This window comes from Sagittula marina (assembly GCF_014196795.1).
GTDB lineage: Bacteria > Pseudomonadota > Alphaproteobacteria > Rhodobacterales > Rhodobacteraceae > Sagittula > Sagittula marina.
The window spans coordinates 561211-615976 of sequence record NZ_JACIEJ010000001.1; the positions used below are offsets into that span (position 1 = coordinate 561211).

58 protein-coding genes (2 of these 58 running past the window's edge) are annotated in these 54766 nt (G+C 62.2%); 30 read left to right on the plus strand and 28 right to left on the minus strand.

Annotated features, from left to right (window positions below; genetic code table 11):
- The 5 genes from GGQ68_RS02665 to GGQ68_RS02685 all read left to right on the plus strand — a co-directional run.
- Positions 1–509, plus strand: partial view of an HlyD family type I secretion periplasmic adaptor subunit gene (locus GGQ68_RS02665; RefSeq protein ID WP_183963009.1) — the final stretch only. It extends 760 nt beyond the left edge of the window; only the last 509 of its 1269 coding nucleotides appear in the window; its start codon lies beyond the left edge, outside the window; its stop codon occupies positions 507–509.
- Between the two features lie 124 nt (positions 510–633).
- Positions 634–1098: a RidA family protein gene (locus GGQ68_RS02670; RefSeq protein ID WP_183962839.1), complete on the plus strand. Its 465-nt coding sequence runs from the start codon at positions 634–636 to the stop codon at positions 1096–1098.
- The gene (locus GGQ68_RS02675; RefSeq protein WP_183962840.1) at positions 1098–1853 is read left to right on the plus strand and encodes a glycerophosphodiester phosphodiesterase family protein; all 756 of its coding nucleotides are present in this window, start codon (positions 1098–1100) and stop codon (positions 1851–1853) included. The genes GGQ68_RS02670 and GGQ68_RS02675 overlap by 1 nt, the downstream gene beginning before the upstream one ends.
- Positions 1854–1884: 31 nt before the next feature.
- Positions 1885–3084, plus strand: a complete 1200-nt coding sequence (locus GGQ68_RS02680) for a GNAT family N-acetyltransferase (protein ID WP_183963010.1) — start codon at positions 1885–1887, stop codon at positions 3082–3084.
- On the plus strand, positions 3081–3371 hold the full coding sequence (locus tag GGQ68_RS02685) for a 4a-hydroxytetrahydrobiopterin dehydratase (protein ID WP_183962841.1): 291 nt from the start codon (positions 3081–3083) through the stop codon (positions 3369–3371). Before GGQ68_RS02680 ends, GGQ68_RS02685 begins: the two co-directional genes overlap by 4 nt.
- A gap of 81 nt (positions 3372–3452) precedes the next feature.
- Here the strand turns inward: GGQ68_RS02685 and GGQ68_RS02690 are convergent, their stop codons facing one another.
- A complete protein-coding gene (locus GGQ68_RS02690; protein ID WP_183962842.1) occupies positions 3453–5636 on the minus strand; it encodes a transglycosylase domain-containing protein in 2184 nt (727 codons plus the stop codon).
- A gap of 255 nt (positions 5637–5891) precedes the next feature.
- On the opposite strand from GGQ68_RS02690, the gene GGQ68_RS02695 reads away from it, so the two are divergent.
- The 4 genes from GGQ68_RS02695 (at position 5892) to bfr (ending at position 8628) form a co-directional block, all read left to right on the plus strand.
- Positions 5892–6230 (plus strand): P-II family nitrogen regulator, encoded by a 339-nt coding sequence (locus tag GGQ68_RS02695; protein ID WP_183962843.1) that lies wholly within the window; start codon positions 5892–5894, stop codon positions 6228–6230.
- Between the two features lie 27 nt (positions 6231–6257).
- Positions 6258–7598, plus strand: coding sequence for an ammonium transporter (locus tag GGQ68_RS02700; protein WP_183962844.1), 1341 nt, complete (start codon positions 6258–6260; stop codon positions 7596–7598).
- A gap of 185 nt (positions 7599–7783) precedes the next feature.
- Positions 7784–8026, plus strand: coding sequence for a (2Fe-2S)-binding protein (locus tag GGQ68_RS02705; RefSeq protein ID WP_183962845.1), 243 nt, complete (start codon positions 7784–7786; stop codon positions 8024–8026).
- Positions 8027–8145: 119 nt separating this feature from the next.
- Positions 8146–8628 (plus strand): bacterioferritin, encoded by a 483-nt coding sequence (gene bfr, locus GGQ68_RS02710; protein WP_183962846.1) that lies wholly within the window; start codon positions 8146–8148, stop codon positions 8626–8628.
- Positions 8629–8849: 221 nt separating this feature from the next.
- Here the strand turns inward: bfr and GGQ68_RS02715 are convergent, their stop codons facing one another.
- From GGQ68_RS02715 to recO, 6 genes are all read right to left on the minus strand, one after another.
- Positions 8850–9620, minus strand: coding sequence for a FadR/GntR family transcriptional regulator (locus GGQ68_RS02715; protein WP_183962847.1), 771 nt, complete (start codon positions 9618–9620; stop codon positions 8850–8852).
- A gap of 152 nt (positions 9621–9772) precedes the next feature.
- Positions 9773–10213, minus strand: coding sequence for a molybdenum cofactor biosynthesis protein MoaE (locus GGQ68_RS02720; RefSeq protein WP_183962848.1), 441 nt, complete (start codon positions 10211–10213; stop codon positions 9773–9775).
- 1 nt (position 10214) lies between these two features.
- The gene (gene moaD, locus GGQ68_RS02725) at positions 10215–10460 is read right to left on the minus strand and encodes a molybdopterin converting factor subunit 1 (RefSeq protein WP_183962849.1); all 246 of its coding nucleotides are present in this window, start codon (positions 10458–10460) and stop codon (positions 10215–10217) included.
- Positions 10460–11125 (minus strand): CDP-diacylglycerol--glycerol-3-phosphate 3-phosphatidyltransferase, encoded by a 666-nt coding sequence (gene pgsA, locus GGQ68_RS02730; RefSeq protein WP_183962850.1) that lies wholly within the window; start codon positions 11123–11125, stop codon positions 10460–10462. The genes moaD and pgsA overlap by 1 nt, the downstream gene beginning before the upstream one ends.
- A 77-nt stretch (positions 11126–11202) precedes the next feature.
- Complete coding sequence (locus tag GGQ68_RS02735; RefSeq protein WP_183962851.1) at positions 11203–12039, minus strand: DUF305 domain-containing protein; 837 nt, start codon at positions 12037–12039, stop codon at positions 11203–11205.
- Positions 12040–12096: 57 nt separating this feature from the next.
- Positions 12097–12828 carry a DNA repair protein RecO gene (gene recO / locus GGQ68_RS02740; protein WP_183962852.1) on the minus strand — a complete coding sequence of 244 codons (732 nt, stop codon included), beginning with the start codon at positions 12826–12828 and terminating at the stop codon, positions 12097–12099.
- A 93-nt stretch (positions 12829–12921) separates the two neighbouring features.
- Between recO and GGQ68_RS02745 the strand changes: the two genes are divergently transcribed.
- Positions 12922–13722, plus strand: a complete 801-nt coding sequence (locus GGQ68_RS02745; RefSeq protein WP_183962853.1) for a lysozyme family protein — start codon at positions 12922–12924, stop codon at positions 13720–13722.
- A gap of 35 nt (positions 13723–13757) precedes the next feature.
- Here the strand turns inward: GGQ68_RS02745 and GGQ68_RS02750 are convergent, their stop codons facing one another.
- The 3 genes from GGQ68_RS02750 to GGQ68_RS02760 all read right to left on the minus strand — a co-directional run bounded on the left by GGQ68_RS02750 (position 13758) and on the right by GGQ68_RS02760 (position 16267).
- On the minus strand, positions 13758–14090 hold the full coding sequence (locus GGQ68_RS02750; RefSeq protein ID WP_183962854.1) for a DUF1491 family protein: 333 nt from the start codon (positions 14088–14090) through the stop codon (positions 13758–13760).
- Positions 14091–14187: 97 nt separating this feature from the next.
- Complete coding sequence (gene era / locus GGQ68_RS02755) at positions 14188–15096, minus strand: GTPase Era (protein WP_183962855.1); 909 nt, start codon at positions 15094–15096, stop codon at positions 14188–14190.
- A gap of 304 nt (positions 15097–15400) precedes the next feature.
- Positions 15401–16267, minus strand: coding sequence for a DMT family transporter (locus GGQ68_RS02760; RefSeq protein WP_183962856.1), 867 nt, complete (start codon positions 16265–16267; stop codon positions 15401–15403).
- A 143-nt stretch (positions 16268–16410) separates the two neighbouring features.
- Between GGQ68_RS02760 and GGQ68_RS02765 the strand changes: the two genes are divergently transcribed.
- Positions 16411–17148, plus strand: a complete 738-nt coding sequence (locus tag GGQ68_RS02765; RefSeq protein ID WP_246429222.1) for a thermonuclease family protein — start codon at positions 16411–16413, stop codon at positions 17146–17148.
- Positions 17149–17166: 18 nt separating this feature from the next.
- Here GGQ68_RS02765 and rnc read toward each other — a convergent pair whose 3' ends face one another.
- The 7 genes from rnc to GGQ68_RS02800 form a co-directional block, all read right to left on the minus strand.
- On the minus strand, positions 17167–17844 hold the full coding sequence (gene rnc, locus GGQ68_RS02770; RefSeq protein WP_183962857.1) for a ribonuclease III: 678 nt from the start codon (positions 17842–17844) through the stop codon (positions 17167–17169).
- A 169-nt stretch (positions 17845–18013) separates the two neighbouring features.
- Complete coding sequence (gene lepB / locus GGQ68_RS02775) at positions 18014–18847, minus strand: signal peptidase I (protein WP_183962858.1); 834 nt, start codon at positions 18845–18847, stop codon at positions 18014–18016.
- 138 nt (positions 18848–18985) lie between these two features.
- Positions 18986–19390, minus strand: coding sequence for a holo-ACP synthase (gene acpS / locus GGQ68_RS02780; protein WP_183962859.1), 405 nt, complete (start codon positions 19388–19390; stop codon positions 18986–18988).
- A 38-nt stretch (positions 19391–19428) separates the two neighbouring features.
- Positions 19429–19881 carry a hypothetical protein gene (locus tag GGQ68_RS02785; protein ID WP_183962860.1) on the minus strand — a complete coding sequence of 151 codons (453 nt, stop codon included), beginning with the start codon at positions 19879–19881 and terminating at the stop codon, positions 19429–19431.
- Between the two features lie 26 nt (positions 19882–19907).
- Complete coding sequence (locus GGQ68_RS02790) at positions 19908–20390, minus strand: nucleoside deaminase (RefSeq protein WP_183962861.1); 483 nt, start codon at positions 20388–20390, stop codon at positions 19908–19910.
- A 71-nt stretch (positions 20391–20461) separates the two neighbouring features.
- The gene (rsmD, locus tag GGQ68_RS02795) at positions 20462–21016 is read right to left on the minus strand and encodes a 16S rRNA (guanine(966)-N(2))-methyltransferase RsmD (protein ID WP_183962862.1); all 555 of its coding nucleotides are present in this window, start codon (positions 21014–21016) and stop codon (positions 20462–20464) included.
- Positions 21013–22224, minus strand: coding sequence for an NAD(P)/FAD-dependent oxidoreductase (locus GGQ68_RS02800; protein WP_183962863.1), 1212 nt, complete (start codon positions 22222–22224; stop codon positions 21013–21015). The genes rsmD and GGQ68_RS02800 overlap by 4 nt, the downstream gene beginning before the upstream one ends.
- Positions 22225–22306: 82 nt before the next feature.
- Here GGQ68_RS02800 and GGQ68_RS02805 point away from each other — a divergent pair, with 82 nt between their 5' ends.
- On the plus strand, positions 22307–22795 hold the full coding sequence (locus GGQ68_RS02805) for a peroxiredoxin (protein ID WP_183962864.1): 489 nt from the start codon (positions 22307–22309) through the stop codon (positions 22793–22795).
- A gap of 12 nt (positions 22796–22807) precedes the next feature.
- On the opposite strand, the gene GGQ68_RS02810 is transcribed toward GGQ68_RS02805, so the two are convergent.
- Positions 22808–23755 carry a DUF2125 domain-containing protein gene (locus GGQ68_RS02810; RefSeq protein ID WP_183962865.1) on the minus strand — a complete coding sequence of 316 codons (948 nt, stop codon included), beginning with the start codon at positions 23753–23755 and terminating at the stop codon, positions 22808–22810.
- Between the two features lie 95 nt (positions 23756–23850).
- On the opposite strand from GGQ68_RS02810, the gene GGQ68_RS02815 reads away from it, so the two are divergent.
- The 3 genes from GGQ68_RS02815 to GGQ68_RS02825 all read left to right on the plus strand — a co-directional run bounded on the left by GGQ68_RS02815 (position 23851) and on the right by GGQ68_RS02825 (position 28355).
- On the plus strand, positions 23851–24381 hold the full coding sequence (locus GGQ68_RS02815; RefSeq protein ID WP_183962866.1) for a gamma-glutamylcyclotransferase: 531 nt from the start codon (positions 23851–23853) through the stop codon (positions 24379–24381).
- Positions 24382–24512: 131 nt separating this feature from the next.
- The gene (locus tag GGQ68_RS02820; protein ID WP_183962867.1) at positions 24513–25685 is read left to right on the plus strand and encodes a biopolymer transporter ExbB; all 1173 of its coding nucleotides are present in this window, start codon (positions 24513–24515) and stop codon (positions 25683–25685) included.
- 3 nt (positions 25686–25688) lie between these two features.
- Entirely contained in the window at positions 25689–28355 is a 2667-nt protein-coding gene (locus GGQ68_RS02825) for a peptidoglycan -binding protein (protein WP_183962868.1), read from the plus strand.
- A 21-nt stretch (positions 28356–28376) separates the two neighbouring features.
- Here the strand turns inward: GGQ68_RS02825 and GGQ68_RS02830 are convergent, their stop codons facing one another.
- The 3 genes from GGQ68_RS02830 to gloB form a co-directional block, all read right to left on the minus strand.
- On the minus strand, positions 28377–29318 hold the full coding sequence (locus GGQ68_RS02830; protein WP_183962869.1) for a M23 family metallopeptidase: 942 nt from the start codon (positions 29316–29318) through the stop codon (positions 28377–28379).
- 41 nt (positions 29319–29359) lie between these two features.
- Positions 29360–31699 (minus strand): ATP-dependent Clp protease ATP-binding subunit ClpA, encoded by a 2340-nt coding sequence (gene clpA / locus GGQ68_RS02835; RefSeq protein ID WP_183962870.1) that lies wholly within the window; start codon positions 31697–31699, stop codon positions 29360–29362.
- A 216-nt stretch (positions 31700–31915) separates the two neighbouring features.
- A complete protein-coding gene (gene gloB / locus GGQ68_RS02840; protein WP_183962871.1) occupies positions 31916–32677 on the minus strand; it encodes a hydroxyacylglutathione hydrolase in 762 nt (253 codons plus the stop codon).
- A gap of 85 nt (positions 32678–32762) precedes the next feature.
- Here gloB and GGQ68_RS02845 point away from each other — a divergent pair, with 85 nt between their 5' ends.
- The 8 genes from GGQ68_RS02845 to GGQ68_RS02880 all read left to right on the plus strand — a co-directional run bounded on the left by GGQ68_RS02845 (position 32763) and on the right by GGQ68_RS02880 (position 40313).
- A complete protein-coding gene (locus GGQ68_RS02845; RefSeq protein WP_183962872.1) occupies positions 32763–33515 on the plus strand; it encodes a class I SAM-dependent methyltransferase in 753 nt (250 codons plus the stop codon).
- Between the two features lie 529 nt (positions 33516–34044).
- Positions 34045–34608: a F0F1 ATP synthase subunit delta gene (locus GGQ68_RS02850; RefSeq protein ID WP_183962873.1), complete on the plus strand. Its 564-nt coding sequence runs from the start codon at positions 34045–34047 to the stop codon at positions 34606–34608.
- The gene (gene atpA / locus GGQ68_RS02855; RefSeq protein ID WP_183962874.1) at positions 34609–36147 is read left to right on the plus strand and encodes a F0F1 ATP synthase subunit alpha; all 1539 of its coding nucleotides are present in this window, start codon (positions 34609–34611) and stop codon (positions 36145–36147) included.
- A 12-nt stretch (positions 36148–36159) separates the two neighbouring features.
- Positions 36160–37044, plus strand: coding sequence for a F0F1 ATP synthase subunit gamma (locus GGQ68_RS02860; protein WP_183962875.1), 885 nt, complete (start codon positions 36160–36162; stop codon positions 37042–37044).
- A 19-nt stretch (positions 37045–37063) separates the two neighbouring features.
- Entirely contained in the window at positions 37064–38485 is a 1422-nt protein-coding gene (atpD, locus tag GGQ68_RS02865) for a F0F1 ATP synthase subunit beta (RefSeq protein WP_183962876.1), read from the plus strand.
- Between the two features lie 99 nt (positions 38486–38584).
- Positions 38585–39019 carry a F0F1 ATP synthase subunit epsilon gene (locus GGQ68_RS02870; RefSeq protein ID WP_183963012.1) on the plus strand — a complete coding sequence of 145 codons (435 nt, stop codon included), beginning with the start codon at positions 38585–38587 and terminating at the stop codon, positions 39017–39019.
- Positions 39020–39225: 206 nt separating this feature from the next.
- Positions 39226–39909, plus strand: a complete 684-nt coding sequence (locus GGQ68_RS02875; RefSeq protein WP_183962877.1) for a MarC family protein — start codon at positions 39226–39228, stop codon at positions 39907–39909.
- Positions 39910–39959: 50 nt separating this feature from the next.
- On the plus strand, positions 39960–40313 hold the full coding sequence (locus GGQ68_RS02880; RefSeq protein WP_183962878.1) for an H-type lectin domain-containing protein: 354 nt from the start codon (positions 39960–39962) through the stop codon (positions 40311–40313).
- Positions 40314–40386: 73 nt separating this feature from the next.
- On the opposite strand, the gene GGQ68_RS02885 is transcribed toward GGQ68_RS02880, so the two are convergent.
- The gene (locus GGQ68_RS02885) at positions 40387–41394 is read right to left on the minus strand and encodes a ribose-phosphate pyrophosphokinase (RefSeq protein ID WP_183962879.1); all 1008 of its coding nucleotides are present in this window, start codon (positions 41392–41394) and stop codon (positions 40387–40389) included.
- A gap of 106 nt (positions 41395–41500) precedes the next feature.
- Here GGQ68_RS02885 and GGQ68_RS02890 point away from each other — a divergent pair, with 106 nt between their 5' ends.
- Positions 41501–42112 carry a 2-hydroxychromene-2-carboxylate isomerase gene (locus GGQ68_RS02890; RefSeq protein ID WP_183962880.1) on the plus strand — a complete coding sequence of 204 codons (612 nt, stop codon included), beginning with the start codon at positions 41501–41503 and terminating at the stop codon, positions 42110–42112.
- A 129-nt stretch (positions 42113–42241) separates the two neighbouring features.
- Here GGQ68_RS02890 and plsY read toward each other — a convergent pair whose 3' ends face one another.
- The 5 genes from plsY to GGQ68_RS02915 form a co-directional block, all read right to left on the minus strand.
- Positions 42242–42832 (minus strand): glycerol-3-phosphate 1-O-acyltransferase PlsY, encoded by a 591-nt coding sequence (gene plsY / locus GGQ68_RS02895; protein WP_183962881.1) that lies wholly within the window; start codon positions 42830–42832, stop codon positions 42242–42244.
- Positions 42829–44142: a dihydroorotase gene (gene pyrC, locus GGQ68_RS02900; RefSeq protein WP_183962882.1), complete on the minus strand. Its 1314-nt coding sequence runs from the start codon at positions 44140–44142 to the stop codon at positions 42829–42831. Before pyrC ends, plsY begins: the two co-directional genes overlap by 4 nt.
- Before the next feature lie 117 nt (positions 44143–44259).
- On the minus strand, positions 44260–44643 hold the full coding sequence (locus tag GGQ68_RS02905) for a hypothetical protein (protein ID WP_183962883.1): 384 nt from the start codon (positions 44641–44643) through the stop codon (positions 44260–44262).
- An 11-nt stretch (positions 44644–44654) separates the two neighbouring features.
- Positions 44655–45191 carry an aspartate carbamoyltransferase catalytic subunit gene (locus GGQ68_RS02910; protein ID WP_183962884.1) on the minus strand — a complete coding sequence of 179 codons (537 nt, stop codon included), beginning with the start codon at positions 45189–45191 and terminating at the stop codon, positions 44655–44657.
- 68 nt (positions 45192–45259) lie between these two features.
- On the minus strand, positions 45260–46210 hold the full coding sequence (locus GGQ68_RS02915; protein ID WP_183962885.1) for an aspartate carbamoyltransferase catalytic subunit: 951 nt from the start codon (positions 46208–46210) through the stop codon (positions 45260–45262).
- A gap of 149 nt (positions 46211–46359) precedes the next feature.
- Here GGQ68_RS02915 and GGQ68_RS02920 point away from each other — a divergent pair, with 149 nt between their 5' ends.
- The 5 genes from GGQ68_RS02920 to GGQ68_RS02940 all read left to right on the plus strand — a co-directional run bounded on the left by GGQ68_RS02920 (position 46360) and on the right by GGQ68_RS02940 (position 53733).
- Positions 46360–47148, plus strand: coding sequence for a uracil-DNA glycosylase (locus GGQ68_RS02920; protein ID WP_183962886.1), 789 nt, complete (start codon positions 46360–46362; stop codon positions 47146–47148).
- Positions 47145–47753 carry a LysE family translocator gene (locus GGQ68_RS02925; protein ID WP_183962887.1) on the plus strand — a complete coding sequence of 203 codons (609 nt, stop codon included), beginning with the start codon at positions 47145–47147 and terminating at the stop codon, positions 47751–47753. Before GGQ68_RS02920 ends, GGQ68_RS02925 begins: the two co-directional genes overlap by 4 nt.
- 69 nt (positions 47754–47822) lie before the next feature.
- Positions 47823–48365, plus strand: coding sequence for a molybdenum cofactor biosynthesis protein B (gene moaB / locus GGQ68_RS02930; protein ID WP_183962888.1), 543 nt, complete (start codon positions 47823–47825; stop codon positions 48363–48365).
- A gap of 128 nt (positions 48366–48493) precedes the next feature.
- Positions 48494–49969 carry an efflux RND transporter periplasmic adaptor subunit gene (locus tag GGQ68_RS02935; RefSeq protein ID WP_183962889.1) on the plus strand — a complete coding sequence of 492 codons (1476 nt, stop codon included), beginning with the start codon at positions 48494–48496 and terminating at the stop codon, positions 49967–49969.
- 44 nt (positions 49970–50013) lie between these two features.
- Positions 50014–53733, plus strand: a complete 3720-nt coding sequence (locus GGQ68_RS02940) for an efflux RND transporter permease subunit (RefSeq protein ID WP_183962890.1) — start codon at positions 50014–50016, stop codon at positions 53731–53733.
- A 27-nt stretch (positions 53734–53760) separates the two neighbouring features.
- Here the strand turns inward: GGQ68_RS02940 and GGQ68_RS02945 are convergent, their stop codons facing one another.
- Positions 53761–54555, minus strand: coding sequence for a protein-disulfide reductase DsbD domain-containing protein (locus tag GGQ68_RS02945; protein WP_183963013.1), 795 nt, complete (start codon positions 54553–54555; stop codon positions 53761–53763).
- Positions 54556–54696: 141 nt separating this feature from the next.
- On the opposite strand from GGQ68_RS02945, the gene GGQ68_RS02950 reads away from it, so the two are divergent.
- Positions 54697–54766 carry the beginning of a YqgE/AlgH family protein gene (locus GGQ68_RS02950; protein WP_183962891.1) on the plus strand. It continues 512 nt past the right edge of the window, so only the first 70 of its 582 coding nucleotides appear in the window; the start codon lies at positions 54697–54699; its stop codon lies off the right edge, out of view.

Here is a 54766-nt window from a genome sequence, read left to right on the forward strand (position 1 = left end):
AGCGCGAGCTGGCAGAACAAAGCCGCGCCCTGCGTGAGCGGCTCAGCCGGATGGAGATAAAGGCGGCCGTCTCCGGCGTGGTCTACGGGTTGACGGTCTTTGCCCCGCGCTCTGTCATCCGGCCTGCTGATCCGGTGCTCTATCTGGTGCCGCAGGACCGTCCGCTGGTCATCGCAGCGCAGGTGGAACCGATCCACATCGATCAGCTGTTCGTTGATCAGGACGTCAGCCTCCGGTTCTCCTCGCTTGACCAGAAGCAAACGCCGGAGCTGTTCGGCGAAGTGGTGCAGATCTCTGCCGACGCCTTTGAGGACGAACGCTCCAGCGTGCGCTATTATCGCGCGGAAATCCTTCTGAACGAGGGCGAGATCGAGCGCCTGCCGGAAGGGGCGAAGCTGATCCCCGGCATGCCGGTCGAAGCGTTCATACGAACCGAGGATCGCACACCGCTGGCCTATCTGGTGAAGCCCTTCATGGACTACTTCGCCCGCGCCTTCCGCGAGAGCTGAGCCCGCTTCGGTCGGGATGCCTCCCGACCGATCCGCCGCGCCCATCGGCACCTGCGCTTATCCCGTTGCAATCCGCTGCACGGGCGATACGGTCGCGGAAAATTCGCGACCAAAGGATCCCATCATGAGCAACCCGATCGAAGATCGCCTTTCCGCCCTTGGACTGTCCCTGCCGGACGCCCCTGCGCCTGCCGCCAACTACGTGCCGTTCGTGCGCACGGGCGACACGCTTTATGTCTCCGGCCAGATCAGCATGGCCAACGGCGCGCTGATCACCGGCAAGGTCGGCGCAGACCTGTCGGTCGAAGAGGGGACTGCCGCCGCACGCGCCTGCGCGCTCAGCCTTCTGGCTCAGGTAAAGGCCGCCTGTGACGGCGACCTGACCCGCCTCAAACGCGTTGTGAAATTGGTGGGTTTCGTCAACTCCCCCGCAGAGTTCACCGACCAGCCGAAGGTCATCAACGGCGCCTCCGACCTGATGGTCGAGGTCTTGGGCGATGCGGGCCGTCACGCGCGCTCTGCCGTGTCCGCTGCGTCGCTGCCCTTGGGTGTCGCTGTCGAAATCGAAGGCATCTTCGAGGTCGCCTGATGCCAATCCTGCCCGACGCCTTTTTGGCCACGCCCATCGCGCACCGTGCCCTGCATGATCGCGCGATGGGGCGGCCGGAGAATTCCCGCGCCGCAATCCGGGCGGCCATTGCGGCGGGCTACGGTATCGAGATCGACCTGCAACTCTCCGCAGACGGGCAGGCCATGGTCTTTCACGACTATGACCTGTCCCGGCTGACCGGCGATACAGGCCCCCTGCGCCAACGCGATGCTGCGGCGCTCGGGGCCATCCACCTCTCCGGCACCGACGAGGGCATCCCTACGCTGGCCGACGTCCTGACCCTCGTGGCAGGCCAGGTGCCGCTGCTGATCGAGCTCAAGGATCAGGACGGCGCCATGGGCCCCGACACGGGCGCGTTGGAGCGTGCCACGTCTGAGGCCCTGACGACCTACGACGGGCCCGCAGCGCTGATGTCCTTCAACCCGCACACGGTCCGCTTGCTGAGGGACCTTTGCCCGGATCGCCCCGTGGGGCTGACCACCTGTGCGGGCACCGCGAAGGATTTCCCGATCCTCTCTGCCGAGGAGCGCGCGGAGTTGTCCCGGATCGCCCTGGCGGACGAGATCCGCCTCGCCTTCATCAGTCACGATCACACGGATTTGACAAACCCAAGGGTGAAGGCCCTGCACGAAGCCGGTCTGCCCATCCTGTGCTGGACGATCCGGACACCGGAGGAGGAGGCGCAAGCGCGGCAAATCGCGGACAATGTCACCTTCGAAGGCTACGCCGCTTGAACCCCGCGTGCCGTGGGCCAAATTCAACAACATGACCACCGAAACCGCTGCCCGTGACGTCGCCGTCAATGTCCTGCCCTCCCTGTCGCAAATAGATGCGGCGGTGTGGGATGCCTGTGCCTGTCCGGAGGCCGCAGATGGCGGACGCCCAAACGACCCATTCACCACGTACCGGTTCCTGAAGGCGCTGGAGGACAGCGGCTCCGTCGGTCCCGGCACCGGGTGGGAGCCGCATTACCTCGCGGTCGAGGTGGAGGGAGAGACGGTCGCCGTCGCGCCCATGTACGCCAAGGGCCATAGCCAGGGCGAATACATCTTTGACCACAACTGGGCGCATGCACTGGAAAGCGCGGGCGGGCGCTATTATCCGAAAATGCAGATCGCCGTGCCCTTCACCCCCGCCACGGGGCGACGCTTTCTGACCAAACCGGGATACGAGGCGCTGGGACAGTCCGCCCTCACCCAAGGCGCGGTGCAATTCGCCAGCAATCACGAGCTCAGCTCCCTGCACATTACATTTTGTACGGAAGAGGAGGCCGAAACCGGCGAAGAGCTGGGTCTCCTGCGTCGCGTCACGCAGCAATTCCACTGGTACAACGATGGCTACGCCGACTTCGACGCGTTCCTTGCCGATCTGTCGTCGCGCAAGCGCAAGAACATCCGCAAGGAGCGTCGCACCGCGCAGGACTTTGGCGGCACGATTCGCACGCTCACCGGTGACGACATTCAGCCCCGACACTGGGACGCCTTCTGGCAGTTCTACCAGGACACGGGCAGTCGCAAATGGGGCACGCCCTACCTGACCCGCGCGTTTTTCGAAGCAGCGCAGGAGACACTGCGCGACGACATCGCGCTTGTCATGTGTGAACGCGACGGCACCGCTGTGGCGGGTGCGCTGAATTTCATCGGGCGCGACGTGCTTTATGGCCGCTATTGGGGCTGTGTCGAAGATCACCCCTGCCTGCATTTCGAGGCGTGTTATTATCAGGCCATCGACTTTGCCATTGCCCACGGCCTGTCCCGCGTCGAAGCCGGCGCCCAGGGGGAACATAAACTGGCGCGCGGATATTTGCCCGCGCAGGTCCATTCGCTGCATTGGCTGGCGAACGAGGGTTTCCGTGACGCCGTTGCCCGCTACCTTGAAGAAGAGAGACGCGCCATCGACGAGGACATTGAAATCATGACCTCTTTCGGCCCGTTTCGCAAAGACCAAAGGGAAGAACAGCAATGAATGAACGTCTGTCCGACACTGGCCGCAAAACCGTCTTGGCCCCCCTGTTCGACACCGGCTGGGAGATGGTCGAAGGGCGCGATGCCATTCGCAAGACCTACAAGTTCGAAAACTTCGTGGAGGCGTTCGGCTGGATGACGCGCGCCGCTTTCTACGCGGAAAAGTGGAACCACCATCCGGAGTGGTCCAACACGTACAACACGGTAGAGGTCACGCTGACCACGCATGACGTGGATGGCCTGTCCTCGCTCGACGCCAAGCTGGCGCGGAAGATGGACGGGCTGTAAGGCCCACCTCCATAGCCTCATGACAAAAAGGGCGGGGATTTTCCCCGCCCTTTTTCGTGTCTCGATCATGCTGCCCGGCGGTCAGTTGCCGCCAAAGATGCTGCGCAGCACATCCTCCAGAGAGTTGCTTTCCACCTGCCGCGTGCGGCCCGGTGTGCGCGGCGCGGGCTGCACCTGCGGCTGTTGGACGACCTGCGGGGCGGGCTCCGGCTCGGGGGCAGGGGGCACCGGGGCTTCCATCGGCAGCGGTTGCGGTGTCATCCCGTCGTGAACGCGCGCCATGACTTCGCCAAAGATCTCCGCAGGCAAGCCGCCGCCGGTCACGCCGGTCAGTGGGGTGTTGTCGTCGTAGCCCATCCATACACCGGCCACGTATTCCGAGGTAAAGCCGACAAACCATGCATCCCGCGCCTCCTGGCTGGTGCCGGTCTTGCCCGCCACTTGCCAGCCGTCGACCTTGGCCCGTCCGCCGGTGCCCTCGCTCACGACCTTTTCCATCATCCAGGCCAACTGCCGCGCCGCGCTTTCCTGAATGACGCGCTCCCCGATGCCACCGCCCGTCCCCATGAGCGGCTCTTGCTCACCCTTCAGACGCAGCTCCTTCAGCCCGTAGGGCGTCACCGACGACCCGCCGTTCAGAATGCCCGCATAGGCGCCCGTCATTTCCAGCAGCGTTGCCCCGGAGGTGCCCAAAGCCATGGAGGGCACATCCTGCAGATCCCGGTAGATGCCGAAATCGCGGGCCACCCGCATCACCAGATCGCGGCCCACCGACTCGGACACCTTGATCGCGGGAATGTTCAGCGACCGTTTCAGCGCGTCGATCAGGGTCACACGGCCCGAGTATTTGCGGGTGTAGTTCTCCGGGCACCATTGGCCCGACCCGGGAATGTTCAGGCAGTAAGGCTCGTCCAGCACCGTGTCGTAGGGCGAATAGCCCAGCTCCAGCGCCGTGGCATAGATGAACGGCTTGAAGGCAGAGCCGGTCTGCCGCACCGCTTGGAAGGCGCGATTGAACAGCCCCGTGGCGTCAACGTCGCGCCCGCCGACCATGGCCCGGACCGCCCCGTCGGCGGACATGACAATCACGGCCACCTGCGCCTTTGAGCTGTCAGAGACCTTCTCGCGAAATACCTTATCCACGGCGTCCTCGGTTGCCTGCTGCAAACGCGGGTCCATGGTGGTGGAGATGAGCACATCCTCCGTCGTGTCCTTGGTAAAGAACTCCGGCCCGGACTGCATGACCCAGTCGGCAAAGTACCCGCCGCCCAGACTGTCTGCCTGCGAGGACAGCCTCGCCGGGTTGCGTTGCGCTTCTGCTTCTTGCTCGGCGGTGAGGTAGCCTTGCTCCTCCATCAGGCGCAGCACCGTCGCGGCGCGCGCCTGCGACCGTTCCAGGTTCGAGGTGGGGGACAACGTGGAGGGTGCCGTCAGGAGGCCTGCAATCATGGCGCCCTCGGACGGGTTCAGCGCGGCGGCGTGTTTGCCAAAGTAGCGCTGCGCCGCGGCCTCGGCCCCATAGGCGCCGCCCCCCATATACGCGCGGTTGAGGTAAATGGAGAGAATGTCATTCTTGGAATATTTCACCTCCATCGCCATGGCAAAGATCGCCTCGTTGATCTTGCGCTCCAGCGAGCCCTGACGGCAATCGGCGACGAATTCGGCCTCGTTTTTCCATTCCTTCGGGTCAAACGTGCGGCCAAGGCACAGCAATTTCGCGGTCTGCTGGGTGATGGTCGACCCGCCGTGTCCGGACAGTGGCCCGCGCCCTTCGGACAGGTTGATGCGCACCGCAGAGGCAATGCCCCGTGGGCTGAGACCAAAGTGGCTGTAAAACCGCTTGTCCTCTGTGGCGACAACAGCGTTCTTCAGGTGCGGACTGACCGACGTCGCCGTGACAGCACCGCCGAACTGGTCGCCGCGCAGGGCAAATACGCGCCCGTCGCGGTCCATCAGCGTCACCGACCCGCGCGCCCGCCCGTCCAGCAGCGTGTTCAGCTCCGGCAGGGTCGATGACGTGTAAAGCACCCATGACCCGATCAACAGGGCCACGATAACCGCCACGCTGACAGTGATTTTCAACACCGTTCGCATGATCCAGCCAAAGAAGCCAAGGATCCACGCCACAGGGCCCCGCCGGCGTGGTGCGCGGCGCGGTGTGGGGGCCTTCTTTTTCTTTGCTGGCTTCTTGGGTGTCTGGCCGGGGCTTTTGCCGGAATATCGGCGATCCGCCACCAGCTTGCCTGACTTGCGCGATGAACTCATGGAAAAGGTGACCTGCTCTGACGTTTCTTGGCGCGACTCTACTTGGTTGGCCAGGGAATGTTGACCACCTCTGCTGCCTGCTCGCGTTTTTGTTTCGCTCAAAAATGCATCAACAATCCCATTTCGCTCAAAAATTAGACGACAGGTCGCGTGAAACGGACGGGAATTTGTTCAAAGCCTTCATTTTCAGCGGCACTCACCGTTTTGCTTCAGGGGCCATTGCGAGGGAACTCGCCAAGACCGAAGGGGAACAAGGTGAAACTGATCATTGCAACGATCAAGCCGTTCAAGCTCGAAGAGGTGCGTGAAGCGCTCACGGGCATCGGCGTGCGCGGCATGATGGTTACGGAAATTAAGGGCTTCGGCTCTCAATCCGGCCATACCGAAATCTACCGCGGTGCAGAGTATGCCGTGAATTTCGTGCCGAAGATCAAACTGGAAATCGTCGTCAGCTCCGCCATGGCCGAGCAGGTGGTCGAAACCATCAAGACGACAGCGCAGACCGGCAAGATCGGTGACGGTAAAGTCTTCGTTCTCGACGTGCAGCAAGCCGTGCGCGTGCGGACCGGCGAAACCGACGCAGACGCGTTGTAACCTAGCGACACCAAGGGGACTTATTGAATGAAACTCTTCTCTTCCGTTGCCGCAGCCACAGTATTGGTGGCGCTGCCGAGCCTGGGGCTTGCCCAGGAGGAAGCCTCCGCCGTGGCTGGCGTGGACGCTTCTACAGATACGATCTTTATCCTGAACTCTCTGCTGTTCCTGATTGGCGGCTTCCTTGTGTTCTGGATGGCAGCAGGCTTTGCCATGCTGGAGGCCGGCCTCGTGCGGTCCAAGAACGTCACCATGCAGCTGACCAAGAACGTCGCGCTCTTCTCTCTTGCGGCGATCTTCTACTACCTGATCGGTTACAACCTGATGTACCCGCTGGGCACATGGTCCGTCGATGGCATCCTGTCCGGCGTCTGGGGACCGGGCGTGCTCGAAGCGGTTGGCGTTGCCCGTGATGGTGCCGACGATTACGGCTACGCATCCACGGGGTCTGACTTCTTCTTTCAGCTGATGTTCTGTGCCACCACCGCGTCCATCGTGTCCGGTACCGTGGCCGAGCGTATCAAGCTGTGGCCCTTCCTGATCTTCGTGGTCGTCCTGACCGCCTTTATCTACCCGCTTCAGGCGTCCTGGAAATGGGGCGGCGGCTTCCTTGACGAGATGGGCTTCCTCGACTTCGCTGGCTCGACCGTTGTGCACTCCGTTGGTGGCTGGGCGGCTTTGACCGGTGCCCTGATCCTCGGCCCGCGTATCGGCAAGTACAAAGATGGCCGCACCATCCCGATGCCCGGCTCCAACCTGTCGCTGGCGACGCTCGGTACGTTCATCCTGTGGCTCGGCTGGTTCGGCTTCAACGGTGGTTCGCAGCTGGCCATGGGCACCGTGGGTGACGTGTCCGACGTGTCCCGCATCTTTGCCAACACCAACACGGCAGCGGCCGGTGGCGCGATTTCAGCGCTGATCCTGACCCAGATCCTGTACAAAAAGCCTGACCTCACCATGATCCTGAACGGCGCGCTGGCCGGTCTGGTCTCCATCACGGCAGAGCCGCTGACCCCCTCTTTGGGCGCAGCAACTCTGATCGGCATGGTTGGTGGTGCGATCGTGGTCTTCGCGGTTCCGCTGCTCGACAAGCTCAAGATCGACGACGTGGTTGGTGCCATCCCGGTTCACCTGCTTTGCGGCATCTTCGGCACCATCGCGGTTGTATTCACCAATGGTGACGCGAACCTCGGCGTGCAGCTCTATTCGATCCTCATCGTCGCGATCTTCACGATTGTTGCATCGGGTATCGTCTGGTTCCTGCTGAAAATGCTCATGGGGATCCGTGTTTCCGAAGAAGACGAGATCACCGGTCTCGACATGGCCGAAATGGGCATGGAAGCTTACCCGGAATTCTCCAAAGGCTAAGGTCCTGTAGCTCGGGTCAGGCGGCGGCGCCTGATCCCACCGGCACTCAAGCCCCGGACGCAGTGATGCGCCCGGGGCTTTCGTTTGGCTGGCCCGGATCACAATCTGTCCGAGTAAAACAATCAGGATTGACATGACCAACTATATTAGTCACCTTTCAGGGGCAATGCCGAGGAGATCCGCCCATGATGGTTTGTCACTGCAACGCGATCACCGACCGCGACATTCATGCCGCCATGCATTGGATGCGCGCCGCCGATCCGGACACCATCATTACACCTGGTAAGATCTATCGGGCCCTGGGCAAGAAAGCCGACTGTGGTGGATGTTTGCCGCTTTTCATGCAGACGATGCAGCGCAACGACAGTCTTGGCGTTCCGGTCCTGACCCCAGCGGCAGAACGTCGGCTCAAGGCCGGTCGCCCTTAAACCTCCGTGACCTTCTTTGCGATCTGCGCCATAGTCCCGAGTCTGGAACCCAGCCAAGGGATTGCTCGCTCGCCGGGCGTGCCGTTAGCGAGGACCCTGATAGCAAACGAGAGGGCACCATGAAGGGCGACGAAAAAGTCATCGAATATCTCAACGCTGCATTGCGTAGCGAACTGACCGCGGTCAGCCAGTACTGGCTGCATTACCGCCTGCAAGAAGACTGGGGCTTTGGCCGTGTCGCTGCCAAGTCGCGGGAAGAAAGCATCGAAGAGATGCAGCACGCCGATAAACTGATCGAGCGAATCATCTTCCTTGGTGGTCATCCGAACTTGCAAAAGCTCGATGCGCTGCGCATTGGCGAGACCCTTCGCGAGACGCTGGAAAGCGATCTGGCCGCGGAACACGAGGCGCGCACACTGTATATCGAAGCGCGTCAGCATTGTGAAAAGGTTGGGGACTATGTGTCCAAAAACCTGTTCGAAGAGCTGATCACTGACGAAGAAGGTCACATCGACTTTCTCGAAACTCAGCTTGAGCTCGAACAGACCATCGGCGCGTCTGCCTACGGTCAATTGCAGGCCAAGCCGACCGACGAAGCCTGAATCCGGCACTTCGCCACACGGGGCCGCGCACCGAAAGGTGGGCGGCTTTTGTGTGTTCGAAATTACGATTCGGACACGTATTTGATGCCCGGCTGTGTGAAGGTTAACAAACGACCGGTTCGTGCGGCCAAACCGGTCGGGACTCACCTTACGAAATGGTTAACCTGCGCCGTTTACTCATGCGTTCGATGCGTTAAGAGCGGGTGATTGTCGCGGATTTTCTATCTGCTTTCGGTCTCGCGCATCAAACGTTGACGGGCAATTAACTCATTTCTTGCCGTTTTTCTGTCCGCAGTCAGGGCGTCTTCGACATAGCCCAGGTGCGCTTCCACGGCTTCTCTTGCGGCCCGGCCGTCACGGGCCTGCAATGCCACATTGATGGCTTTGTGCTGCTCCAGAAGCTGCTCTCGCGTGTTGCGCTGCCGGAACATGACCTGGCGATTGTAAAAGACACCCTCGCGCAACAACTGATACATGCTGCGCATCATGTGCAGCATGATAACGTTATGAGATGCCTCGATAATTGCGAGGTGAAAGTCCGCATCCAGCCGTGCTTCCTCTGCCGGATTGCGTTTGCCGTGGGCGGCTTCCATCTTGGCCATCAGCTCTGCGATGACCTTCAGATCTGTTTCTGTGCCATTGTCGGCGGCGCGCTGTGCGGCCAGCCCTTCCATGTCGCGGCGAAAGCTGAGGTAGTCAAACACGGCCTCGTCATGTCCGGCAAACAGCCCGATAAGTGCCTCTGAAAACGCCGAACCCAGGACATCCGTCACGTAGATGCCGGCACCGGCGCGGCTTTCCAACAGCCCTCGGTTTTGCAGCTCAGACACGGCTTCCCTCAGGGAAGGCCTTGAAACGCCTAGCTTTTCCGACAATTCTCGTTCTGACGGCAAGCGTTCTCCGGGGCGCAGAATGCCGCGCAGGATCAGCTTTTCAATCTGACGAACAACTGTCGCTGACAGTTTTTCCGGATGCACCTTCTCGAATGGCATCTGCGCCTCCTTGGTCTGATTGTCTTACCAATCCTGTGCAACCCGCGCAAAGACCATGATGGCAAACGGTTGATACGTGGCCACGTTTGTGTCCCCGGCAACATCCATCAATTTTAGTCCAATTGTTGTATTTTGCAAAACGGACGAGGCACCTACCAGCGATCAAGCGCGGTTTCGTCCGCGTCGCGGGCAGCAACCCAACCGGCGCTCTCGCCAGTGTGTTCCTTCTTCCAAAAAGGCGCACGACTTTTGAGGTAATCCATCAGAAATTCGGCGGCTTCAAAGGCGTCTTTTCGATGACGAGCGGCGGTGGCGACCATCATGATCTGTTCACCTTTTTCCAGGCGCCCATGACGGTGTATCACCAAAGCGTCGCCCAGTGACCAGCGTTCCATCGCTTCTGATGCGATTTTTTCCAGCGCCTTTTCGGTCATACCGGGATAGTGCTCGATCTCCATGGCGTTCAGCCCGCCATCCACGTCGCGCACAACGCCTGTGAACGTCACAATTGCGCCCATGTCGTGACGGCCAGCAGCAAAATCAGAGGCTTCGGCACCATAGTCAAATGGCTGCTCCTGAACGAGAATCCGCATCTCAGCCCCCGGTCATCGGTGGGAAAAACGCAACTTCGCGGGCACCGTTCAGCGCCGCGTCGAAATCCACAAGATCCTGATCCACAGCGACGCGCAGGGCGGCCAGATCCTCGAATGCGGCGGCATAGCGGTCTTCCCGCGCGCGCAATTCATCTACCAACTCCATGACCGTGCCGGCTTGGGTATCGAGGGTTTCCTTGGCCAGGCCGATCCGTTCACGTACCCATGCAAAATATAGAACTTGCATCAGCTTTCCTCCTTCAGGAAAGGAACGGCTTTGCGGAAATAATCCAAGCCGGTGACCAACGTCAAAGCCGCTGCCAACCACAGCAAAGCGATCCCAACCGGGCCGGCCCAAATCATGCCGAGGTGCTTCCAAACCAGCCCTTGTGTGTCCTCGACCGTGCCGTTCAACACGCCTTGAACGATCTCCGCATCCATACCGATTATCGAAACGCCGAAGTAGTGCTCAAACACGCCGTGGCCGAACAGGACAGCGATGGCGACCATTTGAACGGTGGTCTTCCACTTGGCGAGCTTTGTTACCTTCAATGTCCCAGCGGTGTCGCCAAGGTACTCTCGCAGGCCAGAGACAGAGACCTCTCTGAACAAGATTACAGTGGCCGGCAGCACCAGCCATGGCGTGTAGGAATTGTAGGCCACAAGCACCATCAGCGCGATCACGACCATGGCCTTGTCCGCGATGGGGTCGAGCATTGCGCCGATTTTGGTTTCCTGATGCCACATCCGGGCAAGATGGCCGTCAAAAAAGTCGGTGATTGCGGCGGACATAAACAGCAAAAGCGCCAGCCAGTCAGCCAATGGGCGCGAAAAATACAAAAACATCAACGCCACACCGGGTGCAGCGATCAGGCGCAAGGCCGTCAGTATATTGGGCATATTCCATTTCATGACCAAATTCCTAACGGTTTCCAGAGGACGAGGGAAGGGGCGAAGATGCCGCCCGACAGGGCCTGTCTGTCACGAGTTCAGCAATTCCAAAAGCCGAGAAACCCCGCCTGCAAGCCCTGATCGAGACCAAAGTCGAGCCGCGCATTGGCGCGCATTGACAGGCCCGGCAGTTCTTCGACGGTCATGGACACGCCATCGGCCGCCCATTGGCCCGGTGCCGTGCTGTCCAGCGCAATAAGAACACCGTTCAGCTTCATTGCCGCAGCGCCTTCCGGGTTCGTCGCCCAAAGCACAGGATTGTCGCTGCCGGTGTATTGAAACGTGCATTCGGCGTTTTGCGCCAGCACTTGCTCGGCTTCACTCGGGGTCATGGGACTGGGATCAAGTGTCGACAACAACGTGTTGTTCAGAGCCGCTTGAATATTCCCGACCTGCGGCTCGGGATCGACGTAGACGTCCGTTTCGATGCGTCCTGCCTCAAGATCGGCAATGAGCGCGCGCATCTCTGCAATCTCTTTTTGTTGGGCATCTGCTATTCCTGCGGCGAGCTTTGCAACACGCGCATCTGTGATTTCGGCCCGGGTGGAGGTCATCACGGCGATGGAATGATGCGGGATCATGGCACGCATGTAGCTTGCACCCTGGATCGTGATTTGAGACCGCACCAGAAACAGCGACACCGCAAAGATCACAACACCCGCGATCATGATCCCCAGATTGACGGCGCGTTTCGGGTACATGTCCGCCATGAAGGCCATCATTACCACGGCCATGACGCCGCCCATCAGAAGCGCCATGTAAATACGTGTCTCAGAGAAGAAGACATGCTCCAGCGCGAAGGTGTTCAGATACATCAGGCCGAACATGATGAGCGTGGATGCCACGATCATGGCAGCAAAGCGGGCGTAATTCATCTGATTTCCCTCAGGACAGTATTGCTGTCCCAACGACCGTCGCGGCAAATGGTTGCCTCAAGCTTTGGCGCGAGCGCGAATGCGATCCAACAGGCGGGCACGCGCCTCGGGGAGGGGCTTGTCCCCCATTTGTGGCGCGAGGCGATGCTCCATGAAATACCCCGTTGTAACAAGGGCTTCAGCAATCTCAGCGTCCTCCGAAGATCCTTGGCCCAGTAAAACGGGAGGCAGAGGCAGCAGATGGTGGATCCAGTTGCCCGCCCCTTCGGCCGTGACCGCTCGCCCGGATTTGGGAGAGACATAAACCAACCCCTCGGTCCGGCCCGTCACCGCGCAAACGGTCAGATCAAGCGCAAAGCCCATCTCCTCCAGCAGCGCCTGCTCCCATCGCAGGTAGGCCAGCGGCCAAAGATCAGGCTGCCCGAGTAGGTCGAGCAACTGTTCCGAAAGAGTGTAAAGCGCGCCATGCGGCACCCGCTCGGGGAGGCAGAACCGCAGCAGCGCGACAACCGCGTTCAGCCCGGCCAGAGCCAATCGGTCGCCGAGTGCATTGGCCGCGCGCGAGCGTTGCGGTTCAAAGGTGAAGGCGCCGATATGATCCTCCAGGCGAGCGCGCCAGCGCAGGTCCAGTTGCGCGCCTGGCTGTAGGTGCGGCGCCATCTTTCGTGAGGTTCCACCGCGCACGATGCCCGCATGCCGCCCGTGGGTCGGTGTAAAGACGTCGAGGATCAGCGAGGTCTCGCCATGCCTGCGCGTCGCCAGCAATATGCCCGTGTCTCGCCATTCCATTTGCGGAATTTGGCGATTGCGACGGGCGGGGGCAAGGGTTTCTCAACCGGTCTGTGTCATCACGGGGCATACCCTTCAGAAAGGAGGCCCTCAATGGCGCGAAGTGTCCTTGCTCTGGTGTTGATCCTGTTTGCCCTCGTCATGGGAGGCGGGCTGCCAGCACAGACGATCTCCATGGAATCTCGTGGTGCGCTGATCTCTGCACGGGGGCCTCTGATCGGAGGGGGGGCGATGGCGATCATCAGTTCATCGAGCGGTGGGGCCAGCGTGATTGAAGCAAGCGTCGATCCAAACGGCGCACAGGCCAGCCTGTTTGCCGGGCGGGCCGCAGCGTCCTTGTTCGCGCCTTGGCCAGTGCGAAAAGCCGATCGGGGCGGGGTCCAAGGCATCCTGCCGGTTCGGAGCGGCAGCGGCCCTGTGGCGCGTCTGCGAGACCTTATCGCGGCGGCGGAGGCTGGTTCGGCGCAGTATGACGCGGTGCAATATGGCGCACGGATAAAGACACCAAAACCGCCGACGCAGATGACCTTGGGCGAGATTTTTGCCTGGATCGACGCGACGCCAGGACAACCCCATGCCATCGGGCGCTACCAGATCATTCCAAAGACATTGCGCGGGCTTGTGCGCAAGGCGCACCTGGGGCCCACCACGAGGTTTTCGCCGCAGGTGCAGGATGCCTTGGCAGATATCTTGTTGGAGGAGGCTGGGCTGTCGGCAATGCAGGACGGCGTGATGACACGGCGCGCGTTCATGAACAACGTGGCAAAGATCTGGGCGGGTTTGCCCAACGCCTCAGGGCGTTCACACTACCACGGATACGCCGGAAACAAGGCGACCATGAGCTGGGCGCACTACGAGGCGCAGATGCGGCAGATCTTTCCAAGTGCGACCTGAGGCAAGCCGGGATTAACTTTTGTCTGCAGGGCGTCTCAAGCCAGACCGGGCGCGTCCAAAAGGTGCCGACCTGCGCGATCTTCGACCTCGATCACCCAGAGGTCCGGATCAAAAGAGCGTTGCTTTGCAATGGTTTGATCTATATCGCGCTCTTCCCCTTCGGCCAGGGTCGTCCACTGACGGTCCCCTGTCTGCAGATCGAAGCCGCGGGTGAATGCTTTGGCTTTGCCGTCCAGTGTCGCGAGCTTGACCAGCACCGCGCCGGCATTGTCATCGCCGTGGGCGGTGACGAATGCAGGGATGTCGTGAAGGCGAAGCCGTGTGAGATAGGCATCGATCCAAAAACGAGAAGTGAGTCGCGGGGTCATGCGGGGCCTTTGGAAAATGGAAGGCGAAAGGGGCTTTGCCCCCTGCGCTGAAGCGCCGCCACCGGGATATATCCAAGCCTGAAGGAGCGCCGTTGGATCAGGCGTTGCCGTCCTTGAAATTCAAGCCCATTTCCGAGTAGCGCTCTTTTTCCTCAAGCCAGTTTTCACGGACTTTGATCTGCAGGAAAAGGTGCACCTTTCTACCCAGGAATTCAGTGAGTTCCTCGCGGGAGGCCTTGGAAATAGCTTTGATCGTCTCACCTTTGTGGCCAAGGATGATGCCTTTGTGGCCGTCGCGGGCGACGTAGATAACCTGGTCGATACGCGCCGTGCCATCGTCGCGCTCTTGCCAGCTCTCGGTTTCGACCGTCAGCTGATAGGGCAGTTCCTGATGCAGGCGCAGGGTCAGTTTTTCACGCGTCATTTCTGCGGCAATCATGCGCATGGGCAGATCGGCAATCTGATCCTCGGGATAGAGCCAAGGCCCTTCGGGAAGTTCCGCCGCAATCCACTCGCGCAGATGATCCACGCCGTGACCCTTCTCGGCGGAGATCATGAAGGTGTTCAGGAATGTGAATTCTTCGTTGAGCGATTTTGACAGCTGCAGCAGGTCTTCGGCTTTGACGCGGTCTATCTTGTTGATCGCAAGCGCAATTTTGCGACCTTTCGGGATGTCTTGCAGCCCTTCGAGGATGCGGCGCACGCCATCGGTCATGCCGCGGTGTGCCTCGACCAGCAAAACCACGATGTCAGCATCGGCGGCCCCGCCCCAAGCGGCGGCCACCATGGCGCGATCCAAGCGGCGGCGCGGCTGAAACATGCCCGGTGTGTCGACGAAGATCAGCTGGCTTTCGCCCTGCATCGCGACCCCGCGAATGCGGGCGCGGGTGGTCTGAACCTTATGCGTTACAATGGAAACCTTGGCCCCCACCATGCGGTTGGTGAGAGTGGATTTGCCTGCGTTGGGCTCTCCGATCAGGGCGATGAAACCGGCGCGTGTGGTCATGTCTGGGGCATTGGTCCTGGCTGATGAAGGCAACTCCCTAGCGGGTTTTGCAAGCTTTCGCCATAGCACAATGGCGTTCCCGCGTCTGCTGTACGGCGTGCGGTTCGTTAACCGGGGCGCATTAACCAAATATTCAGGCGAGTCCCGACCGGTTCGGCGTGAAAATCCGGTCGGATGTTAACTGTTTTACGACGAGGCCGAATCGGGAACACGGCGATTTTCGGCGTATTTGAAGGATTTTGATCCAGTCCGGCGGCAGAGCCGTTTTGCGGCGGTCACAAGCGCGTGAGCCACGAAAATAAAGTCAGCGCCGCCGCCCATCGCGGATCAGGGAGTAGGTGCCCGACCCGACGATCAGAGCTGCGCCGGCGAGGGTCAGGACATCGGGGCGCTCGTTGAACAGGGTGTACGCCAACACCAGCGCGACCAGAAGGCGGGCGTAGCGGAACGGCGCAACGACGGAGACTTCGCCGGTGCGCATCGCCCAGGTCATCGCCGTGTAGCCCAGGACGCCTGAAAGCGCTGTGCCGCAGAGCAGCGCGGCGGATGTTGCTGACGGCAGGCTGGGCGCACCCGGCTCGAACCCCAGGATGACCATCCCGGCGCATGTAACGACGGCAAAGCCCAGTACGCCAAGTTGCGCGGCATGCACATGCATCGGCGCAGTGCGCGTGGCGAGGTCGCGGCCCGCAAAACCGATCATGCCGAGGATGGCGAGGATCGCGTTCGGCTGAAACGCGTCGGGCGTGGGACGAATGATCAACAGCACACCGGCAAAGCCGACGGCCATCGCCGCCCAGCGGCGCGGTCCGATCTTTTCGCCCAGTATCAGGCCCGCGCCGAGCATCACAACCAGCGGGGCCGCTTGCAGGATGGCAGAGGTCGTGGACAGCGGCGTGTAGGCCAGTGACAGGGCAAAGAACAGACGCCCGACGATCTCGAAGGCGGTGCGGATCAACAGCCGCTTTTTGAGGTACTCGCTGGTCCAGACCGGCACGCCCTGCTGCCGGGCATACAACGCGTAAAGCACCATGGCCGTCAGCCCGAATTGCACCGTGGCCATGCCTGCCGAGGTGCCCTGGGCGGTGGCCGCTTTGAAGAAAGCGTCCTCGACCCCGAAGCCGACCATGGCGAGGATCATGAAGAGCGCACCGCGGAGGTTGTCAGTCATTGCAAAGCTTTCGTATCGGGCGCCACGACGTTGCATGAATATCGATGCACGGCAAGGAGATACGCGATTGAGACTGTTTGCGACCCGGAGGATTTGAATCTACCGTGAGCTGTATACGTGGTTGAAAGAGTGGTCGGCGAAATATGGATTTGGAATTGAGCACCATCGTGGTCGTAATTGTTTTGGGTGTGGCTGTCTTGTTTTGGAGGCGCCGAGCCAAGATAAAAAAGCGATTGCAGGAAGAAGAATGGGCTCGGTTTGCAGAGGAAGTGACCAAAGAGCCTTATAAGCGCCCGCCGGGAATACCCAGTTATCACAGTACTATGCGTTACGGACGTGCGGCCGAAACCTCGATGGCTGCGGATCGCAGTGCAGACGTTGCGCGGGACGAGGCCGATCCGCTGTCAAACCGGCCGGAAGACACCGCCGGGTCAGCGCGTATCCTGACGGGGAAAGCCTGGGTGGTGGATGGCGACACCATTGATGTTGCTGGTGTTCGCTTGCGCCTGTTCGGGATCGACGCGCCGGAAATGGACCACCCCTATGGCATTCGGGCAAAGCGATCCATGCAAGGGTTTTGCAAGGGACGTATCATAACCGCTGAGGTTGTTGATGAGGACGCGCATGGCCGGACTGTCGCCAAGTGCTTTCTACCCGATGGGCGGGATTTGTCTGCTGAGCTGGTGAAGAAAGGGCTGGCATTGGATTGGCCCAAATACTCGGCGGGTGTTTACGCTGATCTGGAAACAGAAGATGCACGCAAGAAGCTATGGCTCGCGGCGGCGCGTCAGAAAGGGCATATGCACGTTTGGCGTCGATTTGAAGCGCAGCAAGCTGCAAAGAACGCCAGGCGCGCCGAGACCAACGTGGCCGCGAAATGACGGGCGTCTGGCGGCGGGTCAGCCCACTTGATCGAGCAGGGCGCGGGCGGCGGCTTGTTCGGCCTGCCGTTTGCTCCCTGCGGTGGCTTGGGCGGATTGGCCGGAGCCGACGCGGACTTCGATGGTGAAGACGGGCGCGTGGTCGGGGCCGGCGCGTTCGATCGTGTCGTAGGAGGGCGGGGGCATCTTGCGGGCCTGCGCCCATTCCTGCAGCGCGGTCTTGGCGTCTTTTGCGTCTTCTTCGACGCCCTTTATCCGGTCGCCCCAGAGGCGCAGGATCATGTCTTGCGAGGCCTCGAAACCGGCGTCGAGATAGACCGCGGCAATCAGCGCTTCCATGGCGTCGCCCAGCAGGGCCTGCTTGCGGCGGCCGCCGGACATCTGCTCGGACCGGCCAAGTTTCAACGCATCGCCCAGACCGAGCTCGCGGGCCACGTCGGCGCAGGTCTCCTTGCGCACCAATGCGTTGTAGCGAGGGGCAAGCTGGCCTTCGGTGGCGGTGCGGTCATGGGCCAGAAGCGCCTCCGCCATCACGAGGCCCAACACGCGGTCGCCCAGAAATTCGAGGCGCTGGTTGTCCTGCCGCGTGGGCGAGGACATGGAGGAATGGGTCAGCGCGCGGCGCAGGCGTGCCTTGTCGGTGAAGGAATAGCCGAGGCGGTCTTCGAGCGCCTTGACCTCTGCCGAGAGTTTCATGCGAGGCTCCTTGGCGCCCGGCCGGGACCGTCCCTGCAGCGGGACGCCCCTGGTCGCGTGCCATATGATGATCTGAGGGCGGTGTTTTCCGCCCTTCGGGTCGGGATGTCCAGCGGTGCGGCGCTACAAAAAGCGCGACGCCCGGTCGCGGGGACCGGGCGTTCTGGGGTTATTCGACTTTCTTGAAGAAACGGTCGCTGCGCCATGTCCAGAAGAACAGCATGGAGCGTCCGGCGGAAGAGAACATGATGCGATCGGCGCGGCCAACGATGTTTTCGAAGGGCACCATGCCGACGCCACCCACCATGTTGGAGATGCGGCTGTCAGCGGAGTTGTCGCGATTGTCGCCCATGAAGAAAAAATGGCCTGCGGGGACTTCGTAGACGCCGGTGTGGTCGGAGGACTGGTCGTCGATATTGAGGATCGAGTGGGTCACGCCGTTCGGCAGGGTTTCCAGCATCCGGGTCTTGGTGCAGGTGCCGCCTTCTCCGACGGGGCCGTTTTCACAGCGTGGACGCAGACCCTGCGGGCCTTGTGGCTTTTGAATTTCCTCGAACGTGCCTGCGGGCTGTACCTCGACCGGTTCGCCGTTGAGATACAGGATGCTGTCGCGCACCTGCACCTTGTCGCCCGGCAGACCGATCAGACGTTTGATGTAATCGCGGCCCGAGGTGGGGTGGCGGAAGACAACCACATCGCCGCGCTTCGGCTCAGAGCCAAACAGGCGCGTGTTGTCGCCATCGGCCCAGCCACATACATCCTGCGCGTCGATGTCGATGCCAAAGCGCGGGATGATGACAGACGGGCAGGAGGCGTAGGAATAGCCGTAGGCCATCTTGTTGACGAAGAGGAAATCCCCGATCAGCAGCGTGTCCTTCATCGACCCGGAGGGGATCCAGAAGGGCTGGAAAAGGAAGGTGCGGAAGATGCCTGCGATGAGGAGTGCGTAGACGATGGTTTTGATCGTCTCGACGATGCCGCCCTTTTTCTCTTCGGTTGCCATGAAATGCCCCTTGGTTCTTATGCCTGCGCTTGATGCGGCGCAGGGCGGGGCGTGTCAAGGCAGCAGCGCCCGGCACATCGCGATGGTCCGTCAACTGTACGTGGGGCGACAGGTTCCGGGGGCGGGGTGCGCCGCGTCCTACGCGGTGATGGGGCGGGCTTCGATCACGACGAAGGCCTGCGCCCATGGGTGATCGTCGGTGAGGGTGACATGGATGATGGCGTCATGCCCCGGCGGCGTCATCTCTGCCAGACGTTCAGCGGCCCAGCCTGTGACCTGCATCACCGGCTGTCCGGTGGGCAGGTTGCTGACGGCCATGTCCTTCCACGAGATCCCCATGCGCAGCCCGGTGCCAAGCGCCTTGGAGCAGGCTTCCTTGGCCGCCCAGCGTTTCGCATAGGTGCCGGCCACATCGGCCCGGCGTTCGGCCTTTGCCTGTTCCACATCGGTGAAGACACGATTGCGGAAACGGTCGCCGAACCGCTCAAGCGTGCCGGCGATGCGGTCGATGTTTGCGAGGTCTGTTCCGATGCCGAGGATCATGGTGCTTGGGTAGGCGGGCTGGTGGGCGGGCGCAAGGCTTAGTCGTGGCGCAATTTGGCGTCGATGGCGCCCGTGGACTGGTTGAGGGTGAGCCACAAGGGGAGGGTGTCGCTGTCACCGGTGGCCGGATTGAAGACATCCACCAGCAGCGAGAACATCAGCCCCACGGAGGGATCGTAATCGGCGTTGAGCGTGTCGAACTTCATCCCGGCGAAGCCCGCGCCGTCCAGCCCCAGCAATTTGCACTGGCGTCCGCCCCAGTCTTGTTCCGGAGGAGACTGCACCATGAGCCACGCCCACCCCAAGGCTGGTTCGATGGTGTCCAGCATGGTCAGGCGGACGTTCCCGTTGGCGAAGGTGCGGCTGTGCGCCTCCCACGGTTCGGGAATGTTCTGCGCATTGCTCTGCCAGTCACAGTCGCTCACGGTGATCGGTTGCGCCTGAGCGACGAGGGGCAGGCAGCACAGGGCGATGGTGGCGAGACGGGACATGGGCAGGCTCCGGCTGAGGGGCGCCGTCAGTCGTCCTTGGCGGCGTAGATGTCGAGGATTCGATGGTCGCACAGCCCGCCGATGGCGGTAAAGTCCTTATGATCCGCCTCGCGAAAGTCGGGGATATTCAGGCCGGGGAAGGCAAAGTACTTGTCGGTGGGCACGTCGGGCCGTCCCGCCGCATAAATCACCCGGGCAATTCCGGCGAAACGCATTGCCGCGAGGCACATTTCGCAGGGTTGCAGCGTGGTCAGCAGCGTGCAGCCATCCAAGCTTGGGTCCTTGAGCGCGCGGGTCGCGGCGGAGAGGGCGACGATTTCAGCATGCCGGGTGGGGTCGTGATCCAGGTGCACCTCGTTCATGCCGCGTGCCAGAAGGATGTCGCCGCGCATCACTGCGGCGGCGATGCCAGCCTTGCCGCCGGTGTCGGCCTCTGCGCGGGCGCGGTCGATGAGGTCGTTCATGACGGCGGTCTCGGCGGCGGTAGGCTGGTCGGGGTGGTCTTTCATGGCGGCGCTCCTGATGGGAATTCGCAGGATAACGTCAGGGCGTGCCGAAGAGTTGCCGTGGTTTGAGGGCCTCAGGCGCGCATCACCGTCACATGGGTGTCGCCATAGCGGCGGGTGTCTTCGACGGTGAAGCCCTCGGGCGCCTGTTGCGGGGTGCTTTCCTCGAACACGATCAGTGCGTCTGGTGCGATCCAGCCCTGATCGCGGGCTGCGCTGAGGGCCTTGTTGCCGAGGGATTTGCCATAGGGTGGATCGAGGAAGATCAGCGAGCAGGGGGCGTCGGTCGGTGGCAGGCGCAGGGCGTCCGCGCCGATCAGCCTGGTCTCCTCCGCGCAGCCAAGCAGGGCGATGTTGTCGCGGATCAGCTTTTGCCCGACGCGGCCTTTTTCAACGAAAACGGCAGAGAGCGCGCCGCGCGAGAGCGCCTCCAGCCCCAGCGCACCGGTGCCTGCGAAAAGGTCGAGCACACGCGCGCCGTCGAAAGGGTCGCCAAAGCGTCCCCCGCTCAGCATGTTGAACAGCGACTCCCGCACACGGTCGGTGGTCGGGCGCAAATGCGCGCCCGGGTCCCCCTTGCCGACGGAGGCCAGTCGCCGTCCGCGCCAGTCTCCGGCGATGATCCTCACGCTTTCAACAGTGCCTTGAGCTCGACATCCGGGTTTGCCACGGCGTCCGGATCGGGGGACTTGCCCGCGTCGATCAGCCGTTTGCCCACCATGTAGGCACGGCCGTCGTTCATGGCGTCCACGGCGAGCAGCTTGTCACCTTCGTAATACCAATGCGAGACAGCATCGCCGGTGGTGCGGACGACAACCCGGTCGTAGCCCGTGTTCAGCCCGGCGATTTGCAGTTTGACGTCGTATTGGTCGGACCAGAACCAAGGCTTGGCGACGTAGTCGCGGCCTGCGCCCATGATGTTGTCGGCCACAAGTTCGCCCATGTCGACGGCATTGCCAACGCTTTCGAGGCGAATGCGGCCCTCTCCATGCGGGAAGGAGGCGCAATCGCCCGCCGCCCAGATGGACGGGTCGGAGGTCTGGCCTTGGGTGTTCACGGCGATGCCGTTGAGGATCTCCAGCCCGGCGCTTTCTGCCAGCGACTGAGCGGGGGAGATGCCGACACCGACGATCACCATGTCCACGTCCACGAGGCTGCCGTCCGCCAGTTCGGCCTGGGTCACATGGCCGTCGTCGTTGCCGTGCAGCTGTTTCAGACCGGTGCCTTCGCGCAGGTCGACGCCGTGGGATTTGTGCAGGTCGCGGAACCAGGCGGAAGTCTCCGGGGCGGCGACGCGTTGCAGGATGCGGTCTGCGGCCTCCACCAGTGTCACGGACAGGCCGAGCTTGGCGCAGACGGCGGCTGCCTCCAGCCCGATGTAGCCCCCGCCAACGACGAGCACCTTCTTGCCCGACACGCAGGAGGGGCACATGGCGTCCACGTCTTTGAGCGTGCGAACCTCGTACAGCCCGTCCAGATCACCGCCGATGGCCGCCGGCAGGCGACGTGGCACCGATCCGGTGCACAGCGCGAGGTGGTCATAGGCAATGGCCTGACCTTCGGCCATCACGGTTTTGGTCTCTGGGTCGATGCCGCTGACATGGGCGTTCAGGTGCAGGTCGATGTCGTGTTCTGCGTAGTAGCTGTGCGGGCGCAGGTAGAGGCGTTCTTCCTCCATCTCGCCCATCAGGTAGGCTTTGGACAGGGGCGGGCGCTGGTAGGGGGGCACCGGCTCCTCGCCGATCAGAGTGATCTGCCCGTCGAACCCTTTTGAGCGCAGACGCGCCACCAGCGATGCCGCCGCTTGTCCACCACCCACAACAACGACCTTGCTCATCACCCGCCTCCCAGCTTTGTATTTGTCGCGGGCACACTATGTAGCGTGTCAGAGAAACGCAATTCCATGAAGGGACAGAACAATGGCAATTTCACAGGGTGATATGCTCCCCGAGGCAACTTTGTTGCGCGTTGGCGACAACGGACCGGAACCCGTAGAGCTGGGATCGCTGGCGAAGGGCCGCAAAATCGTGATCTTTGCGCTGCCGGGCGCCTACACGGGCACCTGCACCAATGCGCATGTGCCCTCCTTCATCGAAACGAAGGATGAGTTCACGGCAAAAGGCGTCGATGAGATCATCTGCATTGCGGTCAACGACCCCTTCGTGATGGATTCCTGGTCGCGTCACACGGGCGCGGACAAGGCTGGCATCACCTTCCTTGCGGACAGCGAAGCCAACTTTACCAAGTCGATGGGCATGGATTTCTCCGCCCCGCCTGCGGGCCTGATCAACCGTTCCAAGCGTTACGCCATGGTGGTCGAGGACGGTAAGATCACCGCGCTGAACCTCGATGACAATCCGGGCGTCTGCGAAACGTCCTGCGGTAAAGCCGTTCTGGAAGTCGCCTGAAGACCTTTGGCGTCACGGCAAACGCAGCCGTGGCGCCTCACCCAGTGGGATCATGCCGAAAGACATGTCGCCGCGGCGAAAGGTGAGCGGCAGATCCAGCGTATCACGCCGCCCCGACAGACCCGCCGCCACGGACAGCGCATCGCGCAGCGTGTCGGCCAGCGCATCGGGCAGGGTGCCCGCCTCGCGCGCCTGTTCCAAAAGCGCCTGCCAGTTTACGGCCCGCACCGTAAGTTCGCCACTCATCCGGCCTTCCTCATCCGCCGTCACGTCGCCTGCCACATCCAGCTCCAGCCCCTCGTGGTGATAGGACGCCTGACGCAAGGTTGCCGTGCGCGGCTGGGGCCGATCATTGTTCAGGGCATCCAGCGACCAGGGTTGGTCGAAACCCAACAGCGCTTGTACATCCACGGCATCAGATCCGCTGCCGCCCGGTGTGGCGACGCCTTGCGCGGAGAGGGCCAGCCGGTAATCGGTGCCCTCGACATGGTGGAAGTTGAACAAGACCCCGGCCAGCGCGGCCTCGGCAGCGGGCCCGTTGATGTTCAGCACCTCGGCTTCGATGTTCAGACGCTCGATGATGTCGTCCGTTTTGACCAGCGACGCGCGCAGGCCGTCGGACGTGACCGTCACCGGACCGTCGGGCAAGAGCACCTGCTGGCTGTCGGCAAAGGCAAGGATCACGTGGTCGCGCTGATAGCTCAGGCCAAGGATTTGCAGGAAAGGCGCCTGCCAGCCGGTCTGGTGCTCTGGATCTTGCAGGTCGATCCCGGAGATGGTGACGTCCAGCCGCGAAGGGAAGCCGTTCACCGATAGGTCATCGTATTGCGCGACCCAGCCATCAAGGCGGCGGTCCTCGAACCAGTCTTCGATCGAGCTGCGCAGGGTCCATGCCTGAACTGCCCAGTATCCGCCCCAGAGCAGGGCCGCTGCCACCACCAGACCAACGTATCGTTTCACGTCCCGCCCCTTTTCTTTGCTCGCGCCACATGTTTACAGGGGTTTCGTTTACACGGATCAAACGCCCGGCACTAGTCGGGGCAAAGGGGAACGATATGACGCTTTGGGTCTTTGGCTATGCATCGCTGCTGTGGAACCCCGGCTTTGAGGTGGCCGAGCGGGTTCAGGCGCGGTTGCACGGGTTCTCCCGCAGCTTTTGCATGTATTCGATCCACCATCGCGGCACGGAGGAAGAGCCGGGTCTGGTGCTGGCGCTGGACGCCCAGGAGAGCGCAAGCTGTGACGGCCTGGCCCTGCGCGCGGCCCCCGGTACAGAGGCGGAAACGCTGGAATACTTGCGCGAACGGGAGCTGATCTCCTCGGCATACGTGGAACAAATGTTGCCCCTGGCGCTGTCTGACGGGCGGCAGGTTGAGGCCGTGGCCTATGTCATCGACCCGCACCATGTGCAGTATTGCGACTTGTCGCTGGAAGAGCAGGCCCGCCTGATTGCCAAAGCCGTGGGGGGGCGTGGGCCGAACACCGAATATCTGTACAACACCGCGGCCCACCTCGAAGAGATTGGCATCCCGGATCCCGACTTGCAGTGGCTTACGCGACAGGTTCAGACATTGACCTCTGGTTGAGCAATTCTGACTATTGCGCAACACACGGGCGCTGTGTCGGTGCGGATATGCTGTGGTGATCATAAGGTCTTGGCGACACGGGAATAATCCCTTACGCATTAGCCAATAGAACCAGGTACCAGGTGTCCCACATGGTCCAGCCCCAGTACGAGGCCGAGCCCCATTTTTCCCATCCCGTCCGTCAGGTCATCTTGATGCTGGCGGTTTTGGCGATGTCTGCTGTCGGCGCTGTGCTGGCCGCGCCCAGTGTGCTGCCCGTCTTTCAGGCCAACCCCTATCTCAACGGCTTTATCATTCTGGTCTTTGTGCTCGGGGTGCTTGCGTGTTTCTGGCAGGTCTACAGCCTGATGACGTCTGTGCGGTGGATCGAACGTTACACCGCGACCGGCGATCAGGGCGTGCGCACCGCTGCCCCGACACTGCTGGCCCCCTTGGTGACGCTGCTGGGGTCGCGCCGCGACAAGCGGATGCAGATCAATACGACATCGACGCGCTCCATTCTGGAATCTGTGGCGCAACGCATTGACGAAGCACGGGAAATCACGCGCTACATTGTCTCCCTTCTGATCTTTCTGGGCCTGCTGGGCACGTTTTACGGCCTTGCCACCACCGTCCCTGCGCTGGTGGAAACCATTCAATCGCTCGCCCCGTCAGAAGGCGAAAGCGGTGTGCAGGTCTTTGGCCGGCTGATGAGCGGCCTCGAAAACCAGCTTGGCGGGATGGGTGTGGCCTTTGCCTCCTCGCTGCTGGGGCTCGCCAGTTCACTGGTTGTTGGCCTGTTGGAGTTGTTCGCGGGCCACGGGCAGAACCGCTTTTACCGCGAGCTGGAGGAATGGCTGTCCACCATCACGCGCATCGGCTTTTCCTCCGATACCGAAGGGCCCGACCTGGGGGCGGCGGGCGTTGTTCTGGACCAGATGGCCGATCAGATGGAACGGATGCAGTTCCTTTTTGCCGAAGCGGAGCAAAGCCGGTCCGAGGTCGACATGCGGCTGGCCCAATTGGCCGACAGCATCGAACGCATGACGGAGCGGATGGAGGCAACGGCACCATCTGCGCACGCGCTGGCACGGGTGGCGGAAGGGCAGGAACAGCTTGCCGACGCGATCCGCACCAAGGAAAGCCAGGAGGGTCTGGACGCCGAAAGCCGTATGCGTCTGCGGTCCATCGACGTGCAAATGCTGCGCATCCTCGAAGAAATCAGCGCAGGCCGGCAGGAAAGCATGGCCGAATTGCGCACCGATATCTCTGCCCTGACGCGCGCCGTTGGCACATCACGGGGCACACGTCCCCGGAGCGAGTAAGCGATGCCCTTGTCCCGACGCACTGGCGCACGGTTTCAGGCCAACATCTGGCCCGGCTTCGTCGATGCGATGACGGGATTGCTGCTGGTCCTGACCTTCGTTCTGTCGATTTTCATGGTGATCCAGTTTGTCCTGAACGAGACGATCACCGGGCAGGAAACTGAGCTGGATACGCTGTCCTCTGAATTGCTTGCACTGTCCGAGGCGCTGGGCGTGGCGCAAACCCGCAACGCAGAACTGTCGTCCGACGTGGACTCGCTGGCCGCGAGCCTTGGGGATCGCAACACAGAACTGGACGCAGCGCAAAACCTGATCGCGTCGCTGACCGCAACCCGCGACCAGCAGGCGGCGGAGTTGGAACAGGCGGCTGGCCGCATCTCTGACTTTGAGCAGCGCGTCGCGGCGCTTATCAGCGAGCGGGACACGGCCCGTGGCACGGTTGAAGACTTGACTGCGGCGCGCGATGAACTTGCCTCCGAGCGGGATGATCTGACGGCGGCCCTGACGGCGGCGCGGTCTGATCTTGATGCGCAGGCAGAAGCCGCCGCTCTGGCCAGCCGCCGACGCGAAGCTTTGGAAGCGTTGATCACGGACCTCCGTTCGCGCAACGCGGAGGCCACAGAGCAGGTGAGCGCGCTCACCGGGCAAGTGGATGAGTTGGAAGCGGCGCTGACTGAGGAAGAGGCCACGCGTCTGGCCGAGTCTGAAGCCGCCAAGGCCCTGCGGACGCGTCTTGAAAATGCCGACGCGGAGTTGACCGCGATGACGCTCGCCTTGGAAGAGGCCCGCGCCGAGGCGGAAGAGACGCTGACGTTGCTCGCAGCATCCCGTCAGGCGGAAAACGATCTGAACGCGCGGCTGGCTGCGGCGCTGGTGGATGGCGAAGAGCGTGGGGCCAACCTACAGGCGCGGGTCGATGCGCTCGAAGCGCGACTGGCCGATGCGCTGGCGCAGGGCGCGCAAACCGATGATCGTGTGACGTCCCTGCGTGATGATGTGCTGGCTGAGCAGGAGGCCCGCCGCGCTGCCGAAGAGGCGCTGGCCGCAGAGCGCCGTGCGTTGACCGAGACCGAGCGGGATCTGGCTGCGGCGCAGGCGGATGCCGATACCCGAGAGACGCAACTGTCTGATCTGTCAGCCAAACTGGCGGATGCCCTGTCGCGGATCGTCACCAGCGAGGCGCTACAGTCGGAACTGCAACGCCTGCAACAGCGTAATGCGGAGCTGGTGTCTAGCCTCGCCTCGGCGCGCGGAACGGCAACGGATCGCCGTGATGCGCTAACGGCGGCGCAGGCCGAGGGCGTCAGATTGCGCGATGCTTTGACCGAGGTCCGCAGTGATTTGGTCGCCGCGCAAGAGGCGTTGGATGAGGCCAAGGCAGAGGCCGCTGGCCTGCGTGCACAGGCCAATGCCGCCCGGGCGAATGACGGTGCGCTAAGTGCAAACATCGCTGAACTGCGCGGCGAGGTGGCGCAGACGCAGTCTGAGCTGGCGGCGGCCTTGGCCCGTCTCGAAGAGCGTGCGACGCGCATTGATCGGCTCTCGGCGGAGAACGAGGATTTGTCGGCCCGTCTGGCCGAATTGGGCGGTGCGGATGCGCGGGACGAGGTGGAGAGCCTGCGCAGCGCACGCGTCCGATTGGAAGCGGATCTCGCGGAGGCGACTGAACGGGCCGGTGCTCGGGAAGCCGAAATCACCACGCTGCGCCAGCAATTGGCGGAGGCAGAGGCCCGCGCGCAGGACCGGCAGGCGGACAGCCGCAGCCTGGAAGAACGGCTGGCGGCGGCCTTGGCTGCGCGTCTCGAGGCGGAAACCTCGGTTGAGGACACCCGCGATCGGTTGGCAGCCGCGTTGGCCCAGCAGCGCGCAGCGGAGCAAGGTCTGGACGAGGCGCTGACCGAGGCTGAGCAACGGCAAGCCTTGTTGTCCGACGCTCGGGACGAATTGGCGCAAACACGTGAGCGCGCAGGCGAGGCGCAGTTGAAGGTCGAGGCGTTGAACCGCAATGTGGCTGAGCTGCGCCGTCAGCTTGGGCAGCTTCAGGCTTTGCTGGACGACTCGAAGGTGCGGGACGCCATGGCGCAGGTCCAGTTGGAGTCCCTGGGCTCCGAGTTGAACACGGCCCTGGCGCGGGTGGCGCAAGAAGAGCGCGAGCGCCGCCGTTTGGAGGAAGAAGAACGCAAACGACTGGAAGCCGAAAAGGCTGACCTGGAACGGTTTCGGTCGGAATTTTTCGGGCGTCTGCGGGATGTCGTGGCGGATCGTGATGGCATCCGGATCGAAGGCGACCGGTTTGTGTTTTCTTCGGAGGTCTTGTTTGAACTGGGCTCAGCCGACCTGTCCCCCCTTGGGCGTCGGGAGATTTCCAAGGTGGCGAACATCCTGCGCGACATTGCCCGCGATATCCCGGATGGGATCGACTGGATCATTCGTGTGGACGGCCATACCGACGATATCCCCGTGCGTCTGGGCAGTGAATTCGAGGACAACTGGGACCTGAGCCAAGCCCGTGCCCGGGCCGTGGTGCTTGACATGGTGAACAGTTATGGCATTCCGCCCAGCCGCTTGGCTGCCAATGGCTTTGGCCAGTACCAGCCGGTAAACCCGGCGGACACGGCAGAAGCGAGAGCGCAAAATCGGCGCATCGAATTGAAGCTGACGGAACGCTGAAGGACAGTCGGGTGACCCGATCTAAGTGACGGTCACATGCGCGAAGCGGTGCGCGATGACTTTCCCTTTTCGGGTCAAGGTTGCTTCACCCAGATAGTCTCCCGTTGGCCAGCCGGTGGCGGGCGCTTTGCGGCCATAGGCGCGCAGGATACTGATCTGCGGTGACTTCAGGATCTGATCGTGCTCGAAAATCTGGCCATCCGGTCCCGTGGCCGACAGTCTGAGAATATCCCCGTGCTGCGCATATCCCGCATGGGCATAGACCACGACCGGGGCGTCGGCAGTGGCCTGCGTCACGCGCGCGGAGCCGTCCCGGACCGTATCGAGGTTCGGGATGTGGTCTGAGAAGCCCGCGGTTATGAGGCCGGTCTGTGTGTAGCTGGGCGGATCGTTCCAAAGCGTTTCGGTTGGCGTTTCGTCGCAGGTGCCTGTGGCCATAGGGCGAAAGGGATCAATGGTTTCCCCATCGTGTAAAACGCCGAAATGCAGGTGAGGATGGTTGGTCTGGCCGGACAGCCCGACGTCGCCGAGGGGTGTCCCGCGCTCGACGGATTGACCGGCGGCGACGCGGACGGAGCCGAGCGCCAAGTGACAATAGATCGTTTGCCAGCCCGCGCCGTGGTCAACCAAAACCGCATTGCCGCAGGCTGTTTCGGTGGTCACCCCATTCATCAACCTATCGTCGGCCATGCTATCGCGGGTGCGAACGACGGTGCCCGGTGCAGCGGCAGTGACCGCTGTCCCCGGCGCGTCGAAAGACAGCAAGGCAATGTCGGTGCCCTTGTGACCGTCACGGCTGTTGATACCGCAGGCGAAATCTCGTTGTGCTCCGACGCGCGGATCGTTGTCGACGTAGTCTTCGATGAAACAGGTCGTTCCGATCTCGCAATCCAGCGGCAGCGCAAGTTGGGGCTGCGCCAATGCGGGGAAGGGCAGGAGAAGAAAGAGGAGGAAACGGCGCATGAGAGTTGCGAAAAGGGCGCCCGCATGGGGCGCCCTTTCGATCAATCAGCGGTCAGAAGCGGCGGCTTCTTGGACCCGAGGCGGGGCTTGTCCGGTCCGTCGAGGGACAGCACAAGTTCGCCATCCTTGACGGAGACCTTGACGATGCCGCCCTTGGTCAGTTTGCCGAAGAGCAATTCCTCTGCCAGAGGCTTCTTTATGTGCTCCTGGATGACGCGGCCCAGGGGGCGGGCGCCCATCTTGTCGTCGTAGCCCTTCTCGGCCAGCCATTCCGCGGCCGGTGTCGTCAGCTCGATCGTCACGTTGCGGTCGAGCAACTGTGCTTCCAACTGCAGGACGAACTTCTCGACAACCTGAATTATGGTGTCTTTCGGCAGCGGCTGGAAGCTGATGACGGCGTCCAGACGGTTGCGGAACTCAGGCGTGAAGGTGCGCTCGATCGCGGCGGTGTCCTCGCCTTCGCGCCGATCACGACCGAAGCCGATGGCCGCTTTTGCCATGTCTGCGGCCCCCGCGTTGGAGGTCATGATCAGGATCACGTTGCGGAAATCGACGGTGCGACCGTTGTGATCCGTCAGCGAGCCATGGTCCATGACCTGAAGCAGGATGTTGTACACATCCGGGTGCGCCTTCTCCATCTCATCCAGCAGCAGCACGCAATGCGGGTGCTGGTCGACGCCATCGGTCAACTGGCCGCCCTGGTCAAAGCCAACATAGCCCGGAGGCGCCCCGATCAGGCGAGAGACGGCGTGCTTCTCCATGTACTCGGACATGTCAAAGCGCAGGAGTTCGACACCAAGCTGGTCTGCAAGCTGTTTCGCCACCTCGGTTTTACCAACGCCGGTCGGACCTGCGAAGAGATAGTTGCCGATGGGTTTCTCAGGCTCCCGCAGACCGGCGCGGGCCAGTTTGATTGCGGACGACAGCGCCGTGATGGCGGTGTCCTGACCGAAGACCACCCGCTTGAGCGAGGCTTCAAGATCCTTGAGAACCTCAGCATCGTCTTTCGACACGTTTTTCGGAGGGATGCGGGCGATCTTGGCGACCACGTCCTCGATCTCCTTGGTGCCGATAGATTTACGGCGCTTTGACTGAGCGACGAGATGCTGTGCCGCGCCGGCTTCGTCGATCACGTCGATCGCCTTGTCGGGGAGCTTTCGGTCATTGATATAGCGTGCCGAAAGTTCAACGGCGGTCTTGATCGCGTCGTTGGTGTATTTGATCGAGTGATGTTCCTCAAAGTAGGGTTTCAGACCCTTGAGGATTTTCACTGTGTCTTCGACAGAGGGCTCGTTCACGTCGATTTTCTGGAAGCGACGCGACAGAGCGCGGTCCTTCTCGAAATGCTGACGGAACTCCTTGTACGTGGTGGAGCCCATGGTGCGCAGCTTGCCGCCCTGAAGGGCAGGCTTCAGCAGGTTGGAAGCATCCATAGCCCCGCCAGAGGTCGCGCCGGCGCCGATCACGGTGTGGATCTCGTCGATGAAGAGCACGGAATCCGGGTGATCCTCGAGTTCCTGAACAACGGCTTTCAGGCGCTCTTCGAAGTCGCCGCGATACCGCGTCCCGGCAAGAAGTGCGCCCATGTCGAGCGAGAAAATCGTGGTTTTCGACAGAACATCGGGGACTTCGCCCGCGATGATCTTGCGTGCGAGACCCTCTGCAATGGCCGTTTTGCCCACGCCGGGATCCCCCACCAGAAGCGGGTTGTTCTTACGACGGCGGCACAACACCTGAATGCAGCGTTCGACTTCGTGGTCACGACCAATCAGCGGATCAATGTCGCCTTCTTCGGCTTTGACGTTCAGATCGACGCAATATTTCGCAAGTGCAGATTCCTTGTCCTGACCGGAGGAGGAAGACGACGATGCTTCGGAGGCTTGCGCCTCTTCCTCGGCATCAGTTGCGCCTTGCACGGGGCGCTGCTCGCCATAGGCAGGGTTCTTGGCAACGCCGTGCGCGATGAAGTTGACCGCGTCGTAGCGGGTCATGTCCTGTTCTTGCAGGAAGTAGGCCGCGTTCGATTCGCGCTCGGCAAAAATCGCCACCAGCACATTTGCACCGGTTACTTCTGTGCGGCCGGAAGACTGAACATGGATCGCCGCGCGCTGGATGACGCGCTGGAAGGCGGCTGTGGGAACCGCTTCAGACCCTTCGATATCGGTGACCAGATTGGCGAGATCCTCGTCGATGAATTCCACCAGCGTGGTGCGCAGGTCCTCGGTGTCGACCGAGCACGCCTTCAGCACGCGGGAGGCATCAGGTTCGTCGACCAGCGCCAACAGCAAGTGTTCGAGCGTGGCGAACTCGTGGCTGCGCGAATTTGCCAACGCCAGCGCCGAGTGAATTGCCTGCTCAAGGGTGTTCGAGAATGAAGGCACGTTGTGCTCCTCTTGTCTGCGCTGTCCATCGGGATCAGCATTGCCCCGTTAGGTTAAAGTTTGGTCGATTAATCCGCGGCTTCAAGTTTTTTCTTTTCACACATCCGTCACATCGGGCCAAATAACATGGCCTGCTGCCGCTTCGGGCATCGCGCGTGCTGGCAATTGACCAGCCTCGGCGCGACAGGATGTCCCGGATCTGTCCAATGGAGCAGGTCAGAACTTGTCCTTGCGGGCACGGATCTCGGTAAAGACCTCGAGGTCCGTAGCATCCGGCATGTTCATCGCCTTTTTGACCGAAGGCTGACCTGCACGCAGGAAGGGATTCGTCTGGAGTTCGAGGGAAAGCGGCACTTGCGCGGTGGGTTGCCCCTTGGCGCGGGCCGCGGTGATCATCTGTGTCCTAGAGATAAGCGCGGCGTTCTCAGGGTCAATAGTCTGGGCGAAGGCTGCGTTCGATGCGGTGTATTCGTGCCCGGAACAAACAATGGTGTCGGGGTTCAGCGCCGCCAGCGTCGACAGGCTGTCCCACATCATTTCCGGAGTGCCCTCGAAAATGCGGCCGCACCCAAAGGCCATCAGGCTGTCGGCGGTAAAGACATATCCCGCCTGAGGATAGTGGAAGGCGACGTGGCCCAGCGTGTGGCCCGGAACGGCAATCACTTCGCACAGCCCTTCGCCTTCTCCACCGTAGGTGCCTGGCTCCAAAGCCATGTCCAGCTCGGGCAGTTTGTGCGCTTCGGCCTCTGGGCCCGCGACCTTGCAGCGGTATTTCTCGCGCAGTTGTGCGACGCCGCCCACGTGGTCGTGGTGATGGTGGGTGATCATGATGACGTCCGGTGTCCACCCGCGCTGGTCGAGCGCAGCGATCAGCGGTTCCGCCTCTGGCGCGTCGATCACGGCAATGCCATCCGGCCCCTTCACGATATAGGCGTAATTGTCCGAGAGGCAGGGGACGGTTACAATATCCAATGGCATGGTGTTTCCCTGAATGCTTTGTAAGATGGGAGCAGGGTGGACGATCCTGCCCGGGGACACAACTGCGGTTGAGACTGGAGAGACTATGCACCTGGATGTGCAGGCGTTGCGCGACTTCTATTACCGCAGTGCGCTGGGGCGTGCGGCGCAACGGATCGTGCGCGACGAGGTACTGCGCCGCTGGAGCCCCGAGGATGTCCAGGGCCAAACGATGGTGGGCTATGGCTTTGCCGTGCCGCTGCTGCGCCCCTACCTGAAGGATGCGCGCCGGGTGACTGCCTTGATGCCTGCGCCGCAGGGGGTGATGCCCTGGCCTGCGGGAATGCCCAACGTGTCGGTGTTGAGCGAGGAGACGCTTTGGCCGCTGGAAACCGGCCACGTGGACCGTCTGATCCTGATGCATGGTCTGGAAACATCCGAACGCCCCTCGGATCTGCTCGATGAAGCGTATCGCGTGTTGGGGCCGGGGGGGCGGGCGTTGTTTGTGCTGCCCAACCGGTCGGGCCTGTGGGCGCGGGCGGACTGGACGCCCTTCGGCTATGGGCGCCCCTATTCGATCGGCCAGTTGGAAACCCAATTGAAGAAGCATGATTTCGTGCCTGAACGCGCGCTGTCGGTGCTGTATCAACCGCCGTCGGGGCGACGCTTCTGGATGAAGACCGCGCCGATGTGGGAAAAGCTGGGCCGAATGATCCCGGTGACTGCAGGGGGGGTGATGCTGGTGGAAGCTTCCAAGCGCTACCCGCCCACCCGTGCGGGATTGGGCGAGCGCCGCCGGGTTCGAAATCCGTTGGGCGTGCTGGCCCCCAAACCGGGCAAGGTCGCAGGCTCGGTCTGAGTGTTGCTCTCTGCCGGTCAGGTGCGCAGGAGGCTCGCGCTCAGGAGGCCTTGTGCGGTGCGGTTGATTTGGGCCAGCGTCGTGCCAAGATCGTGCTCTGGAATTGTCCGGCAGACGCCCAGCGGTGCGTAGGTAATTCTGCCGCCAAATTGGCGAAGAGCCGGTTGAAAAACTGAACTGAAGGGTACACCTTTGGATTTGATGACGGTTTCAGCGCTGCGCTTCGCGGGGACGAAGTCGCAATCTGTGTGGTTTTCGCCTCTACGACCTGCGCGGAATCGCCGCTTCAGGCGCTAAAAACTGCGCTTTTATTGCATCATCTTTGGGCACAGATGGTCGCATATCACGCAACCTTATGAAATCGTTAACTTTAGCGCCCACGGCCAAGATGTCTAAGGATGTTGCGACGTCCGGGTGGCTCTGCTACATCCGCCACGATTTACCTGCCTTGGCCAAAATCAGGGCGCAAAGATGCCTTCGGACGCCTCGCCATTCGGCGGGAGCGTGACGGGGGCCGCAAACCGGAAGGGTGGACGTGTCTGACAGCTCGATTTCCTCCGGCATCGCCGAACGGTATGCCACCGCCGTCTTTGAGATCGCCAAGGAGAATAACAATCTCCCGCGTCTCGAAGAAAACCTTAACGACCTGAGCGCCGCCTTGGACGAAAGTGCCGATCTGCGTGAACTCCTGGTCAACCCGGCCTACTCCCGCGAGGAGCAGGGCCAGGCCATCGGCAAGATCGCCGATGCCATGGGTTTGATCGACGCGCTGAAAGGGGCGCTGGGGGTCATGGCCTCCAAGCGTCGCCTGTTCGTGGTGCCCGCTTTGGTGCGCCGCCTGCGCGAGATGATCGCTGCAGAGAAGGGCGAAGTGACGGCAGAGGTGACCTCGGCGCAGCCGCTGACCGACGAACAGTCGGCAAACCTTGCACAGACCCTCAAAGAGAAGGTTGGCAAGGACGTTAAGATCAATGCTACCGTCGATGAAACCCTCATCGGTGGTCTTATCGTAATGGTGGGCTCGAAAATGATCGACACGTCGATCCGCTCGAAGCTCAACTCCCTCCAGAATGCAATGAAAGAGGTCGGATAAATGGGTATCCAAGCTGCAGAGATTTCTGCGATCCTGAAGGACCAGATCAAAAACTTCGGCCAGGACGCCGAAGTTGCTGAAGTGGGTCGCGTGCTGAGCGTTGGGGACGGTATTGCCCGTGTCCATGGCCTCGATAACATCCAGGCCGGCGAGATGGTCGAATTCCCGGGTGGCATCATGGGCATGGCGCTGAACCTCGAAACCGACAACGTCGGTATCGTGATCTTCGGCTCTGACCGTGACATCAAGGAAGGCGACACCGTCAAGCGGACGAACTCCATCGTGGACGTTCCCGCGGGCAAGGGCCTGCTGGGTCGCGTCGTCGATGGTCTCGGCAACCCGCTGGACGGCAAGGGCCCGATCGAATTCGAAGAGCGCCGCGTCGCCGACGTCAAGGCGCCGGGCATCATCCCGCGTAAATCCGTGCACGAGCCCATGGCGACTGGCCTCAAGGCCGTCGACGCCATGATCCCGATCGGCCGTGGCCAGCGTGAGCTGATCATCGGCGACCGTCAGACCGGCAAGACCGCCGTGGCCCTCGACGCGATCCTGAACCAGAAGTCCTACAACGACGCGGCCGCGTCCGACGACGACAAGCTGTACTGCGTGTACGTCGCCATCGGCCAGAAGCGTTCGACCGTTGCGCAGCTGGTGAAGAAGCTCGAAGAATCCGGTGCGATCGACTACTCCATCGTCGTGGCCGCCACAGCGTCCGACCCGGCCCCGATGCAGTTCCTGGCACCCTATGCCGCGACCGCAATGGCCGAGTACTTCCGCGACAACGGCAAGCACGCGCTCATCGTCTATGATGACCTGTCCAAGCAGGCCGTGTCCTACCGCCAGATGTCCCTGCTGCTGCGCCGCCCGCCGGGCCGTGAAGCATACCCGGGCGACGTTTTCTACCTCCACTCGCGCCTGCTGGAACGGTCGGCCAAGCTGAACGAAGACAACGGCTCCGGTTCGCTGACGGCTCTGCCGATCATCGAAACCCAAGGCGGTGACGTGTCCGCGTTTATTCCGACCAACGTGATCTCCATCACCGACGGTCAGATCTTCCTGGAAACCGAACTGTTCTATCAGGGCGTTCGTCCTGCCGTGAACACCGGTCTGTCCGTGTCTCGTGTGGGCTCCAGCGCTCAGACCGACGCCATGTCCTCCGTGGCTGGCCCGGTGAAGCTGTCCCTCGCGCAGTACCGTGAAATGGCCGCGTTCGCGCAGTTCGGCTCCGACCTCGACGCCGCGACCCAGCAGCTGCTGAACCGTGGTGCCCGTCTGACCGAGCTGATGAAACAGCCGCAGTATTCGCCGCTGACCAACGCGGAAATCGTCTGCGTCATCTTCGCCGGCACAAACGGCTACCTCGACAAGGTTGCGGTTGGCGACGTTGGCCGTTTCGAAAAAGGCCTGCTACAGTTCCTGCGTTCGAAGAAAGCCGATTTCCTGAACTGGATCGAAACAGACGATCCCAAGTTCAAGAAAGGCGAGCCGGTTGACAAGATGAAAGCGGTTCTCGACGAATACGCAGCGGACTTCTCGTAAGAGGATCATCCGATGCCAAATCTCAAGGATCTCAAAAACAGGATCGCGTCGGTCAAATCGACCCGCAAGATCACCAAGGCCATGCAGATGGTCGCGGCTGCAAAACTGCGCCGCGCCCAGGATGCGGCCGAAGCGTCCCGCCCTTACGCGGAACGCTTCAACGCGGTGATGGCGTCCCTGGCCGCATCTGTCGGCGATAGCGATACGGCACCCCGCCTTTTGGCGGGGACCGGCAAGGACGACGTGCAGCTGCTGGTGGTTCTGACCGCCGAGCGCGGCCTGTGCGGCGGCTTCAACACAAACATCGTCAAGTTGGCCAAGGCCAAGATTGCCGAACTGAAGGGCGCGGGCAAAACCGTGAAGATCCTGACAGTCGGCAAGAAGGGCCGTGAACAGCTGAAGCGTGAGTACAGTGACCTCTTCGTGGGTCACGTGGATCTGTCCGATGTAAAGCGTCTCGGCTACGGCGACGCGCAAAACATCGCAAAGGACATCCTGTCGCGCTTTGACAACGGTGAGTTCGACGTGGCGACGATCTTCTTTGCCAAGTTCAACTCCGTGATCTCTCAGGATCCGACGGCCCTTCAGGTCATCCCGGCATCCTACGAGACCACTGACGAGAGCCAGGCGGATGCGGAGACCAGCCAGTACGACTACGAGCCCGACGAAGAGGCGATCCTCGCTGACCTGCTCCCCCGTGGCGTGGCGACGCAGATCTTCACGGCGTTGCTCGAAAATGCCGCCTCCGAACAGGGCGCGCGCATGTCGGCAATGGACAACGCCACCCGCAACGCGGGCGACATGATCGACCAGCTGACCATCGAGTATAACCGCTCGCGTCAGGCCGTCATCACCAACGAGCTTATCGAAATCATTTCGGGCGCCGAGGCGCTCTAAGGAACCCGGAGAGAAACCAATGACAGCACTAGGCAAGATCACTCAGGTGATTGGCGCCGTGGTCGACGTCCAGTTCGACGGCCACCTGCCGGCAATTCTTAACGCGCTGAACACCGACAACAACGGCAAGAAGCTGGTCCTCGAAGTGGCCCAGCACCTTGGCGAGAACACGGTCCGCACCATCGCTATGGACGCGACCGAAGGTCTCGTTCGTGGTCAGGAAGTGTCCGACACCGGCGCTCCGATTTCCGTTCCGGTCGGCCCCGCTACCCTGGGTCGCATCCTGAACGTCATCGGCGAGCCCGTGGACGAAGGTGAACCGATCAACGCTGACGAATATCGTCCGATCCACGCCGACGCGCCCGCGTTCCAGGATCAGTCCACCGAATCCGAAGTCCTCGAGACAGGCATCAAGGTCATCGACCTGCTGGCGCCGTACTCCAAGGGCGGCAAGATCGGCCTGTTCGGCGGCGCCGGTGTGGGCAAGACCGTTCTCATCATGGAACTGATCAACAACATCGCGAAGGTGCACTCGGGCTACTCCGTGTTCGCCGGTGTTGGTGAGCGGACCCGTGAAGGCAACGACCTTTACCACGAGATGATCGAATCCAACGTCATCAAGCCCGACAACCTGTCCGAATCGCAGGTTGCGCTGGTGTACGGCCAGATGAACGAGCCTCCGGGTGCGCGTGCACGTGTTGCTCTGACCGGCCTGACGCTGGCCGAGCAGTTCCGCGACAGCTCCGGCTCCGACGTTCTGTTCTTCGTGGACAACATCTTCCGCTTCACGCAGGCCGGTTCCGAGGTGTCCGCACTTCTGGGTCGTATCCCCTCCGCTGTGGGCTACCAGCCGACACTGGCGACGGACATGGGCCAGATGCAGGAACGCATCACCTCCACCAAGAACGGCTCGATCACGTCGATCCAGGCCGTCTACGTTCCCGCGGACGACCTTACCGACCCGGCACCGGCAACGACCTTTGCCCACCTGGACGCGACCACGGTTCTCAACCGCGCGATCTCCGAGCTGGGCATCTACCCGGCCGTTGACCCGCTCGACTCGAACTCGCGTCTGATGGACCCGCAGATCGTTGGCGAGGAGCACTACCAGGTGGCTCGTGACGTTCAGGGGATCCTGCAGCGTTACAAATCCCTGCAGGACATCATCGCCATCCTCGGGATGGACGAACTGTCCGAAGAGGATAAGCTGACCGTGGCCCGTGCTCGTAAGATCCAGCGTTTCCTGTCTCAGCCCTTCGACGTTGCGAAAGTGTTCACTGGCTCGGACGGTATTCAGGTTCCGCTCGAAGACACCATCAAGTCGTTCAAGGCTGTTGTCGCCGGCGAATACGACCACCTGCCCGAAGGCGCCTTCTACATGGTTGGCGGCATCGAGGAAGTGATCGCCAAAGCCGAGAAAATGGCTTCGGACGCTGCCTAATCCGGTTGGGGCTGGGCGGGTGTGACCCGTTCGGCCCCGCCGTTCACCATCCTGCGCATGGGGGCCTTGGCCAACCATGACGCGCCAAAGGAGTTTCACATGGCAGACACGATGCAATTCGACCTCGTCTCGCCGGAGCGCAAGCTCCTGTCGGCGCAGGCAAAGTCGGTGCAAATCCCCGGTTCCGAAGGCGACCTGACCGCCATGCCGAACCATGCTGCAACCATCACCACCCTGCGTCCCGGTGTGCTGACCGTCGAAACCGACAAAGGCACCGAGAAATTTGTCGTGACCGGCGGTTTCGCTGAAATCGGCGAGACCGTTTCCGTCTTGGCGGAAAAGGCGTTGCCCGCAGCGGACGTGGATCAAAAGACCTACGAAGCTTTGGTCGCAGAGGCACATGAAGCCTACAAGCAGACCAAGGTGACCTTCGAGAACGAGCCCGGCCCCGTGGACGACGCAGCCAAGTTGCTGCAGGACATGGTCGCCGTGGGGACCCACATCGGCCTCGACCCGATGCAGCCCTCGCTTTAAGGGTTCTTGAAACCGTTTCAGGAAAACCCCGCGCCACATGGTGCGGGGTTTTTTGCATTTCGGCAAAAATAATCTTAATACACCGGCTGAAGTGACCCATCTGTGCGCATCTTCGCCGGAGAACTTTCTGTCGCAGCAATCAGATGTTCCACTGTGTCACGGGACGGGCTAGATGGGCGGCAAGCCCCTACCGCACGGAGATCCCCATGGACTTTGCCCTCGACTGGACGAGCCTGCTGCGCGAATTCGTCACGCTTTTCGTTGTGGTGGACCCCATCGGTACGCTTCCGGTGTTCTACTTTGCCACCGCCGCTGTGCCTGCCGCGCTGCATTGGAAGTTTGCCGTCCGCGCGGTGTTGGTGGCCTGGATCGTTTTGCTTGGTTTCCTGGTGGGCGGACAGCTGCTGCTGGAGGCGCTTGGGCTACGCTTTGGCTCCTTCCAGATTGCCGGCGGCATCATCCTGTTTCTGTTTGCTCTGACCATGATCTTTGGCGAAAGCAAACCCGACCATGAAATCGTGGAGGCCGAGAAAGGCCATCTGGCGGGGGCGGTCTTTCCCCTTGCCATGCCGTCGATCGCGTCGCCGGGGGCGATGCTGGCGATAGTCGTTCTCACAGACAATCACGCCCATTCGATCCCGGATCAGGTGTTGACGGCCGTTCTGCTGACAGCTGTGTTGGCGCTGACGCTGGGTCTGCTGCTTCTTGGCGCGCGTCTGAAGCGTGTCCTTGGCTCCACCGGGGCGAGCGTCATCAGCCGTGTTATGGGCATTATACTGGCCACTGTGGCCGTGGATGCAGTGCTGGGTGGATTGGATGCCGTCGGGGCGATGCAGCTCGACAGGGCCACCAACGGCGGCGTGCCGGCCGAGGTTACGATTTCAGAGTGATTCCCGGATAGATTGCGGGTATAGCCGTTGCAAAAGACGAAAGAGCAGTCATGCGCAAATTCCACGCGGCGACCATGGGGGTCGATCAGGGCAACGAGGACATCTTTGCCGACTTTCTGGATGGTGGCGAGATGTGGACTGGGGAAGGCACACGGGAACGCCGCAAGCCCATCGTGTTCAGCGAGCAATTTCGGTCCCGCCCGGTTGTACAGGTTGGCCTGTCGATGTGGGATATGGACAACTGTGCCAATTTACGGGCTGACGTAGCCGCGGACAAAGTGACTGAACGCGGATTTGAACTGGTCTTTCGCACATGGGCCGACACAAAGGTCGCGCGCATCCGTATGAACTGGCTCGCCATCGGTGAGGTCGCCAGCGAGGACGATTGGGATCTAGACGTTTAAGCCGACTGGGGCTTGGATAGAAAAAACCCGGCCACGAGGACCGGGTTGCATGATCTGGCTTTCGGGCAATCGTTCAAAGAATGCCTTCGTAGATTGGACCGAGTGTCTCTGTCTCGAACAGGGAGGACACCGATGTCCCGTTCCAGATGTTCAGGATCGACTGCGCGAACATCGGTGCCGTGGGCAGTACGCGAATGTTCGGTGCGTCGGCCACCGGGCCTGTGGGCTGGATCGAATCGGTCAGCACCAACGTCTTGAGCACTGAATTGGTGATCCGTTCCACCGCCGGGCCGGACATGACCCCGTGCGAGATATAGGCGTGCACTTCGGTTGCGCCGTGCTCCATGATGACTTCGGCTGCCTTGCAGAGCGTGCCTGCCGTGTCACACATGTCGTCGACAATAATGCATTTCTTGCCGGTGACGTCGCCGATCACAGTCATCTCGGCAATCTCGCCGGGCTTTTCGCGGCGCTTGTCGACGATGGAAAGGGGGGCGTTGATTCGTTTTGCCAATTCGCGCGCGCGGGCCACGCCGCCGACGTCTGGGGAGATGACCATGACGTCTTCGAGGTTGTCGAACTGGTTCTGGATGTCCAACGCAAAGATGGGCGAGGCGTAAAGGTTGTCCACCGGAATGTCGAAGAAGCCCTGGATTTGCGCCGCGTGCAGGTCCAGCGTCAGGATGCGTTCGATGCCTGCTTCGACCATCATGTTGGCGACCAGCTTGGCGGTGATGGGCGTCCGAGCCTTGGTGCGGCGGTCCTGACGGGCATAGCCGAAGTAGGGGATCACGGCGGTGATGCGTGACGCAGAGGACCGGCGCAGCGCGTCGGCCATGATCAGCAGTTCCATCAGGTTGTCGTTGGCGGGGTTCGACGTGGGCTGGATGACGAACATGTCCTCGCCGCGCACGTTCTCGAACACCTCGACAAAAATTTCCTGATCGTTGAAGCGCTCGACGCGGGTCTCGACCAGACCGACGGACATTCCGCGGTACAAGGACATGCGGCGGGCGATGGCTTCGGCCAGCGGTCGGTTGGCATTGCCGGCGATCAGTTTCGGCTCAATGACGGTGGGCATGGGCAGCGTGCTCCGTAGAGGATAGATGACGGATTCGTGACGTGTTGCGCACCCGTTAACACGGGCCTAGGGTGCTGCACCAGCACGGTAAAGGAGGGCGCGGCATATGGCGCGGATTGACTACTATCTATCGGTGATCTCGCCGTTTTGTTACTTTACCGGAACGCGTGTTGCGGAAATTGCGAAACAGAATGGCGCCGACCTGGTTTTCAAGCCGGTCGACATCATGTCGCTGTTCCAGCGGACCGGCGGCACGGCCCTGGGGGACCGCCACCCGTCGCGGCAGGCCTACCGCTTTCAGGAGCTTGCCCGCACGTCCAAGAAGACCGGTCTGCCGTATCACGCCAAGCCGATGTTCTTTCCCACCAACCCGGCCCCCGCGTCCTACGCGATTATCGCGGCACAGGACGCCTTTGCTAAAACCGGGGAGGGCGATCTGCAAGCGCTGGTCTTCTCCCTCCTGCGGGCCTGCTGGGCAGAGCAGAAGGACATCGCCGAGGATGCCGTCGTGGGCGACGCGCTGGAGGCCGCGGGCTTTGACCGGGGGCTAACCTTCACCGGCATGTTGTCGGGTGCGGAGACCTATGTGCGCAATCTCGAAGAGGCGGTCGAGGCCGGTGTATTCGGCGCGCCCTTCTGGGTCTGCGACGATGGAGAGATGTTCTGGGGCGTGGATCGGTTGAACGATCTGGACGCGCATCTCAAAGGCGACTTGTGACCAATCTGCGCAGTCGTCGGTTCACTGACGGGCCCGTGCTGCCTTTGGCGCTGCACACGGGTCTTGTCAGCGCCGGGATGTAGAAGGAGCTGGACCCCGTTTGCCGCGTCTGGCGCCGCAACCGGGGGGTCAGGCTTTTTTCTTGCCAACCTTGGGTTCGGTGCCCGCGCGCAGCCGATTGATGTTGTCCTTGTGGCGCCACAGCACGATCAGCGTCAAAAGCAAAGCGACGATGGTCAGGTCCGTCCGGCCCAGCATCAGTGTCCACGGCGCTACGGAGGCTGCTGCGACAATCGCACCGACAGAGGAAATCTTGGACAGGTAAAACGCCACCAGCCACGTCGCACAGCAGAGCAGCCCGATGGGCCAGGCCAGCGACAGCATGGTGCCGAGGAACGTCGCCACACCTTTGCCGCCCTTGAACTTCAGCCAGACGGGGAAGCAATGGCCAGCCATGGCCGCGAGACCGGCCAGTTGTGCCGCGCCGTCGTCGCCTGCGATGAAGCGCGCCAGAAGCACGGCCACCGCCCCCTTGCCGCCGTCCAGCAGCAGCGTCGCCAGCGCAGCGGGCTTGTTGCCGGTGCGCAGCACGTTGGTCGCGCCGATGTTGCCCGAACCGATCTGTCGCAGATCGCCAAGGTTCATGGCGCGTGTGATGAGCACGCCAAACGGGATCGACCCCAACAGGTAGCCCAACACGGTCCAGAGCAGCAGGGTCATGCCTGGCCCTCCGCGAACACTCGGTCGCCCGCGACCCATGTGCCCAGCACGCGGCCTTGCAGGCGCGCGCCGTCAAATGGTGTGTTCTTGGATTTCGAGCGCAGCTTGAAACGGTCCAGCACCACGGGTTTGTCCGGATCAAACAGGACCAGATCGGCCGGGGCGCCTTCGCTCAGACGGCCACAGTCGAGGCCCAGCAGCTTGGCCGGGTTAAAGGACAGCGCCCTGAACAGGCAGGGCAAGGACAGCTCCTCGGCGTGGTACAGGCGCAGTATCACGGGCAGCATCGTCTCCAGCCCGACCGCACCAGAGGCGGCTTCCTCGAACGGAAGGCGTTTTGATTCCTCGTCCTGAGGCGTGTGAAAGGAGCCGATCACGTCGATCAGGCCGGAGCGGATGGCCTCTACAATGGCCTTGCGGTCGTCCTCGGAGCGCAGCGGCGGCTTCACTTTGAAGAAGGTCCGATAGTCCGCGAGGTCCATTTCATTCAGCGTCAGGTGGTGCATCGAAGTGCCGGCCGTGACCTTGAAGCCATTCGCCTTCGCACGCTCCAGCGCGGGCAGGGCGCGGGCCGTGGTCAGCTGATCGACATGGTAGCGCACGCCGGTCATTTCCACGAGGGCGATGTCCCGGTCGAGGCCCATACGTTCCGCCATGGGCGACACCGACGGCAGTCCGCGCAGCGAGGCGAATTTTCCAGAGGTCGCCGCCGCGCCTTTGGACAGGCCGGGGTCTTGTGGATGGCCGATCACCAAGGCGCCAAGGCTGCGGGCATAGGTCATGGCGCGCGACAGAACCTTGTTGTCGGTCACCACGTGGTCGCAGTCGGTGAATGCCACGGCGCCGGCATCCATGAGGAAGCCGATTTCCGTCATCTCGCGGCCTTCGCGGCCCTTCGTCAGCGCGGCCATGGGGCGGACGTTCACCCGCGCTTCGTCGGTTGCACGGCGGCGGATGAAGTCGAGCTGTTCGGGCGTGTCGATGGGTGGGTTGGTGTCGGGACGGGTGACCATGGTGGTCACGCCCCCGGCGGCAGCGGCCTGACCGGCGGTGCCAAAGGATTCCTTGTGACGCTCGCCCGGCTCGCCCACCTTCACGCCGATATCGACAATCCCGGGCGCGAGGCATTTGCCAGCGCAGTCGATCACGGTGACATCGGTTTCATCCAGTCCGGCCAGCGCGTCGCCGCTGTTGCCGTCTTGGAGGATAATCCGGGTGATTTTGCCATCGGTCACCAACAGCGCGCCGATCTGGTCGGTATCACCTTCGGGGTCGATCAATCGGGCGTTGGTAAAGAGCGTCTGGGTCATGCGGGCCAAGTCTTTGTGTGTTTCTTTTCGTCTATGCCATATCGCCGCGTGGGGAAAGCGCAGAGGGGCTCTGTCCATGCTTCCCCAAGGTGTTGTCTGCCGTGAACAACGGCTGTGTCAGCGCGCTGGCAAGGCGGAGACGATGGTCGCGCGCGTTGCAGCGGGATCGCGTTGGAATTTAATCAGATGTTTGTTGCCATCGTGGGTGATGACCTGAACCGCCGCCCCCACGGTGCGGACCTCTGCGATATCGTCCAGCGCCACACCGCGCCCACCGGGGCCCGCAAGACCGGTCGGAGAGAGGCTCCAGACCTCGGCCAAGGCCTCATCTTTGAGAAACCAGCCGCGCACCGCGACAGCCGCGAGACCGCCGATGGCACCGGTCCAGATGTGGGCGTTGCCCAGCAGCCAGAGGATCAGCATGCCACCCGCCATGGCCAGCGCGGCCATGATCCAATGGGTTCGAATGTAAGTGGCCTGATCGGGGGGAAATGTGGTCACGGCGCGGGCCTTTACAACAGAAAGTACAGGCCCAGCACGATGAGGATCGCGAGGCCGACCAGTGTGAACAGCAGCGGACGAGAGAAAGACGGACCTGCCACGGGCGCGCCTCCACTGCCTTCGCCTTTGGCGGATGGGGTTCGCAATGCCGCGCCACGCCCGCGGGCGGCCGTGATGGCGTAGCTGCCCACATGGCGCAGCGGGCTGGCAACATGCAGCGTCTGGCTGGTGGCCTCGAACGCTTGGGGCGGAAGGATCACCGCATGGCCCCGGAGGGCGTCGATGCGGCTTTTGTCTTCGCCAAGCGCGCGAGAGGGGACATCGTAGGCTTCCGTCAGGTATTGCGACAGGCGCATCGGCCCAAGGTCGCGCAGGTCCACGGTTTCCACGAAGGCGGGGCGCAGATGGGTCGCGCCGAGGCCGTATTTCAGCGGCCATTCACCTGTGCCGGCCATGGTGGTGAACCGCTCCACCGCCTCGGGCGGCAAATCGAGGTGCAGCACATGCACGGTAGAGGTGTCGGAGCCGTTAATCTCGATTTGTGACATGGGGCCTCAGCCAAAATAATGTGTGAAAATAAAAAACGCGCAGCGATCACTTTCGCGGCGCAAAAGGGTCAGACCATGACGGTTTTCGGGCGGGCGCGTAGGTTGCGGGCCAGCAGATCCATGGCGGCCATCCGCACGGCGACGCCCATTTCCACCTGATCCTGAATCACCGAGCGATTGATGTCGTCGGCAATAGTGCCGTCGATCTCGACACCACGGTTCATCGGACCAGGGTGCATCACGATGGCGTCAGGCTTGGCATGGGACAGCTTTTCGGCGTCCAGCCCGTAGCGGTGGTAATATTCCCGCTCCGACGGGATGAATCCGCCGTCCATGCGTTCCTTTTGCAGGCGGAGCATCATCACCACATCGGCGTCGCGCAGGCCTTCGCGCATATCGTCGTAGACCTCCGCCCCGAATGCGTCGATCCCCGCGGGCATCAGGGTCGGCGGGCCGACCAGACGGATACGGTTTTCCATCTTGTGCAGCAGCAGAAGGTTCGACCGGGCCACGCGGCTGTGGGCCACATCGCCGCAAATGGCGATGGTCAACCGATGCAGGCGGCCTTTGGCGCGGCGGATCGTGAGCGCATCCAGCAAGGCTTGTGTCGGGTGTTCGTGTCGGCCATCGCCTGCGTTCAGGACGGCGCAATTCACCTTTTGCGCCAGCAGGTCGACGGCGCCGGAATGTGGATGACGCACCACCAGAAGGTCGGGGTGCATCGCGTTCAGGGTCAATGCCGTGTCGATCAGCGTCTCGCCCTTTTTGATCGAAGACGCCTGCATCGCCATGTTCATCACATCCGCACCCAGACGCTTGCCCGCCAACTCAAAGCTGGCCTGCGTGCGGGTGGAGTTCTCAAAGAACATGTTGATCTGGGTCATCCCCGCCAGCGCCTGAGCGTTCTTGTCGCGGCCCCGGTTGTAGGTGGCGTATTGATCCGCCAGATCAAGAAGAGTCGTGATCTCGTCGGGGCGCAGGGGTTCGATCCCCAGAAGGTGGCGATGGTCGAAGCGCATGGTCATCCCTGATGTGGTTGGTCCCGTGTTTAGGCAGGTGCCGGGCGTCTCGCAAGAGCGCGGTGGTTAACCTTTGTGCAACGAGGTTTTTCATAAAGCCAAACCGCGGGCGATTTTCCTTTGCCGCGAGGGGGCGTAGAGTGGGCGCCATGGAATCGGCACTGGATTGGCACGCCGCCCGCGCGGCGCTGGAATGGCAGATGGAAATGGGCGTGGCAGAGGTGCTCTGCGATGCGCCTGTGGACCGTTTCGCGCTCGAAGATGTGGCAAAAGAAGCGCGCGCCGCAAGGCGACGCGGTGGCACTGGCACGTCTGGCGCGGCCACGCCCATTCTGGAACCCGAGGTCGACCCCGTGGCCGAGGCAACAGCGGCGGCGCAGGCTGCGGGCACCTTGTCATCGTTGCAAGCGGCCATGGCGGCCTTTGAGCATTGCGAACTGAAACGCGGGGCCCGGAACCTCGTGTTTTGCGACGGGGCGCAGGGGGCGCGTGTGATGATCGTTGGTGAGGCTCCGGGCCGCGATGAGGATCGTGAAGGCAAGCCCTTTGTGGGGGCGGCAGGCCAGTTGCTGGATCGGATGCTGTCGGCCATCGGCCTCAGCCGCACCGAATCCGTGTACATCACCAACGTCATGCCCTGGCGGCCACCGCAGAACCGCGACCCCAAGCCCGAGGAAATGGCCATGATGAAGCCGTTTCTTGAGCGTCACATCGCGCTGGCGGCACCGGATGTTCTGGTGATTGCGGGTAACATTTCGTGTCAGGCGTTGCTTGGCAAACGTGGCATTACCCGGCTGCGTGGCCAATGGACCGAAGCCTGCGGCAAGCCCGCGCTGCCCATGTTCCACCCAGCCTACCTGCTGCGCAATCCAGCGGCCAAACGCGAGGCGTGGGCCGATTTGCTGTCGCTCAAGGCGCGCCTGAAAGACCAGACATGATTGTCGAGCCATTGATGCTGCTGACATTTTTGCCGGTTGGTCTGGCTTTGAACATCACACCCGGCCCGGATATGCTGTTTTGCATGGCCCAGGGCCTGCGAGGCGGCACCCTCTGTGGCTGGGCGGCCTCTGCCGGGGTGGCGTCGGGCGGAATGGTTCACGTGCTTCTGGCGGGCTTGGGCCTTGGCGCGCTTGTGGCGGCCTTGCCCGGCGCGTTTGACGTGATCCGCTGGGCGGGCGCGGCCTACCTTGCGTGGATCGCCTGGAAGACGTGGCGCACGCCGCTGGCAGGCGTGGATGCGCCGCCACTGTCGCCCGCGCGTGCGGCACGACAGGGCTTTGTCGTGAATATGACCAACCCGAAATTCATCCTGTTTGTGTTGGCCTTTGTGCCGCAATTCGTGGACCCAAGCCGGGCTGTCCTGCCGCAGTTCCTGATTTTCGGCACGATGATGAGCCTCGGCGGTTTGGTGGTGAATGGTCTGGTCGGACAGTTTGCCGGACGCCTGCGACATCACTTGCGAGGCGGCACGCGCACCGAACGCGGCTTGCGCTACGCCTGTGCGACGCTGTTCGGCGGCTTGGCGCTGCGACTGGCGGTCTGAGCGCGCGCTTGACACTGGACGGGCGCTGCCGAAAGTGGCGGCACCCACTCCCTAACCAAGAGGCCGCCCATGTCGCGCATCGACGAAAGCAAGGCATTCATTCCTGTCCGAATCGCGATTCTCACGGTCAGTGACACACGCGGGCTGGAGGATGACCGATCCGGGGACACTCTGGTCGCCCGCCTGACTGAGGCGGGGCATTTGCTGGCAGATCGCGCAATCGTGAAAGACGAGCGCACGGTGATCGCCGATCGCTTGCGGGCATGGTGTGCCGACCCGGAGGTGGACGTGGTGATTTCTACGGGCGGCACGGGTCTGACGGGGCGCGATGTGACGGTAGAGGCGCACCGCGACGTCTATGAGAAAGAAATAGACGCCTTCGGAACCGTCTTCACCATGGTGTCTTATGCGAAAATAGGCACGTCCGCAGTGCAAAGCCGCGCCACGGGCGGTGTCGCGCAAGGCACCTACCTGTTCGCGCTGCCCGGATCGACGGGTGCGTGCAAGGACGCCTGGGATGAGATACTCAGGTGGCAGTTGGATTATCGGCACCGGCCCTGCAACTTTGTCGAGATTTTCCCACGTCTTGATGAACATCAGCGACGGAAGTGATCCGATGGGCCGTGTAAGCTCGTAACATATGGATACGTCTGCGGGTTGGTTCGGCGATCAATCTGTGGAGTATGGAGTATGGACTGTGGTGCGGGTTGCGATGGGCGGCCCGCCGAGGGAGGCGACCCATGCGCTTTTTCCGAAAGAGCCTGACGGGCCTGTTCCTTTTTGCCTTAACGCTCGGCCTGTTGGCTTGGGCGGGCATCATGGTGCGTGAGGCCGTGCAGGCCCGCATCAACGAGGAGCCGCGTGAACGCGCCGCCCGTGAACGTGTGTTCACTGTCAACACGGTGCAGGTCACCCCGGGCCGGGAAGTGCCCATCCTGTCGGTCTTTGGAGAGGTGCAGAGCGCCCGTACTCTGGAGCTGCGCGCCGCAGCAGGGGGCACTCTGATGGACCTTGATCCGGCGTTCGTCGAAGGTGGCGAGGTCACAGAAGGCCAGCTTTTGGGGCGGATCAATCCGGCGGATGCGCAGTCGGCGCTGGACCGGGCCGAAAGCGATCTGCTCGACGCGCAGGCCGAAGGCCGTGAGGCACAGCGTGCCATCGGCATTGCCCGTGATGAGTTGACCGCCGCGGAAGAACAGGTGGCCTTGCGCGACAGGGCTTTGCGCCGGTCGCAGGATTTGCTGGAACGCCGCGTGGGGACCGAAGCTGCGGTGGAGACGGCAGAACTGGCGTTGTCCACGGCGCGTCAGGCGGTTCTGACCCGCCGGCAGGCCGTCGCAACCGCCGAGGCGCGCATCGACCAGGCCGCAACGGCGCAACGTCGGGCGGAGATCGCTCGTGACGAAGCCAGCCGGCGGCTTGACGACACCGAAATCCGCGCCGCTTTCGACGGCGTCTTGACCGAGGTGACCGTGGTCGCGGGGCGTCTGGTCTCCGCCAATGAGCAACTGGCGCAGCTTGTCGATCCGGCCGCACTGGAAGTGGCGTTCCGCGTTTCCACCCCACAATACGCGCGTCTGATCGGCGCGGACGGCCGCTTGCGCGGTGCGCCGGTGCAGGTTGTTATGGATGTCTTTGGCGTCAGTTTGACCACGTCGGGCACGCTGTCGCGCGAAAGTGCATCTGTTGGAGAAGGTCAGACCGGACGTCTGTTGTTTGCGACACTCGACGCCGCGCGCGGATTCAAGCCGGGCGATTTTGTGACCGTGCAGACCAAGGAGCCGGCGCTTGAAAATGTGGCCCGTCTGCCTGCCACCGCGCTGGGCGCGGATGGCGCGGTGCTGGCGCTTGGCGACGACCAGCGGTTGCAGGTGGTTCCCGTGACGCTGGAACGCCGTCAAGGCGATGAGGTGATTGTGCGCGCCGAGGATCTTGCAGGCCGTGAGGTCGTGGCACAGCGCACGCCTTTGTTGGGCGCGGGGATCAAGGTCGAGGCAATGCGCCCGGAAGGGGCAGAGGACGCCAACGTGACCGACGCCGACACCACAGACCAAATGCTGGAGCTCAGCGCCGAACGTCGCGCCGCGCTTGTGGCGTTTGTCGAGGGCAACAGCCGTATGCCGGAGGAGGCGCGCACGCGCGTTCTTGCGCAATTGCAACAGGACCGCGTGCCCGCCGATGTGGTGGCCCGGATCGAGGAACGCATGGGCGGCTGAACGCCCCCGCGTCACGCCCCCAAGGGGGCATGGGAGAGACGACAATGGCACGCGACTTGTCCAAGGCAGCGGGCGGCATCCTGGGGTATTTCACCCGGCACCCTACGCTGTCGAACCTGATCCTCGTGATTCTGCTGGCTGCCGGACTTCTGGCTGCGCCAAACATGCGGGCGCAGTTTTTTCCGGATATCATCAGTGACGAAATCGATGTCTCTGTCCGCTGGGACGGTGCCGGGGCAGAGGACGTTGACGCCGCAATCGTGCAAGTGCTGGAACCGGCGCTGCTGTCTGTCGAAGGGGTCGCCGCGTCGGAGGCGCGCTCTCGCGAGGGCAGTGCGAGCATCGGGCTGGAATTCGAGCCCAACTGGGACATGGGCCGCGCGGCAGACGAGGTGCAGCAGGCCGTCGACGGCATCACCGGCTTGCCTGAGGAGGCGGACACGCCTGAAGTCCGGCGCGGAGGGTGGCGCGACCGGGTGACAGATGTGGTCATCACCGGCCCTGTGGGCGTGGACCAACTGGCGCGCTTTGCGGATGAATTTGTCGTCCGCCTCTTTGCCGAGGGGGTCACACGCTCCACCATTCGGGGAGTCGCCGCGCCGCAGGTTGTGGTCGAGGTCCCCTCTGCCAGTTTGATCGAACATGATGTTACCATGGCTCAGATCGCCAATGCCATTGCCGCAGAGGTCAACGCGGACCCGGCGGGCGATGTGGACGGTGCCGGAGCGCGGGTGCGCACCGGTGTCGAAAAGCGCAGCGCCGAGGATGTTGCGGGCATTTCGTTACGCGCACAGGCGGATGGCACAAAGCTGACCATCGGTGATGTGGCCCGCGTGCGCCAGGAGGGCGTGGACCGTGAACGCAGCTATTTCGTCGGAGAGAATTCGGCGATTTCCGTACGGGTGGACCGATCTGACCGGGGCGACGCCATCGCGATCCAGAAACAGGTCGAAGAGGTCGCAGCCGTTTATCAGGCCACCTTGCCCGACGGCGTGACCATTGATCTGATCCGCACCCGATCCGAGGCGATCACCGGGCGCCTGAATATCCTGCTCGACAATGCGTCGATGGGCTTGTTGCTGGTCGTGGCACTGCTGTTTTTGTTCCTGAACACGCGCACGGCCTTTTGGGTGGCGCTGGGCATTCCCACGGCGCTGCTGGCGGCGATTGCGCTGATGTATGTGGGCGGGCTGACGCTGAACATGATCTCGCTGTTCGCGTTGATCATCACGCTGGGCATCGTTGTGGATGACGCCATCGTGGTGGGGGAACACGCCGATCATCTGTCGCGCAACGGTCACGGCCCGTTCGAGGCCGCAGAGCGCGCCGCCAACCGCATGGCGCTGCCGGTGTTTTCCGCGACTCTCACGACGGTGATCGCTTTCTTTGGCCTGACGGCAATCGGAGGGCGGTTTGGCAATATGATCTCCGACATCCCCTTTACGGTGATCATGGTGCTGCTGGCGTCGCTGGTGGAGTGCTTTCTGATTCTGCCCAACCACATGGCCCACGCTCTGACCCCAAGGGAGCGGACCGGGTTTCGCGCATGGCGTGCCGGGGCAGGTCTTTTTGGCCACACGCTTGTGACCATGCTGGCGGTCGGTTTGATCGTGCTTGGGGCACTGTCACTGCCCGGCGCGCTGGACAATTCATGGGCCAGTTTCGGGGCCAGCTTTGGGGACAGTCCGGCTTGGCTCCAGGGGTTGCATGCCTCGGCGCTGACGGCTCGGTCCGGGCTCTTCGGGCTGGGGTGGATGGGCGCATTGGGCTTTGCGGTTCTGGTGGCCGTGGTGTTGGTGTTGCGGCTGTTGCGCATGGCCCCTGAACGCCGCGCAAGCGAGCTGCGCAGCCTGTCCGACATGGGCATCGACAGCGCCTCGCGCACCGTGAACCGGGGCTTTCGCTGGGTGCGCGAAGCCTTGTTCCGCCCGTTGATGCACTTGGTCGTGGCCGCGCGCTACGTGGTGCTGTCCGGGGCCGTGGTGGCTCTGGCGGGCATCGCGGTGCTGTTTATCAACGGCGATGTTCAGTGGCGTTTCTTCAACGCGCCGGAGCGTGCCTCGGTCACCGGTAACTTTGCCATGGTGCCGGGCGCCACGCGCGCCGACACCATCGCCCAGCTGCGCCTGCTGCAGCAGACCACCAACGAGTTGGCTGCCGAATATGAGGAACGCTACGGCCGCAATCCCTTGTCCTATGTGATTGCCGAAATTGGCGGCAACTCCGGTCCCAGCCTTGCGGGCGCCGACACCAAGGATGCCGACCAGCTTGGCGCGATCTCCATCGAACTGATCGAGGCAGACCTGCGGCCCTATTCCTCCTTCGCCTTCGTGGGCGAACTTCAGGAACGGGCCGGGCGTCATCCGCAGGTCGAGACGATCTCCTTCCGGGGGTGGCGATCGGGTCCCGGTGGCGATGCGCTGGATGTGCAGTTCTCGGGCGCAAATGCCGAGACGTTGAAGGCCGCCGCCGAAGATCTCAAAGCCGCCGTCACACAATTCCCCGAAGTCTCGGCGGTGGAGGACAGCCTGTCCTACGACAAGGCTGAGCTGATCCTCGAATTGACCCCGCAAGGCGAAGCGCTTGGTTTTGACATCGACGGGTTGGGCAGGGTGTTGCGCAACCGCCTGGGCGGGATCGAAGCAGCGACCTTCCCGGTCGGTCCGCGCTCTGCCGAAATACGCGTCGAACTGCCCGACGGGGAACTGACGGCGGATTTCCTAGAACGCACCATGCTGCGCACGCCGGAGGGGGCCTACGTGCCGTTGGCCGATATTGTGCGCGTGGATCAGCGCACAGGCTTCAGCACCGTGCGACGCGAGAATGGCGTGCGGCTGATCTCTGTCACCGGGGACATATCAGAGGATGACCCCGCCCGCGCCACCGAGATCATGCAGGCGCTGGAAGATACCATTCTTCCCGCCATCTCGAACAGGCTGCAAGTGGACTACGCCCTGTCCGGTCTGTCAGAGCAGGAGAGTGAATTCCTCGCGGATGCGCAACTGGGGCTGTTGATGGTGCTTCTGGGGATCTACCTCGTGCTGGCGTGGGTGTTTGCCAGCTGGACGCGGCCGTTGGTGGTGATGGCGATCATTCCCTTTGGACTTGTGGGCGCGATTTACGGCCATTGGCTTTGGGATATTCCGGCGAGCATGTTCACGGTGGTGGGGTTGCTGGGCATGACCGGGATCATCATCAACGACTCGATCGTGCTGGTGACGCAAATCGACGAATACGCAAAGGATCGAGGACTGGTCCCCGCCATTATCGACGGCGCGGCAGACCGCTTGCGCGCGGTGTTCCTGACCACTGCGACAACGGTTCTGGGCCTTGCGCCGTTGCTGTACGAGAATTCCTCTGATGCGCAGTTCCTGAAACCGACGGTGGTGACGCTGGTCTACGGTTTGGGCTTTGGCATGGTGCTGGTTTTGCTTGTGGTGCCGTCGCTGGTCGCGGTGCAACACGACGTGGGCAAGGCGTGGGGGGCGCTCAAGCGGGGCTGGCGTTTCCGCTCAGGTGCGGTGCGCGGCGTGCTTTTGGCAGGGACCGCAGCGGTGCTGGGTTGGCTTGCGGTGACCTTGGGCTGGGTCGCGGCAACGGGCAGCCTGCCTGCGATGCTCGGGGGCGGCGGGGCAGGGGCCGCGTTGGGTGTGTTCCTGGCAGGGTCGGCCGCGCTGGCGCTGGGGCTTTATGTGCTGGTGGCGTTGGTCTGGGGGCTGACGGCAGGTCGGCGCAATGCACTGGGCGACCGGAAGGCGGGGTGACCCCGTCTCCCTCGCCGCGCTGAAGGATCAATCGCAGCCGCGAATCTCCACCGGCATGGGACCACCCAGAACGGTGATCGTCATGGCAGAGCGATCCAGCGCAAAAGCCGCGCGTGACGTATGGGACACTCTGGTTTGTGACACCAGCTGACCATTCTGGATCGACGTTTCGGGATCGGCCACCCAAAGCTCGGGATCGGGGAATTCGATGACCGTCTCTTCGCGCCCGGTGGCGCCGGGCATGTCCAGCGCAACGGTCAGGCCAAGACCACGCTCGGCTGCGGAGACCTGACAGTGAACACGCGTGATGCCTGCGTCAGCAGCCCGATACGGCAGATCGGCCATCGCGGCGGCAATGCGCGCATCGGGTTTGCGGGCGGCGGCGGGCAGATTGGCTTGGATCGTCAGGCGTTGTGGCAGGCAGACATCTTTGCAGATCCCGATGTCGATGGTGCCGCTCAACCGCGCATCCCGCGCGCCATTGCGCAGATCGACCCGCAACGGAAGAATCACTTCATGTTTGTAGCCGACCGACCGCATCCCCGATTGCCAGAACACATCGGGGCTGGGCCAGGACACGGTCACATCGTCCAGATTGCGCGAGCCGCTCCAATCGAAGCTGGGCGGAATGCCCGCATCTCCGGGACTGCGCCAATAGGTCTTCCAGCCGTCTGCAAGCTCCAGCCGCAGGGCGGCCACATGGTCGCCATTGGAGAGCCGCCAGCCCGGCAGCAAAGTGGCCCGAACCTGGCCATCGAAGCTTTCGGCCTGACTGGCCATCGGAAGAAGAGAGAGCAGAAGGGCAGCAAAGATTTTTGTCATATCCAATCAGATGCTCTGGAATGCGCTGAAATGGAAGTCACCTTGCGGTGAGAGGCTTGTCAGCGGTGGCGTGAAGGACACGTTCTTGCACATGAGAGGTCGCTGTCGCATGGTGGACCGAAGAGCGGAAAAGAGGCACGCATGACAGGTGAAATCACCGATAAACCCACCGAATTGACCGGACGTCTATTGATCGCCATGCCGGGCATGG

What these genes read in the sequence shown, in the direction of transcription:
- GGQ68_RS02845 (WP_183962872.1), top strand. Translation starts at nt 32,763, where the DNA reads ATGCACCTGGATGTGCAGGCGTTGCGCGACTTCTATTACCGCAGTGCG.
- era (WP_183962855.1), bottom strand. Translation starts at nt 15,096, where the DNA reads ATGACCACACGCGCCGGTTTCATCGCCCTGATCGGAGAGCCCAACGCA.
- GGQ68_RS02745 (WP_183962853.1), top strand. Translation starts at nt 12,922, where the DNA reads ATGGCGCGAAGTGTCCTTGCTCTGGTGTTGATCCTGTTTGCCCTCGTC.
- bfr (WP_183962846.1), top strand. Translation starts at nt 8,146, where the DNA reads ATGAAGGGCGACGAAAAAGTCATCGAATATCTCAACGCTGCATTGCGT.
- GGQ68_RS02690 (WP_183962842.1), bottom strand. Translation starts at nt 5,636, where the DNA reads ATGAGTTCATCGCGCAAGTCAGGCAAGCTGGTGGCGGATCGCCGATAT.
- GGQ68_RS02785 (WP_183962860.1), bottom strand. Translation starts at nt 19,881, where the DNA reads ATGTCCCGTCTCGCCACCATCGCCCTGTGCTGCCTGCCCCTCGTCGCT.
- GGQ68_RS02825 (WP_183962868.1), top strand. Translation starts at nt 25,689, where the DNA reads ATGCCCTTGTCCCGACGCACTGGCGCACGGTTTCAGGCCAACATCTGG.
- atpD (WP_183962876.1), top strand. Translation starts at nt 37,064, where the DNA reads ATGACAGCACTAGGCAAGATCACTCAGGTGATTGGCGCCGTGGTCGAC.
- GGQ68_RS02820 (WP_183962867.1), top strand. Translation starts at nt 24,513, where the DNA reads ATGGTCCAGCCCCAGTACGAGGCCGAGCCCCATTTTTCCCATCCCGTC.
- GGQ68_RS02720 (WP_183962848.1), bottom strand. Translation starts at nt 10,213, where the DNA reads ATGCGGATTCTCGTTCAGGAGCAGCCATTTGACTATGGTGCCGAAGCC.
- GGQ68_RS02870 (WP_183963012.1), top strand. Translation starts at nt 38,585, where the DNA reads ATGGCAGACACGATGCAATTCGACCTCGTCTCGCCGGAGCGCAAGCTC.
- GGQ68_RS02800 (WP_183962863.1), bottom strand. Translation starts at nt 22,224, where the DNA reads ATGAGCAAGGTCGTTGTTGTGGGTGGTGGACAAGCGGCGGCATCGCTG.
- GGQ68_RS02860 (WP_183962875.1), top strand. Translation starts at nt 36,160, where the DNA reads ATGCCAAATCTCAAGGATCTCAAAAACAGGATCGCGTCGGTCAAATCG.
- GGQ68_RS02675 (WP_183962840.1), top strand. Translation starts at nt 1,098, where the DNA reads ATGCCAATCCTGCCCGACGCCTTTTTGGCCACGCCCATCGCGCACCGT.
- GGQ68_RS02760 (WP_183962856.1), bottom strand. Translation starts at nt 16,267, where the DNA reads ATGACTGACAACCTCCGCGGTGCGCTCTTCATGATCCTCGCCATGGTC.
- rnc (WP_183962857.1), bottom strand. Translation starts at nt 17,844, where the DNA reads ATGAAACTCTCGGCAGAGGTCAAGGCGCTCGAAGACCGCCTCGGCTAT.
- GGQ68_RS02910 (WP_183962884.1), bottom strand. Translation starts at nt 45,191, where the DNA reads ATGTCACAAATCGAGATTAACGGCTCCGACACCTCTACCGTGCATGTG.
- GGQ68_RS02830 (WP_183962869.1), bottom strand. Translation starts at nt 29,318, where the DNA reads ATGCGCCGTTTCCTCCTCTTTCTTCTCCTGCCCTTCCCCGCATTGGCG.
- GGQ68_RS02875 (WP_183962877.1), top strand. Translation starts at nt 39,226, where the DNA reads ATGGACTTTGCCCTCGACTGGACGAGCCTGCTGCGCGAATTCGTCACG.
- moaB (WP_183962888.1), top strand. Translation starts at nt 47,823, where the DNA reads ATGTCGCGCATCGACGAAAGCAAGGCATTCATTCCTGTCCGAATCGCG.
- GGQ68_RS02940 (WP_183962890.1), top strand. Translation starts at nt 50,014, where the DNA reads ATGGCACGCGACTTGTCCAAGGCAGCGGGCGGCATCCTGGGGTATTTC.
- lepB (WP_183962858.1), bottom strand. Translation starts at nt 18,847, where the DNA reads ATGGCAACCGAAGAGAAAAAGGGCGGCATCGTCGAGACGATCAAAACC.
- GGQ68_RS02890 (WP_183962880.1), top strand. Translation starts at nt 41,501, where the DNA reads ATGGCGCGGATTGACTACTATCTATCGGTGATCTCGCCGTTTTGTTAC.
- moaD (WP_183962849.1), bottom strand. Translation starts at nt 10,460, where the DNA reads ATGCAAGTTCTATATTTTGCATGGGTACGTGAACGGATCGGCCTGGCC.
- acpS (WP_183962859.1), bottom strand. Translation starts at nt 19,390, where the DNA reads ATGATCCTCGGCATCGGAACAGACCTCGCAAACATCGACCGCATCGCC.
- GGQ68_RS02705 (WP_183962845.1), top strand. Translation starts at nt 7,784, where the DNA reads ATGATGGTTTGTCACTGCAACGCGATCACCGACCGCGACATTCATGCC.
- gloB (WP_183962871.1), bottom strand. Translation starts at nt 32,677, where the DNA reads ATGCCATTGGATATTGTAACCGTCCCCTGCCTCTCGGACAATTACGCC.
- pgsA (WP_183962850.1), bottom strand. Translation starts at nt 11,125, where the DNA reads ATGAAATGGAATATGCCCAATATACTGACGGCCTTGCGCCTGATCGCT.
- GGQ68_RS02735 (WP_183962851.1), bottom strand. Translation starts at nt 12,039, where the DNA reads ATGAATTACGCCCGCTTTGCTGCCATGATCGTGGCATCCACGCTCATC.
- atpA (WP_183962874.1), top strand. Translation starts at nt 34,609, where the DNA reads ATGGGTATCCAAGCTGCAGAGATTTCTGCGATCCTGAAGGACCAGATC.
- GGQ68_RS02765 (WP_246429222.1), top strand. Translation starts at nt 16,411, where the DNA reads ATGGATTTGGAATTGAGCACCATCGTGGTCGTAATTGTTTTGGGTGTG.
- GGQ68_RS02925 (WP_183962887.1), top strand. Translation starts at nt 47,145, where the DNA reads ATGATTGTCGAGCCATTGATGCTGCTGACATTTTTGCCGGTTGGTCTG.
- GGQ68_RS02945 (WP_183963013.1), bottom strand. Translation starts at nt 54,555, where the DNA reads ATGACAAAAATCTTTGCTGCCCTTCTGCTCTCTCTTCTTCCGATGGCC.
- GGQ68_RS02885 (WP_183962879.1), bottom strand. Translation starts at nt 41,394, where the DNA reads ATGCCCACCGTCATTGAGCCGAAACTGATCGCCGGCAATGCCAACCGA.
- GGQ68_RS02920 (WP_183962886.1), top strand. Translation starts at nt 46,360, where the DNA reads ATGGAATCGGCACTGGATTGGCACGCCGCCCGCGCGGCGCTGGAATGG.
- GGQ68_RS02790 (WP_183962861.1), bottom strand. Translation starts at nt 20,390, where the DNA reads ATGAAAGACCACCCCGACCAGCCTACCGCCGCCGAGACCGCCGTCATG.
- GGQ68_RS02700 (WP_183962844.1), top strand. Translation starts at nt 6,258, where the DNA reads ATGAAACTCTTCTCTTCCGTTGCCGCAGCCACAGTATTGGTGGCGCTG.
- GGQ68_RS02715 (WP_183962847.1), bottom strand. Translation starts at nt 9,620, where the DNA reads ATGCCATTCGAGAAGGTGCATCCGGAAAAACTGTCAGCGACAGTTGTT.
- GGQ68_RS02805 (WP_183962864.1), top strand. Translation starts at nt 22,307, where the DNA reads ATGGCAATTTCACAGGGTGATATGCTCCCCGAGGCAACTTTGTTGCGC.
- GGQ68_RS02815 (WP_183962866.1), top strand. Translation starts at nt 23,851, where the DNA reads ATGACGCTTTGGGTCTTTGGCTATGCATCGCTGCTGTGGAACCCCGGC.
- pyrC (WP_183962882.1), bottom strand. Translation starts at nt 44,142, where the DNA reads ATGACCCAGACGCTCTTTACCAACGCCCGATTGATCGACCCCGAAGGT.
- GGQ68_RS02880 (WP_183962878.1), top strand. Translation starts at nt 39,960, where the DNA reads ATGCGCAAATTCCACGCGGCGACCATGGGGGTCGATCAGGGCAACGAG.
- GGQ68_RS02685 (WP_183962841.1), top strand. Translation starts at nt 3,081, where the DNA reads ATGAATGAACGTCTGTCCGACACTGGCCGCAAAACCGTCTTGGCCCCC.
- GGQ68_RS02670 (WP_183962839.1), top strand. Translation starts at nt 634, where the DNA reads ATGAGCAACCCGATCGAAGATCGCCTTTCCGCCCTTGGACTGTCCCTG.
- GGQ68_RS02915 (WP_183962885.1), bottom strand. Translation starts at nt 46,210, where the DNA reads ATGCGCTTCGACCATCGCCACCTTCTGGGGATCGAACCCCTGCGCCCC.
- GGQ68_RS02935 (WP_183962889.1), top strand. Translation starts at nt 48,494, where the DNA reads ATGCGCTTTTTCCGAAAGAGCCTGACGGGCCTGTTCCTTTTTGCCTTA.
- GGQ68_RS02750 (WP_183962854.1), bottom strand. Translation starts at nt 14,090, where the DNA reads ATGACCCCGCGACTCACTTCTCGTTTTTGGATCGATGCCTATCTCACA.
- recO (WP_183962852.1), bottom strand. Translation starts at nt 12,828, where the DNA reads ATGGAATGGCGAGACACGGGCATATTGCTGGCGACGCGCAGGCATGGC.
- GGQ68_RS02680 (WP_183963010.1), top strand. Translation starts at nt 1,885, where the DNA reads ATGACCACCGAAACCGCTGCCCGTGACGTCGCCGTCAATGTCCTGCCC.
- plsY (WP_183962881.1), bottom strand. Translation starts at nt 42,832, where the DNA reads ATGACCCTGCTGCTCTGGACCGTGTTGGGCTACCTGTTGGGGTCGATC.